This is a genomic window from Propionispora hippei DSM 15287 (assembly GCF_900141835.1).
GTDB classification, from domain to species: domain Bacteria; phylum Bacillota; class Negativicutes; order Propionisporales; family Propionisporaceae; genus Propionispora; species Propionispora hippei.
Map to the genome: position 1 here is coordinate 1 of NZ_FQZD01000023.1, position 57,671 is coordinate 57,671.

The following is a 57,671-nucleotide window of genomic DNA, read 5'->3' on the forward strand; positions in this document are numbered from 1 at the left end:
TGCAGCAAAGTTAAAACATTCGGTATTAGCACCACTTTCGCGGTGTTGTCCCCATCTATGAGGCAGGTTGTTTACGCGTTACTCACCCGTTCGCCACTACCTGGCGTTCAACACCAATCGCTCTTACTTTTCCGGTTAGTCACTTTTGAAGATGCGTGATGAACTCGCTTCGCTCGTTCATAAGACGCGGCTTGTTTGTGATTCCCCGGTTAGCATGTAGCGTTTGGTGTTAAACACCAGACCGTTCGACTTGCATGTGTTAGGCACGCCGCCAGCGTTCGTCCTGAGCCAGGATCAAACTCTCCATAAAAGTTTTATTTATGGAGCCTTTTGATGGCTCTATAATTGTTTAAAGAATTATTTGTTGTGACTGTATCACTTACGTGATACGAGTCCGCATATCTGGCATATTGTTATACCTTACATTGTTCAGTTTTCAGAGAACACCGGACTGCGTTACCGCAGTTCCTGTTGACCGCCGCTTTGCGACAGCTTTTATATACTATCACATCGGCTTTTGCTTGTCAACTTGTTTTTTATTTAACTTAGCATCGCTCGTTCCAGCGACTTTTTATATGATAGCATATTACAAATTGTTTGTCCATATATTTTCTCGGATTTTGTCGCTAATTCATACTGAATAGTTTTCAGTACGCTCTTAAGTTATACGCATAAAAAAAGTGAGCCTCAAGGCTCACTTTTCATTTATTCCTTATGTCTCATATGCGGGAATAACAGCACATCCCGTATAGAGTAACTGTCGGTCAGGAACATCACCAGCCGGTCAATGCCAATCCCCAACCCGCCTGTCGGCGGCAAGCCGAATTCCAAAGCGGTCACATAATCTTCATCCATCATATGCGCTTCATCATCACCGGACTCTCTTTGGGCCACCTGTTCCAGGAAACGGCCCTTCTGGTCGATAGGATCATTTAACTCCGAGAATCCGTTAGCAATTTCACGGGCAAAGATGAAGGCCTCGAAACGATCGGTTATATCGGGGTTGTCCTTATTCCGTTTAGCCAGCGGCGAAATTTCAGTCGGATGTCCGGTAATAAAGGTAGGCTGAATCAGATGTTCTTCGGCAACTTCCTCAAACACATGATTTAAGATTCCACCAACACCGTCTTTTGCTTCATATTTCACACCTAATTGATCAGCCAACGCCCTCGCTTCTTCGATTGTTTTGACCGAATCAAAATCAACACCGGCAAATTTCTTAATAGCTTCCGGCATGGTCATCCGGTTCCAAGGCGGCGTCAAATCAATTTCCTGCCCTTGATAAGTAATCTTCGTCGTGCCAAGCACTTCTTTCGCCACGGAAGCAATCAATTCCTCGGTAAGCTTCATAACATCTTCATGGTCAGCATAGGCCTGATAGAGTTCCACCATAGTAAACTCAGGATTATGTTTAATGGAAATGCCTTCGTTCCGGAACATACGGCCGAGTTCATAGACTTTTTCAAAGCCGCCGACAATCAGACGTTTTAAATAAAGCTCCGGCGCAATCCGCATATACAGCTTCATATCCAAAGCATTATGGTGAGTAATGAACGGGCGGGCTGCCGCACCGCCGGCAATGGGATGCATCATCGGGGTTTCCACTTCCAGGAAATCTCTTGCATCCAGGAAACACCGTAAAGCCCGGATAATTTTGCTGCGAGTCACAAAAGTCTGGCGTACTTCGGGGTTTACAATCAAATCCAAATATCTCTGCCGGTAACGCATTTCCACATCTTTGAGTCCATGCCATTTTTCCGGCAGGGGCCGCAGCGATTTCGACAGAATTTCAAAGCTGCTGATTTTAAGACTGATTTCACCGCGCTGTGTTCTGAATACCGTTCCTTCCACCCCTAAAATATCACCAATATCCAGCAGATGGATTTTCCGGTATTCCTCTTCACCTATCGCATCCTGGCGAAAATACAATTGTATCTTGCCACTCATGTCCATGAGATGGGCAAAACAGGTTTTTCCGTGTCCGCGAATAGACATAATACGTCCGGCGAGTTTAGCCGTTTGACCTTCCAGCGTTTCAAAGCTTTCTAAGACATCGGCCGCATGATGCGTAAAATTGTACTTACGGCCAAAAGGTTCAATATCCAGTGCCTCGATAGCCGTCAGCTTTTCACGGCGGGCCCGCATTAATTCATTTAAGCCGGTTGTTTCTTCCTGTGGCGTTACTTGTTCATTGTCTGACATTTGCACTTTCTCCCCCAACGATACTGCTTGTTACGTTTATAGGTATCTTAATTATTATTAACGTTTGATATCCAGAATTTCATATTTTAATATTCCTGCCGGGACATTTACTTCCACGATGCTGCCTACCTTTTGCCCCAGAATGGCCGCTCCGACAGGCGATTCGTTAGAGATCTTACACTCAGTCGGATCAGCCTCAGCCGAACCAACAATGGTATATTCCAATTCATCGGAAAACTCCAAATCCTTTAAGCGAACGGTCGCACCAACTGCAACAATATCAGTACTGATTTCTCCTTCATCAATAACCTGAGCATTGCGCAAGGTTTTTTCCAGGGTAAGGATTTCACCTTCAATAAAGGCCTGTTCATTTTTCGCATCTTCATATTCCGAGTTTTCGCTGATATCGCCAAATTCTATGGCTTGCTTAATGCGCTCGGCTACCTCACGCCGTCTTACTGATTTTAAGTAGTCCAGCTTTTGTTCGGTCTTCTTTAATCCCTCTAACGTAAGGATAATCTGTTTTTCTGCCATAAGATGAGCTCTCCTTTATCCCTCTAAATTATACCTTATTAGAATTATGATAGAATCCGATTACTACATCATATTCTTATTTTTAATAAAATTGCCACGCGAAGCAAACAGACAATATAAATAGTGCCAAGTTACACTTGACACTTGCAACAGGCTGATGAATACCCCGCTATCATGCATTCATTATAGGCATTAAAGCTTATCTTGTCAATATTTTCTAAACGATTTCCCTCCTCAAAGCAGTACTTTTCCTTGCGGCATTTGTTTTTATGGCAGCTACCTCTTCCGGCAGCAAAGCGCGCTCAAAACTACGGAGTCCGGACAATTTGAACCCATGTTTTTTACCCAGTTGCTCTATTGTTTCCACCTGCCTGACGGTTAATTCACGTCCCAATGTAAAATTTTCGTATCTTTTTTCCAGGGCCAGGATCATAGTTTCCGCCATGCAGGCATAGGCCGTGCCAGCCGGAAAGCCAAAATGCATACCGAAATCGACCTGTCCCGGTACTTCAACAATACCGCCTTCAATGACTAAAATATCGTCTCTCAGTTCTGCTACCCTTCTGGACACATTGCGCGGTCTTGCCACATCGCATACGATGGCCCCCGGTTTCAGGTCTTCCGCCTCAATGATGCTATCTACCGCGCTGGTTACGGCAATAATGATATCCGCCGTTTTTAAGGCAGCTTTTGTATTGGATGTTACCCGCACAGCCAGGCCCGTATGGCGCATAATTTGCCCGGCCAGCCGTTCCAGCTTCGTTCCGTTGCGAGCGGCCAGAGTCAAGAAACGGATCTCTTTGGCCAGAATTTGCGCACAGGCCGCACCAATCGAACCGGTTGCCCCCAGTATTAAAACATTAGCCTCCTCCAGCTTTATGTCCATGACAGCGGCAGCTTGCCGGATTCCCTCAATAGCCGTGGCTACCGTATAGCTATTACCTGTGGTAACGGCAATGTTCAGATGATCGGCAACAGTGATTCCCGCATCGCCGACAATCGAAGTAAACGCTCCCAGTCCAACCACGTTTGCCCCCAATTTTTCCGCGATCTTGCCGGCTTTGATGATCTTGTTCAGCACGTACTTCTCCGGCAGCTCCAGCATTTGCCGTGATGTCAGCGGACAGCCGATAAACCAGCCTTCCGCTTCATTGCAGGGTGATTGTATCCCGGTTATAGTGGAAACCTTAAAGGGAGGAATATATTTGATTAAGGTCTCTACGAACGGATCGGGCAAATCTTTAACCACAGGAAACTTTCGGCTTACATCTTTCGCCGTAAGAGGATGAAGGATAAATGCAAACTTTTCCATACCGATTCCACTCCTTTCTATTAGACCTCTCCTATAATAGGTCTATCCCCAGCACTCGATCCGGGGCCTTATATCCAGCTCGGTTAACCACCGTTCATAATCCTGTCCAGTAAGTTCTTCCGGCCGTTTGCCCGCTAAGGCAACAAGCACTCCCTCCAGCACATTCGTGCCGCAAGACCGTCCGCTCATCCATGGTGTAGTCGTTATCAGCGTCTTCACACCGCGTTCTTTGAGCAGCGCCATATCCTGGGCGGTAACGGTATTGGTGATAATGCTCTTGCCTGCCAAGCTATCCGGCATATACCGCCTGATATAATGAAAATCACCGGCAATAACCGCCGCTTCACGAAAGTAACTGCCAAACCGGGGGGTTGCCTCTCGTTGACTTAATCCGGTGGGATAGAAAAACCGGACGGGGAGCCGGGTAATCACAGGAGCCAGGCAACGCGCCAGCCTTGCCAGGCCGGTCAAAGTATGTAGTGGCAACGGCAAACCCACACCGAACAGTAAATCGCCAAAGACCAGCTTACTGCCCCGTTCCGCCAAGGCCTCGGCCATGCCAAAACGATCTACCGCACAGACCAGCAATACTGGGGTGTTCTGAAATTGTACAATGCGCTGATCATCCAAAAATTGAATGACCCGCCGTTCCAAAGTGTTTTTAAGGCCACTGCCATCAACGACCGGCGTTTTCCTGGCCACCCCTGCCAGCCGGGCACTTTCACGAAAGGTGTATTGCTTTCCACCGGCATAAATATAAAGATCAGTCCCGCCCAGACCAAAGGCATCTACCTGCCCATCCATCTGGCGAATCAGCTCCATGGCCTTCTTTATACTTCCATCTGTGCCTATACGGGAAATAGCAACCGGTTGACCACCGATTGTTTCAACGGAATGGTGATCGCGTTCTGATGATCCCAGGCTAATACTGACAATGCGTTTCACCCCAGAAAATCCTCCTGCTATAAAAGCTGTTCCATAATAGTACGTACCTTTGCCGGGTCTACATATTCGTCAGCCACCAACGGCGATTCGCCAATCTTAATAGCCACAATCTCCTTGTCAAGCAAGGCGCCAAATAGGGCGACTCTCTTATCGGAGCCAATGACAATCACCGTTTCATAGGTCCGCAATTGAGAAAGAATGCGGACAAAATCATTGAACAATTCCAGCCCTGACCTTTGCTTGATAAAGTCCTGCCGGCCCTGCTCCGATAGTACCAGACAGTAGTCAATGCCGGTCTGTCTGGCAACAGCATCAATTTCCTCGCAGTTTTTTATTGGAAACCCGATAATGGCCACTTTACCGCCTCTCCGGATTTCTCCCAGCGTTTCCAGTTTAGAGATGACCGTACGGTCCAGTCCGAAAGATTCAGACGTTTCCAATTGGGAGTAGCCTCGGGAACGCATGAGCATAATATTGTCCAGTATTTGGTGGATTTTATACAAGTTGATGACTTTAGCTCCGATGCGCAACAACATACGCTCGTCCTTTCCCAGCTAAGTGCCAAATATGATCAGGAAACTACCTATAGTATATGTACACAATACGGTGCACATACGCCTGAAAACCAACTATTTGCAAACAAAAAAGGGTATAAAAAAACAGAGCCGCAGCTCTGTTAAACATAAAATAGTACGTATGACACTGACTCTTTAAGGAAAGTAATGCTTTACTGTATCAATAAAATCCTGCCTGGATTCGGCCTGATTGAATTTCAGCCTCATTTCATTGGAGTGAGGCAAGCCTTTTGTATACCAGGCGGCATGACGGCGCATTTCACGAATGCCGACATATTCGCCCTTATAATAAAGCAGCATATCCAGATGGCGAAACAAAACATCCATACGTTCGTCCATGCCAGGTAACGGCACCAGCTCTCCTGTCGCCAGATAGTGCGTAATTTGCCGGAAAATCCAGGGATTTCCTTGGGCGGCCCGGCCTACCATAACCGCGTCGCAGGCGGTTTCTTCCATCATCCTTACCGCATCCTGCGGCGTCCTGACATCGCCATTGCCAATAACCGGAATGGTCACGCTTTCTTTCACTTTTTTTATAATACTCCAGTCAGCCTGGCCGGCGTAAAACTGTTCCCGGGTACGTCCATGCACCGCAATTGCGCTAATACCGGCCTTTTCAGCCAACAGAGCCATTTCCACAGCGTTTACCGAGTCATCATCCCAGCCTTTGCGGATTTTCACGGTTACCGGTTTGTAAACTGCTTCCGTTACACAGACCATAATGCGGTACGCTAATTCCGGCTGCTTCATCAGTGCCGAGCCTTCACCGTTTTTAACAATCTTCGGCGTGGGACACCCCATGTTAATATCAATAATATCAGCCCCGGCTTGTTCTACAATTTTAGCAGCCTCAGCCATCCCGTCCGGATCGGAGCCAAACAACTGAACGGCTACCGGCCGCTCCCGTTCCTCGCTTTGCATAATGCTTTTCGTATTGGTATTTTTGTATAGTAAGCCCTTGTTGCTGACCATTTCGGAGTATACCAGGCCACAGCCCATCTCCTTGGCCAGCAGCCGAAAGGGTAAGTCGGTCACACCGGCCATCGGCGCCAAAATAACCGGGTTTTTCAGTATTACGTTTCCAATCTGCATATCCTTATTGCTCCCTACTTAATCAGATGAACTTATTATATAGTGTCCCTTAATTTAGCGCAAATCAGACCGGCAAGAAACGATCTGTGCGCTAGGGAGTCACTGATTTATTCACACAACGCAGCCTGGTGGATCTTTTTCCGGCTGGCTCATTAGATCAGCGGTTCCCTAAAAACAAAAAAGTTTCATTATATATACAATGCTGTATATATAATGAAACTTTTATACTGCTATATGACCTGATTATTCGATGGTAATTTTATCGCCAACCGTAATTTCAGGTTTATTTTCGCCTTTTAATTCAATTTGACCCGGTAGTTCAACTTCGGAATGTCCGGTAAACTTGAATGTGCAATGACCCAACTCACTTAATGTTTTCGGTGCTTCGTCACCAATAGCAGTAATGATATACTCATGTTTTCCCATAGTTACTTTGTCGCCCACGGCAAGGGGACTCTTAATTTCGCCCGGTGTATGCATAAGCGATATTTCTTCCAGTTCAGTTAAAGGACATTTATCAAAAATAATCAAACAGCCGGTATCCTTCAATAATTCGAAAGCAGCATCTCCAACACTGGTAACAGTAACTTCGTATTTCATTTTTACTTTTCCTCTCATTTCTTAGCACAAAGAATGTAAAGTTAATGAGTGGCAAGCAACAGAAGCGCGCCAGCCCTCATTAACCTTACAAATCTTATATACTATATTGTTTTTATGATATGACTTAGAACAACCCGATTCCCATGAAGTATGCAATTACTACAGATGCCGGGCCAGTGATAAGCCGTGTCATCAGAATAACCGGTACACCGATTTCAATGGTTTGCGGTTCAGCTTCAGCCAAGCTCAAACCAACCGGATGGAAGTCGCAACCAACCTGCGGGTTGATAGCAAACAGGGCAGGCAGTGCAAAGGAAGGAGGAATATGGCCAGCGCCAATTTCCACACCAAGCAACACGCCAACTACCTGAGCGATAACGGCGCCTGGTCCAAGCATCGGTGACAGCACCGGCAGGGAGCACACAACAGATATGGCCAGCAAACCGGGGATACTGCCGGCATAGGGCGATACGAAATTAGCAATGATATTACCAATCCCGGATTGTAAGATAATACCGATAATCATACTTACAAATGCCATGAAAGGCAGAATGCTCTTAACACAAATATCAATGGTATTACGGCCGGCCTGGAAGAATATACCCACTACCTTACCGGCTGCTTTACCGAATCTGGCAAGGAAGTTGCTCTTTTCTTCCGGTTGAGGTTGTGCCGGTCTTGCAGCGGCTGCCGGTTTTGCGGCTGGAGCTGCACTCGGTACCGGAGCGGAACCATCAAACATCGTAATGTTCTCTTCTTTAACATCCGATACATAGATATCTTCGGTAATGAATTGAGCCAGAGGACCGGTTTTACCTACAGGCAAAACATTAACGGTAGGAACGCGTTTTTTCGGATATACACCGCAGCGAGCCGTACCGCCGCAGTCAACAACAACAACTGCGATTTGATCATCAGGAACACCGGTTTTAAAACCGTCTACCAGTTCGCAGCCAGTCATTTCAGCCAGTCGCAGAGCAATCGGATGAAACCCGCCGCCGGTAACGCAGACAACTTTGTTCTTTTGTTCGGTCGGTTGTATCACTAACGGTCCGCCAAAACCGGCAGGGCCTCTTTCAATTTTTACTTTATTAAACATCGCTTCATGCCTCCTAAAGATTTTAGATATTTATCAGGCTAACCCAAAAAATTCTTATTAAAACTTGTGATTAGTCTACGCTGATTCCATTTTTACGGAACATGTAAAGGGTTGCTTTTTCGGTAATAATGCCGCGCATTAAGATAACGATAACGCCTGTGATAAAGTATCTAACTGCCAGTTCACCAAGAGGAAGGCCGAGCTGAGTAATACCTTGCGAGATGCCCATCCAAACGAACAATTCAGCCGAGTTTGCATGCGGGAAAAGTCCAGTGATCGGATGAACGAAGGAGATCGATGCATCCTGGAAAGCCGGTTTATATTTTTCCGGCAGGAAACGACCAAAACTATAGCAAATCGGATTAGTTAGGAAAAATACCGCAATAACAGGGAATATGGTGTAACGCAGGATAATGTTGCCGGTACACAGCTTAGCTATATTGTTTACCTTTTCTTCACCCACTAAGCCAATCAGTGAGTTTACCGCCGTAATAAGAACAACAAGAGTGGGGATAATGCCTGTAACTAAGCCTGCAAAAACTGTACCGCCTTTTTGGAACAATGCGATAAAACCTGTCGCTAAATGTGCTAATAGATCCATGAACTTATACCTCCTTATAATTTGCACTGCCAGACTAATTCCACCGTAACCGTTCAGTCCCCCCGGACGCTTGCCGCTCCCCTCCTTTCGTGGGATTTGTAAACTGCTATATAAAATATAAACCTATATTCTATATCCTTTGTTAATGAAACCACCAGTTAGCTCTGCTCCTGTTCTTACGCCAGGCACTCGGCCGCCGCTTCGGTTTCCTCAGCTTTATTGAGCTGCCTTTCGATTTGTTCGATAGCTTCCAGCATAGCAACATCCCGCTTTTTATCCGGCTCAGCCAGTACTCTTTCTTTTAGCCGCGCAACGTTACAGCCTTTTACACCGGGTAATTCCTTGAAGCGAGCCAGCACACTGAATCCCTTCATCATGCGGCCTTCCACAACATCGCCGGCTTCGTCGGTAACCAATACCACAATATTACCTGCCGTCAGTTTCCGTTTTTTACTGCCCATACCGACAAGCCCTTTCTGTCTGGACTCGGCCAGTGTCTTTCTTAGGTTTTTTATTTGGAAGTAAGTTAATAGCATTTGCAGAGAATACATGACGAAAAGAAATAACATGAACCTTTCCATTGCTGTCCCCTTCCTCGTATCTTAATATTTACCGTTGCTCGGCATAATTGCTGATGGCTGTCGCATTGCTATAATTTGTTACCAGCACATTAATTAATTTACTATGCAGTGCGCCAATGATCGCCATGACTTTTTTCTCACCACAGGCCACGCCAATCATTGTTTCAATCCGTTTTAACGCTTCCATTTCGATGCCGACTACCCGTTTATTGAATTCAAACCGGTCGGTATTGCCTTCAATATCATAAAACCGCAGGCAGATATCGCCAATCGCGCCGGCCTTATCCAAATTGCTGGTGTCATAGAGATTAAAGTAACCGCTGCTCATCATCGACGAGGCCGGGTCGGTAGGTGAACCGACGCCGACTAATCCTATATTGCATAATTTCGCATAATCCAATACTTCTTTGATGCTGGTTTCTTTTAAAATTTCTTTTCTAATATTCTCGTTGCTGACTACGGCAGGAGCGTGCAGTAATTTGAAGCTTCCGCCAAAAGCCCGGGCCAGATCAGTAATGATTTCATTGGGATGAATCTCCCGCTGTGACTGACCGACACCGCCAATAAACGGAACAAAGGTCAGATTTAATTTTCCCGGATTAGCAATATAATTTGCAATGCATTTCACCGTATTACCCATCGACACGCCAACGGTGTTTCCCGGTTTTACAATCCGCATCAAATACTCGGCAGCCGCTTTGGCAACCTGTATCGTCTGCAGCCGGTCATCCGCTTCATCCTCGACGATAATAACTTCTTTCATACCGAATAACTTTTCAATCTTTCTTTCCAGCGATTCAAAGTTATTGCGTAATGGATTGATAATTTCGATTCTGACAATTCCGGTTTCTTTTCCCTCTTTCAACAGTCGAGACACTGTAGGCCGGGAAACTCCTAAAATGCTAGCAATTTCATTTTGGGTATAGTTTTCTTCATAATACAATTTACAGCATTTTACTATCAGCCGGCTATCATCCACAATTTTTTGCATGTTCTACAGTTCTCCTCTTTATTGATTGAAACCGAACATTTTTACATTTGTTCTTTACTTATTCTTTTGTTTGAACTTATTATAATTTAAGTTTTTAAAATAGTCAATTAATTTTTTGATAATTTTCTGCTATTTTTCAAATGACAAATTAAATTTTCAATAAATTCAGTATATATCAGCACTTGTTCGTACATTAATAATACCTTTACTACTTATAATTCGCTAATATTCGTCTATTTTTTATAATTTAATCGGTAGTTTTTTGTCAAAAAATCTCTTTTTCACTATTTAACTGAATTTTCTTAATTATATTTTCTATTTAACAAAAATCTTTCCAGTTTTCTTCTTAAATGGTTACTTTTTTTACATTTTTTCTTTTTTTTTATAATTGATAACTTTTGTTCAGTTTTATCTTGTTCTAGCACCATGGTTGAAACAAAAAAAAGTACCGGAACGAAGTTTTCACTCCACCGGTACTCACCAATTCTTTAGTTCAGTTTTCTTCTTTAAACGCTGCAATCTTCAAGGCATTGCTATAGTTTGTCACCAATACATTGATCAGCTTGCTGTTTAAGGCCCCGATAATCGCCATGACCTTATTTTCGCCACAGGCCACACCAATCATAATGTCAATTTTCTTCAAATCCTCAAGTTCAATACCGACGACCCGTTTATTAAAGTCAAACTGTTCGGTATGACCGTGAATATCATAAAAGCGCAGACAAACATCGCCAATTGCACCGGCCTTCTGCAGATTACTCGTATCGTTCAAATTAAAGTAGCCGCTGCCCATAATAGTTGACGCCGGATCGGTAGGTGATCCGATACCCACCAGACCGACATTACACAATTTAGTGTGGTCCAGCACTTCCTTTATACTCTGTTCTTTGAGAATTTCTTTCTTGATGTTTTCATTGCTGACAACCGCCGGGGCATGGAGCAGTTTAAAATTACCGCCGAACGATTTAGCCAGTTCGGTAATAATTTCATTAGGATGAATTTCCCGCTGCGATTGTCCGACACCGCCAACCAGCGGCACAAAGGTCAAGTTCAGGTTCCCCTGAATATCAATGTATTTTGCGACAGCTTTAACCATCGTTCCCATGGAAACACCGATTGTATTTCCCGGTTTCACAATGCGCATCAGATAGCTGGCTGCCGCCTTGGCTGCGTTCTTAGTCTGGAGACTAACATCTGCTTCATCTTCAACAATAATAACTTCTTTAAGACCGTATAATTGCTCCACACGCCGTTCCAGCGATTCAAAATTGTCCTGCAGAGGATTGACAATCTCGATGCGGACAACGCCCGATTCTTTACCCTCTTTTAACAACCGCGACACCGTAGGGCGTGAAATTTCCAACAGCTTAGCGATTTCATTTTGCGTATAGTTTTCTTCATAGTACAGTTTGCAGCACTTCACAACCAACCGGCTACCATCAATAATCTTGGGCATCCTGTTACCCCCCTACAACCTTGCCACTCGCACAGGTCTATTGGCCGGCGCATCTGACTCCACCGGCAGTCTGTCCTGATTCTTTTAATCAGAATTTATTTTCATAGTTACGCTTATTATAGTGTAGTCCTGCCAAATAGTCAACGTTTCGCCTGTTCTCTTAACTTAGCCCGCTTTTTTAAGACTTTCCTCTGTTCTTTCGTACATTTACCAAAAAGGCTGTGAATAACTTATAAAGTAAGTTACCACAGCCTTTTCCAGTAAAAAAACCTTTGCTTAAGCAGCAATTATTTGTTATACATGGCGTCCTGTTCTTTACGGAGTTTGTAAATCAAGGTAGACTGATCCAATTCGAGCATATCCAAAGTCAATAACTGGCCTTTCTTGGCGTCTTTCAGCATGCGAGCCTTTTTCGTAACCAAGCCGTAAGGCACATAGCCTTTAGCATCAGATTCCTGAGCCGTGGCAATAGAGCCATAGGTGGTATAGCCGCCGATTCCGTCGATATATTGACCGGCTTTCAAATCGGTTTTAGCCACAGTAATACACTCACTAACCAGACCGTCAATCGGCACAATAGTAGATTCGCCGTCAATAACCGCTTTGGCCACTGTCAGCGGCGTTTCCAGATTGCACAAGTGATACGGGCGATATAAAATCCACAGCGGACCGTTACCCATGCTATGATAACGCATCTGATAAGCAATTTCTTCATTTTCTGTAGATACGGCGACAAATACGCCCGGCGCAATGCCGTTTACATATTCAACAACACCGTGTTTATTCAAAATACCGCCGTCTTCTTTCAATCTGAATAGGTCAGGCAGTTCTTTAAGTCCGGCAGCAATTCCATGTCCACCAATTACATCAGGAATCAGTCCGGTAGCATTAGACATAGCTGTCATTTCTACCATGGTTTTAGTGCCGTCTTTGAAGGAGCAAAGCATTTTAGGACTCATTTTGCGGCGGGTTGCTTCTTCCAGAACGGTATCCGGGTTGCAGTCATAGTCCAGCTTATTGTTTTTGCCTTTCCCCATGACTTTGACATCCATACCCATGGCCTTAGCAAAACAGTATAGTTCCATAACGGCACCCGGTTCGTCACCGGCCGAGCCGGTATAAATAACGCCATGCTCAGCTGCAAATTTTTTGAGGTAAGGTCCGATAACAACGTCGGTCTCTACATTGAGCATAACCACATGCTTACCATTTCTCATGGCGTCTGTTGCCACCTTGGCACCTACGTCAGGAACTCCGGTAGCGTCAATGGCGCACTCAACCATATTAGCCTGAGAAACCAGATCGGCATTGGCTGTCGCCACATATTTTCCTGCTTCAATCCATTTATTGGCATCAGACAGCGTATCAACAATAGCGATTTGATCATCCTTAACACCGGCATAATGGAAAGCATGCACGGCATTTTCCACATTAATATCGGACACAATGGCAGGCGTAATCCCCTGCATGAGCACCATCTGCGTCACCATACCCCGGCCCATCTGCCCCGCGCCAACGATCCCGGTGCGAATCAGTTTGCCTTCTTGCTGACGTTTTATTAACTTTTTATCCATGTTTAGCATAAGACAATCCCCTTTAATCTTTTTATTTAAACTTACCGGCAAGTCCATTAGCGGACTGTCTACTCTGAAATCATAATGATTCACGGTTCTTCTCCCGCATAGGTTGGTTGTCGTCAGCTTACATATGTCTGATATGCGCGCCTCTTTCGCCTCGCCTTGCGAAAAAATTCCCGGCAATTCTTTTACGCTTTCAAAGTACACAGTCCACTAGGATTTGCCGAAAGTTCAACGACTTTTTATTTTACATTTGTTCTTTAATCAAAATTATGTCCACCTTTATTATAGTGTAAGATTTTTAAATAGTCAATAAAATTAAAACTAACTTTCGTTTAAATTTTAGATTTATCACTAATTCATTCTAAATAAATCCGTTCTTTAGTTTACTATTTATTTTTTACAAATGTTTTTAATAAAATCATTTATAAAAAACCCACCTTTTTCTTTGTTACTCTATGATGTCCAAAAAGGCAGGAAGAAATTTAACCTGCATAAAAAAACAGAAGCCGGCAAAGTAGTCTCCTACCCTGCCGGCTTGCACAACGTTTTACACCGTTCGCTGTCGGTTTATATTAAGAATTTCGTTCGTAAAGAATACGCAGGCCCTCCAGCGTCAGAAAATGCTCAACTACCTGAATACTGGTCGACTCCTGGGCGATCAGGTTAGCCAAGCCGCCGGTGGCGACGACATAGGCGTCCTGTCCCATTTCAACCTTCATTCGGCGGACAATCTCATCCACCTGTCCGGCAAAGCCGAAGATAATGCCTGACTGCATACTGGCCACCGTGTTGCGGCAAATAACGCTTTTCGGTTTAACCAGTTCAATGCGCGGCAACTTAGCCGCCCGCTGAAAAAGCGCCTCAGTGGAAATTCCGATGCCCGGCGCAATGGCGCCACCGAGATAATCGCCATTTTCCGCAATAGCGCAGAATGTCGTGGCCGTACCAAAATCGACGATAATCAGCGGTCCGCCAAACTTGGCGTGGGCCGCTACGGCATTGACAATCCGGTCGGCTCCCACTTCCCGCGGATTTTCATAGCGAATGCAGATGCCTGTTTTAATCCCCGGTCCAACCACCAGCGGTTCCACTTTGAAGTAACGCTGGCACATTTTGATGATTGGCACGACCAACGGCGGCACAACCGAAGAAATCATGATGGCATGGACCTCGCTGATACTGCGTCCGGCGAAACTAAACAGATTATGAATCAGCATGCCGTATTCATCGCCGGTTTTCTGGCGGTCGGTCGAAATACGCCAGTGATGAAGCAATTCCTTACCATCATAGAGACCTAACACAATATTGCTGTTTCCGATATCAAATACCAAAAGCATATATATCCTCCAACATTCTCTTTATTTACTCTTTTCCGACATTGCCGGCCGGATGGATACGTCGCCGGCAATAACCGTCTCCAGCGAACCGTCCGTCTGCACCAGCAAAGCTCCTGACGCATCAATATCCACCGCCAGTCCGCTAAACTGCTTGTCCGGTCCGACGACCTGCACGGTTTGCCCCAGCGTAACCGACAGCCGGCGCCACTCTTTTAAGATACTGTCAAAGCCGCTCCTGCTTACCTCCAGATAGACCGTTTCCAGTTCGGCCAGTATTTCCTTCAATAGTGTTTTACGGCAAAAAGGCCGGCCGGCAGCCTCTGCCAACGAAGTGGCAATACCGGCCAGTTCGTCCGGAAATTCGTCGGCCGCGATATTCACGTTAGTGCCCATGCCAAGTACAACATAGTTAATCGCATCCATTTCCGCACTCATTTCGGTCAAAATACCCACTACTTTTTTCCCGTTATATAAAATATCGTTAGGCCACTTAATACCACAGGGAACGCCGGTCGCCCGCCGAATAGCCCTGGTGAGCGCCACGGCGGTCATCAACGTACATTTGGGAGCATCATAAGGCTGAAACGGCGGCCGCAAAACAACCGACAACCAGATACCCTTGCCCCTGGGGGAAAACCAACCCCGCGCCAGCCGGCCCCTTCCGGTGCACTGGGCTTCCGCCAGCACCAGAGTACCCTCCGGACAGCCTGCTGCCGCCAGCTTTTTCGCCTCATTGCTGGTGGAGTCAATACTGTCAAACCAGTAGATCTCTTTGCCCAGTACCTGCGTAGATAAGTCATTTTTTATCTCATCAGGCAGCAGCAAATCCGGTAATTCACTCAGGCAGTAACCCCGCCGGGGATGTGCCTCAATTAAGTAACCGTCCTGCTTTAGCGCCCGGATATGTTTCCAGATCGCTGTACGGGACACCATGAGCTGCCGTGAAATTTCCTCACCTGAGATATACTCTCCCTGATTTTTTCTTAATACATTAAGAATACTGGAACGCATAATCACCCCTCCTTACCCACCGCCTGCCCGATTACTCACGGGCCGGCTAACGCCACAGCCGTTCAGGTAGCCTTCTTTCCATTATTTTCAAGAAGGTGTGGTAAAACCCGAGCGCGAAGAATAGTATTATTAATTCCCTTCTATAGAAAGAGAATCGCTGATTTAGTGCTTCCCAAAAACAGTTTACTTTAAAAACGCATACAAAGTTATGATAGCATGTTTATCGATACTGAACAATACGGAGGATCCACAATGTCTTTAAAAATTTTGATTGCCGACGACGAAATAAATATTTGCGAAGTAGTGCAGTTATATTTGGAAAAGGAAGGCTTTACCGTGTATACGGCTACCAATGGCGAACAGGCCATGGCGATTGAAACAACCGAAAAACCTGATTTGTTGCTGCTGGACATTATGCTGCCCAAATTATCCGGCTGGGATATCTGCCGCAGCATCGAACGTACGGTACCTGTCATCTTCCTGACGGCGCTAAGCGCCGAAAGCGACAAAATCACCGGCTTCTCGCTGGGGGCTGACGATTATATCACCAAGCCCTTTAGTCCCAGAGAGCTGGTAGCGCGGGTTAAAGCGGTCCTGCGGCGAAGCGGCCTTTTGCAAACCGGCGGCAGCGCCCTTGAGTTTCCCGGTCTTTTAGTCAACGCCACTACACAAACCGTCGAAGTGGACGGTCAGTCGGTCACATTGACACCAAAAGAATTCGAACTGCTCTCGTTTATCACCCGCCATCCCAAAATTGTTTTTTCCCGCGAACAGCTATTGACCAATGTCTGGGGCTATGATTTTCAGGGCGATGATCGCACGGTGGATGCCACCATTAAACGGTTGCGGCAAAAAATCAATCATTCCCACTATGCTTACGTGCATACCGTCTGGGGGACAGGCTACAAGTTCGAGGTGACTGCCAAATGATGCGCTCCATTTTCGGCAAGCTGCTGATCTCCCATATAGTAGTCATCATGATCAGTTCACTGGCTCTCAGTCTGTTGATGTCCTACCTGGTCCGCGGGCACTTTATCGACAATAAGCGCCGTGAATTACTGCAAAAAGGTGAAGCTACCGTGATTCTGCTCTCCCCTTCCTTATATAACGGCCGCCTGCCCAGCGATATTACCATGAATGTTATGAGCAACCTGGCCGGTGCGACCATCTGGCTGATGGACGAGCAGGGTTCGATTATCGCCGGCGCACCGCCAGAGCATTGGGACCGCGGCGGCTTCTTCGAGACCGATCTCGAAATGATGGAGCTATTTAACGGGACTCCCCAATCCTGGGTAAGCGAAACAAGAAAGAATCGGGATCCGGCCATCGTCGTAGCTGTTCCTATTCCTGACACCATTGTCCCCACCGCCCTCTTCTTATATGCACCTATCCTCGGAGTAAACCGAAGTGCGGAGGGTTTGGTACGCCTCATGTTCTACTCACTCTTAGTCGGCGCTTTCATTTCCGTAGGCTTAGGCTACATCACCTCCCGTAATCTGACCCGACCGATTGCTGACATCAGCCGGGCAGCCCGCAATTTTGCCAAAGGGGATTTTAACAGCCGTACCACCGCTACAGGCAATGACGAAATCGGCGGCCTGGGGAGGACCTTTAACAGCATGGCCGCTTCCCTGGCCCGGGCTGAGCAAAACAGACGGGATTTTCTCGCCAATGTGTCCCATGAATTGAAAACTCCGGTGGCCTCAATTCAAGCCCTGGCTGAAACCATCCTGGATGGTCTGGCGGCCAAACCGGCTCAGCAGGAACGGTACCTGCAAACTATCGTCGGCGAATCTAACCGCATCAATCGCCTGATCCGGGAGCTTTTGGATATGGCACAACTGGAGGCCGGCGAGCTGTCGATTGTCCGACAGAAACTCGATATAAGGGAGTTTTGGGAGCAGGAACAGGATAAATACGTTTCGCTGTTAGCCGCTAAGGCGCTATCGTTGGAAGTGGATATCCCGGCAGACCTTTCCCCAGTCTGGGCCGATCCAGACCGTCTTTCTCAGGTTTTGTCCAACCTGCTCTCCAATGCCATCCGTTATGCGCCGAAACAGTCGACTTTGACACTGACCGCCCGCTCTGTCCCTCAATTTCTTTCCATTGCGCTCACTGACCGGGGACCGGGTATTGCTCCTGCCGATCTGCCACATATTTGGGAACGTTTCTATCGGGTCGATTCGGCCCGGGCCCGCGATTCCGGCGGCACCGGACTGGGCCTTTCAATAACCAAGAAACTGGTCGAAGCCATGGGCGGCAGCATTGCCGTCCACAGTGTGGTAAACGAAGGAAGCACGTTCTCCTTTACGCTTCCCGTAGCCAGCGAATAGTACGGCCCCCAGAAACCACTTCCAGCAAAAGCTTGATGTGGTTTCTGGCTTTTTCTGCCATCGCGGTGTTGCCTACCTGACGGACATCAGCCAGTTGGCGTCCGCCGTCACCAATTCCTCTAATCTTTCAAGGAAAGCTCATTATAAGTTCTATTTCTCTCCTGTCATGATTTTGTCATATCTGAAGCCTATACTAAAACTGACAAAAGAACCCAATTATGATACGGAGGGATTCACATGAATGTAAAAAGAATTTCCCAAACGGCTATGGCAGGTCTGGTTGCCGCGACCTTCCTGGTAGGCAGCCTGGCAGTGTTGCCGACAGTACAAGCGGCTGACGGCGCCAATCGCCCGGCGATTGAACAGCGTCACAAGCTCACTCCGGAACAGATAGCCGAACACATTGCCACTACCTTTTCGCTAGATAAAGACACGGTCCTGCAATACTATAACAATGGTACAAGCTTCAAGGATATCCGGCATGCCGCTTTTTTAGCCAAAGCAGGCAACCTCTCGCTGGATACTGTTTTACAAACTAAAACCGACAGCAATTCCTGGCAAGACGTAGCTCATACCCTGAAAATCAGCCCGCAGCAAATCAAAGCTGCCCGCATAGATTTACAGGCGAACCATCTAACCAAGGCCGGTCTTGACAAGCAAGCAGCCGTTACTCTCTTAAATCAGGGCTATCATCCCCGCGATATCGCCTGCGCCAATCAATTGAGCAACGATACAGGTAAATCCATCGCCGATGTGCTGTCTTATAAAAAGATCAACAATACCTGGCAGGAGGTAGCCACTACCCTCGGTGTCAGCCCCAAACAATTCAAGCAGGAAATGAAAAATCTAAAAGGCTCTTTCCCACACCATGGCGGCTTCCACCAGGGAGGCACCGATCGAATAGCCTATTAATTTTAACCATTCCAAATTAGACAAACGCAATAAAAAAGAACCTGACTTACGCCAGGTTCCTGCGCAGACCGGCCTAGCTTTTGGCCGGTCTGTCTTTTCATTTCAGAAGAGATAACTGCCTTCCTGTCAAAAAACAGCTTCCACTGTCCCAATAACATCGCCGCAATGATTTTTTTGCACAAAGGGAAATTTAGCCGCCAACAACTCAAACTCCTGAGCTGAAATCAAGTCCAGCTTTTTCAGAAGAGAAATGACCACCGGCGCAATCGGCGCGTTACCACCATCGTCAATTTTGAGCGCTATCCCCAGTCCTTCATTTACCGCCGACAGACAATAGACCGCCTCAGCACCGACTTTGGCGGCCAGACGTCCCTTGGTGACTTGCATGATTACCGTGTCCAGGCGGCCGGTGCCGGCAACTATCTGAGGATAAGCCAGCATCGCATTCCGGATGGCGACGACGGCAGCCTGGCTTTCACCCCAGTCGGCTGCCGTCGGATTCGCCAGTTTGGCATAAGCCAGCGCCATATTCCGTAAAGGCAGGTAAAAGACAGGAACGCCGCAACCGTCAATGCCTGTCTCCACTTCGGCTACCGGCAAGCCGGCTGACCGGCTGACCGCCTGCAGCATCAATTGCTGTACCGGATGTTCCAGGGCAAAATACCGGTCCCGCGGCACCTCCAGCAAGGCAGCCAAAGCCAGCATGCCGGAATGTTTGCCGGAGCAAGGATTGTGCACAGCCTGATAAGGCAGGTTCCGGCACATCAACTCCCTGGCAGCTTTACCGCTGAGTGGTCTGGCCGTGCCGCAGGCAAGGGCCTCGGTAGTCAAACCGATTTTGCTTAGCAGTTGACTGATGATCTCCACATGGTCCGATTCACCGCTATGGGAAGCCGTCATAATGGCAAGCTCCCTGGTTGTCAGGTTAAACCTATCCAGACCGCCCCGTTCCACCAGCGGCAACACTTGAAAAGGCTTGGCCGCCGACCGCCAGAACATCCTCCGTCCGGCATCGCCGACCTGATACTGCACCTGTCCTGTCCGGTCCACCGCCACAATATCGCCGCGGTGAAGGCATTCCACCTTGCCACCGCGGGTATAGTGTAGTAATACTTCACTCATAGCCAATTCCTCCTATAAAGAAGAAAAGACTTGTATAGTGCAAGTCTTTTCCACAATGATGTTACTTATTAACGTTGCCAGCCGTGTTCGCGGGAAAGGTACACGATTTTCGGTCCCTCTGCCACACCACCACTGCCGGTATTATCCTGTGCAGCCGGTTCAGCCGATTCAGCCGATTTGTCTTCCCCTACCGCCGCGCCATCAATTTTTCCTTCTTTTAACAACTGCTCCAACTGAGACGCTTCCAGCGTCTCCCGCTCAATGAGTGCCTGGGCAATTAAATGCAGCTTATCAATATTGGTCCGCAGCATTTCTTCCGTCTTGGTATAGGCATCCTCAATTAAGCGGCGTACTTCCTGGTCTATGGCCGAAGCCACCTCTTCGCCGTAGTTGCGGTCGCGGGAAATATCACGACCCAAAAATACTTGCTGATCTTGCCGGCGGCCAAAGGTAATCGGTCCCAGCGCTTCGCTCATACCGAACTCGCAAATCATTTTGCGCACCAGATCGGTAGCCCGTTCCAGATCGTTTTGCGCCCCTGTGCTGATCTCGGACAGAACAACGGCCTCTGCCACCCGGCCACCCAGCAGGGTTTTCAATTGATCTAAGAGCTCCGAACGGGTCGCGTAATAACGGTCTTCTTTCGGCAGCATCAGTGTATAACCACCGGCCCGGCCGCGGGGAATAATCGAAACCTTGTGCACCGGATCGGTGTGAGTCAGCAGCATGCCAATCAAAGCATGCCCGGCTTCATGATAGGCGGTAAGCTTCTTTTCCTTGTCGCTGATCACTTTGCTTTTCCGTTCCGGTCCGGCAACCACCCGTTCCACTGCTTCTTCCAGCTCCGGCATTTCAATACGGCGCTTGTTGCGGCGCGCCGCCAACAGGGCTGCCTCGTTAACCAGATTGCTCAGGTCGGCGCCGGTAAAGCCGGGCGTACGACGGGCCAGTACTTCCAAACTGATCTCCTTGGCCACCGGTTTTCCTTTGGTATGGACTTTCAAAATCTCCGAACGGCCTTTTACATCCGGGCGGTCGACCACAATCTGCCGGTCAAAACGGCCGGGACGCAAGAGTGCCGGATCGAGAATATCGGGACGGTTGGTAGCGGCAATAATAATAATTCCCTCATTGACGCCAAAGCCGTCCATTTCCACCAGCAACTGATTGAGCGTCTGTTCGCGCTCGTCATGTCCGCCGCCCAAACCGGCGCCGCGTTGACGGCCAACAGCGTCAATTTCATCAATAAACACAATGCACGGAGCATTCTTTTTTGCCTGTTCAAACAAGTCCCTCACCCGGGACGCACCGACACCGACAAACATTTCCACGAAATCGGAGCCGCTGATGCTGAAAAACGGTACGCCAGCCTCGCCGGCCACAGCCCGCGCCAGCAGTGTTTTACCTGTTCCTGGCGGTCCAAACAGCAACACGCCCTTAGGAATACGCGCTCCTAAATCATTAAACTTTTTCGGATGCTTCAGAAACTCGACGACCTCTTCCAGTTCCTGCTTCGCCTCATCGGCGCCGGCCACATCGTGGAAGGTCACTTTGATCTTGTCTTCGCTGTGCAGCTTGGCACGGCTTTTACCGAAAGACATCACCCGGTTGCCGCCGCCCTGGGTTTGCTGCATAATGAAAAACCATACGCCGATCAAGAGCAGCATCGGCAGAATTGACGAGAAAATTGTTGTCCACCAGGGTGGCTGTGGCGGCTGTTCAGCCTTAATATCCACATTTTTTTCCCGTAATGTATTAATCAGTGTAGGATCATTGGGTGCAACTGTGGTAAACTCCTGACCATCCTTAAGCTTACCTTTAATCGTATTGTCCACGATCGTTACACGTTCAACCTTTTGATCCGTTGTTTGCTGCAGAAACTGCGTATAGCTGATTTCCTGCTTGTTCGTGGTACGCGATGAATAGTAGTCAATTATCGATATGGCAATGATGATAATTAACAAGTAAAAACTGACATTACGAAAAAATTTATTCAAAAAGTAGCCCTCCTCTCACTAGAGCCCAAAACCGATATTCCTCAGAGGTTTAAATACCTCCATAGTAGAACATTATACCATAACTGCCACTACTAAACAATTTTTTGCCTTCAGCTTTTAACAAATTTTATGGTTCATATACTGCCGGTTTCAAGATACCGATAAACGGCAGATTACGGTACTTCTCGGCATAATCCAATCCATAGCCGACCACAAAATGATCCGGTATGGTAAAACCGTTATAATCTATATGTACATTCACCTTCCGGCGCTCCGGTTTGTTAAGGAGCGTGCACATCCGGAGACTGGCCGGTTTGCGTGATTTGATATTATCCAGTAAATAATTTAGGGTCAGACCTGAATCAATGATATCCTCTACCACTAGTATGTGCTTTCCTTCCACTGTTTCATCCAGGTCTTTTAAAATACGCACCACGCCGCTGGAGGACGTACCGGCACCATAGCTGGACACCGCCATAAAATCAATGGCAACCGGAATATCAATCGCCCGCGCCAGATCGGCCATAAAAATAACCGCCCCGCGCAGTACGCCAATCATCAAAATTTCCTTGCCCGCATAATCCTGAGAAATCTGCCTTCCCATATCGGCAATCCGCTGTTTTAGCTCCTCCGTGCTAATCAGCACTCTTTCCACATCATCCATCATCGAATGTATCATCTTTCTCCCCCTGCTTTTCGATTGTTAGCTGCAATAAATTCCGAGTATTGCTGTCTATTTTGCCCCGTTCAGACTGCCTGAAACCACAGACCCACAGTATTCCTGCTGCATCGTAGATGATCGGCACCTGATCGCGCTGTTGACGCTCTACCTTGGCGTCAATAAAAAAGTCCTTCAATTTTTTGCTGCCCCGCATACCTGACGGAACAAAACGGTCTCCCGGCAGACGCGTCCTGATACCCAAGGGCGGCACAAGCTTGTCGGCATCAAAGACCGCGTTCTGCGACGAATGGTCATCAGTACTAGCTTGCAATAATCGGGCGTGAACTATGCACCCTAATTCCGCCGCCACCGTGCGGCCCGGTACATTCAGCAGGATGTCCACCGGAGCAGGAATCTCCGGCTCCGGCGGTCGGGACTGAGTGCCAATGACAAGACCGTTGTAAGTCTTGCGTGCCCAAAGGCAGCCGGGCAACGGCAGGCAGGCGCCTACCTGTCCGGTTAAAATCATCTCTATCATTTTTTCCACATGATAGAAGCTTATTCCTCTTAGATTTCCCTGTTTTTTTTCAATTGTCAAACGCAATACTTCCCGCTGCAGCGCACAGGGCAGACCAGCAAACTTCTGTCCGTCCAGGGCGAACACCTCCGGCTCGGTTTGTACCGTTTCCTTCCAGATCTGTTCGGCTGCCGCCCGGACAAATGCGTGCTCCTCGCCAATGATCGCCGCCGTGCGGCACAAAGACTCCTTAATTGCCGGATTATAGCGTTCCTCCAGCCAAGGCAGCAGTTCCAGACGTATGGAATTGCGCAGATAATCGGTTTGCCGGTTGGTGCTGTCCGTGCGAGCCGGCAGTTTGTGCTCCCGGCAGTAGGCCTCAATCTCAGACCGGGTTACCGCCAGCAGTGGCCGGATAATTCCGTTGCCGGCCGGCAGCATACCCGCCAGTCCGTCGCTGCCCGCGCCCCGTAAAAGATGGATAAGTACCGTCTCAGCCTGATCGTCCCGGTGATGGCCTGTGGCAATAGCTGCCGCTTTGACCTCGGCGGCAACTTCCCGCAAATACCGGTATCTTAGGAACCTTGCCGTCTCCTCCAGAGAATGTCCGGAGCCGGCGGCCAAAGCCGGAACGTCTAGCGCCGTGCTATAGCAACGGATATCCCGTTGCCGGCAGAAATCGGCGACAAACTGCGCGTCTGCCGCCGACTCGGCCCCCCGGATCATATGGTCCATATGGGCCGCCACCAGTTCAATACCATAGGTTGAACGAAAAGCTTGCAGGATATGCAGCAACGCCAGTGAGTCCGGACCGCCGGAGCAGGCCAGCAGAATGGTATCGCCGGATCGCAGCAGCGAATGACTTTCTATGTATTGTTTAACTTTTTTTATCATACGACCGGCTTCTCCTCTAGAGCGTGTCAAAAAACTAGCCGGATTATTTCGGCAGCTTTCCGACACGCCCTAATTTATTATAATTTATCACCAGGCGATAGACGGTAGAACTGGAAAAAATGCCGAAAGCAATGGCGGCGCCCGTTAAAACGGTACGCATAGCCATGGATACCCCGTCTACGTAGTGTCCCTTTACCATATATAGCATGGTCGTATAGGCTTCGCTGCCCGGCACCAGGGGGAAAAAGGCGGGAATAATAAAGATGGTTGCCGGTTTCTTTAGCAGCCGGGCCAATAACTCGGCCGATACGCCGATGACAATGCTGGCCAAGAAATTAGCCATTATCGGGTTGGCTCCCGCCAGTCCCGCCAGATACATAACCCCCCAGGCGGCCACGCCAACGCCGCCGGCATATAGCAACAGACTACGCGGAATCCGGTACAACACCCCGACAGAAACAGACATTAGAAACACCGCCACCAATTTAAAAATAACCATACTACCTTCCCTTTCACCGCTTTTTCACAGGACCGTCGCCAGGACGATAAAAACGCCCATGGCTACCGCCACCGCCGTTAGCAGGGCTTCCATACCCCGTGACAAGCCGCTCACCAGATCACCGACAATGAAATCACGCAGCGCATTGGTAATCGCCATCCCTGGCACCAGGGGCATAATGCCGCCGATAATAATGCTGTCACGGCCCAACTGGGGCCAGTAATAGTATAAAACCGAACCAATCACCGCCACTACTGCGCCGCCTAAAAATTCATAAGCTACCGGCGTTCCCTGCAGCCGGGAAACAACATGGGCGATATAGCGTACCGCGCCGGCGGCCACAAAAGCCGCCCCAATCTCAAAAAAGCCGCCTGCCTGCAGAACGGCGGTCGTCGCCCCGATGGCGCCCGACGCAGCTATGGAAGTCGGCAAGGAAAATCCGCTCCGTTCCTGGGAGATGCGCAGCAGGATGGCTTTGGCGCTGCCAGGATCAATGCGCCGTTCCACCAGACGGCGGGACAGCTCATTCACCTTGGCAATGCGGTCCAGGTTGATCGTCCGGTCCCTGACCCGGCGAATCATTGTCAGCGACTGGCCTGACGCATCGCTTACCGTCAGAAAGACCCCTGTCGGAATGACAAAGCTCTCCACACCGGCCGCGCCACAGGCCCTGGCCATATGCTCCATCGTTTCTTCCACCCGCCGGGTCTCGCCGCCGTTTTTTAGCAGGACTTCGCCGGCCAGCGCCGCCAACAGAACAATCTTTTCCAAGGGAATTTCCACACTGCCACCACCTTTGGTATTACTGTTCGCCCAGATTATAGAATTTCCTTCTGGGTCCGGCAGCCCGACCCCGGGAAGACCGCCGGCATGAGCAGAAAAGACAGTCCACAAAACAAAGTGATGTGCCAAATGATCACGTTCACAGGCTTCACAACCACTCGCGGGTCCTGACCGTACAAAATAAGGGAGGGTACTAAAATAGTATGGCTCCCTCCCTCGTCGCTTATTAAATCCCGGCACAGAAAAACAGCCGGTTTATCCGGCTGTTTTTCCCTGCAGGGCATTGGACTCGGCAATCCGGACGGCCAACACCGTCATATCATCCCGTAGGTGTCCGCCCGATAAACGCTTGGCTTCTGCCAAAATCTGCTGTGCCACCTCCTGCGGCTGGCTGCTGCGCAGACGCCGCAAATAATTAATTACCCAATTCTCTTTGCCGGCGGCCGTCGCCTGCACATCGGCCACACCATCGCTTACCATGACAATAATATCGCCTGCCGCCAGTTGGGCCTCTACCGGCTCAATCTCGATCTGCTGCAATATGCCGATTGGCAACGATGCCGACCGGATCATACCTACTTCATGAACCCGCTTTACAAAACTTGGCGGAGCGCCAATTTTGAGAAACTCCACCGCTCCGTTGTAGGTGTCAATAATCGCCATATCCAGCGTAACAAAGCTTTCAGCCGGTCCTTGCAGCAACAGCATTGCATTGGTTGTCCTAATGGCCGATTCCACAGCAAAACCGGCAGTCAGCAGCTTTTCCATAAGTTGTACCGCCAGAGAACTTTCCTTCGCTGCCTGACTGCCACTTCCCATGCCGTCGCTTAGCAGCAGCAGCGTTTTTCCTTGCGGCAGATGGGTAACGGAACAGGTGTCGCCGCAGACCTGCTGTGCTTCCTTGGACAAGCTGGCCATACCGGCCTGTACGGTAAAGCGCTTGGCCGGCTGAAGCGTGATTTGGCAGGGTTTGTGTCGCAGGGCATGGCCACACTGAGTCCGCAGCACCATTCGTTCCTGCAGCAAATTGGCGGCCAACGGCAAAATAACCTGTCGGCATTCCTGCCGGTCCTGACAAGGCTGCTTTTCCAGCCGGATACACAGTGTTCCCTGGCGGCCATTCACTTTCACACCGGTCACGGGGCAGCCCGCCTCGGCTGCTTTTGACGCCAGCAACGCCGCTGCTTTTCGGTCATCATTTGTTTCCCTGACCACTTCCTGCGCCAGGTTGCCCACAATATTGGCAATCGCTTTCATTTGTTCGGCCACCAACTGCCGCTGGCCGGCCAGCTTGTAACGGCTGCCGCCACTGCCGCCACACTGTTCAGCCACTGCAGCAATAGCCGCTGCCAGTTCCCGTTGTTTAATGCATACGCTGCGCAAATGAGGCGGCAATGTACTGCCCGCAATAGCTTCCCCAGACAGAATCACCTCACTAATCACCTGACTTGTCCGGTAGAAATCAACTTCCCAGCAATTGGCCCGCTGGGCGCAGGCCCCACAAACCTGTTCATCAATGGCCGCCAGCATCTTGGCAGTAGCCTCTTCCCGAAACTGTTCCGATCGCGGCTCGCTAACCCGGTTGATGGTCACTGCCAGTTCCTGAAATAAATCAGCTACATGAGTCAGCTTAGCCGCCGCCTCGTTAATTTTTGGCGACGGTTTTGCCCCTTCTCCCCGCGGCACAAAGCGTGCCGTCCATTCTCCCAGCCAGCTCATGGGCAGGCAGATAAAAGGAATCGCAGCCAAGGCAGATTCACTTAATACATTTAACAGTTCAGCAGCTTGTCCAAAAAATAATATGGTCAACAGACTGCCTGTTTCAAAGCCTAAAATAACGGCAAATTTACCAAATTTACGAAAAACACCGGCAAAAGCCCCGGCCAGGGCATAATACGCCACATGCAGCACCGCGCCGTCCAGCAATCCGGCGGCCAGACCAAGCACGGTTCCGGCAGCGGCACCGGCTCCCGGTCCACCCGCCAGGGCCAGGATCATAATCAGCAGACTGCCGGCCATATTGCGTACATTGTAATCCAATAACCACCAGCCGTCCAAGCCGCTGGTAGCAATCGCCAACAAGACAACCAGACACATGAAGGTTTCCTGACTGAGCTGCCGGCCGGCGCTTGCCGGCGCTGCCTGCAAAACCGGAAAGGCGTATAAAAACGCGTAGGCCAGCAACATACACATGGCGGCCTCCAAACAAATCTCCAATACCGTATACAAGGTAACAACCGGTAGGTTCATATAAGCAAGTCCCAGTCCACCGAACAATACCGTGCCCATCAGAAACAACGGAACGGCCAGAAATTTCCGATGCAGCAGCGTAAGCTTGTCCGCCAGCAAAAAATAAAGCAATACTGACAACCCGTAAACCGACGCCTCCGAATAGTGTCCGGCCGACAGGCTCCCCACTATTACCCAAAACCCGGCCCCTAAAGCCTGGCTGGGCAAAAATTGAGCAGTTGCCGCGAAAAAGGCCAGTCCGAAGGGGGAAATTTCGCCGAGAATACTGACTCTTGACAACAAGAAAGCCAGTACGGCAACAAATAAGTACTCCGCCGTCAGCATCACCGCAAAACGCCTAACCAACCGGCGTCCTACCTTGAAACTTTCTGTCATTCCTTGCTTTATAGCAGGCACTGCACTGACCTGTTCGGCCATTTCCGGCAGCCCTACGGCTTTATCCGGCAAAGAAGCTACTGTTACTTTCGACATAAGAACCTCCACCTCTGCTATCTAGTCTCTTGGCAATTCTAAAACGACAGAATGATGGCGGCTATGTTTCACAACACAAGGCGAAAGAAAGAGGCATACCGGACGTATGCCGTCTGACGACAACGCAGTGTTACGAAATATAGACCGTCAGCATTACAGGCTTAGGGTTGTCCAGAGACGCTCATCTGTACTATCATTTTACAAAAAGGAGTATCCAATCTTTGTCTGAACAAGTCGCCCAACTGGAAAAATATTCCGACATATGACAAGCGAAAAATACAAATATATCCATGACCGCCATTAATCAGCAGCGGCAGCTCCAGGAAACGGCTGAGTAAATTGTCGATACAAATACAAAACAGCTAAGGCTTGCGCCTGTATTTCGCTAAAAAACAGATACAGGCTTCGCCGCTTTACTTTATTCCGTAACAGATTTTCGATACAAAAAAAGAACCTTCCCTCAGGAAGGTTCCGTCTTTTATTCCGCTCGGCGGGCAGCGCCACGGCCACCACGCTTTGATTCCGTGTTGCGCTTAAGATCACTTAACCGTTCATCGCTGTCTTTCAGAAACTTGTTCAGCTTATCCTCAAAAGAAACGGTGTTAAACTTGTTGGGACGCCGATTGTCATTGGCAGGGCGCCGATTATCATTGGCGTATACTCGTTTGGGGCCTACAGCGGCATTAGGATTTGGCGCTTGCAACTGTTTGATGGACAAGCCGATTTTACCTCGCTCATCAACCGACAGCACTTTGACCTTTACCTTATCCTGTTCCTTGAGAAAATCTTTTACATCGCGGACATATACATCGGCGACTTCAGAAATATGGATGAGACCGACTTTTCCTCCAGGCAGTTCAACAAACGCCCCGAAATTTGTAATCCCGGTTACAACGCCCTCTACCACACTGCCAATTTCAATGGACATACTAACAAATATCCTCCCTTAAATAACTCGTTTTGCAAACATATTATACTCTTCACGGTGAAAAGGTGTCAAGAAATACTGTTACAATTAACAATCTTATAACAATAACAGGGCGCGTTTCCAAACTAACGGAATAATCCATGGCGAGAAATTATTCCGTCAAACGAGACAGCAGGCTGCAAAACCAGCGGCCCCTATTTCGTAACAGGTTAACAAAATACGGCACAAAAGCATCGTCATGAGGCATTTCGGATAGTATGAAAACACATCCTACCCTTATTCCCTGGCCGGAACATAAGGCACTTCTCCCGGTTTTACCAAACCCAGTTCCTCCCGGGCCAGCTTCTCAATATAGGCCCGGTCATTCAGGCGGTTACGTTCCTCCGTCAGCTCGACGTGACGCTTGTCGGCGTCTGCCAGCTTGGCTTTCGTCGCCTCAAGCTCCTGGTTGATCGCATTAATCTGAGATTGTTGTCCAAAAGAAAGATAGGCAAAATACACAATCAGTCCGACAACGACCAGCCTAAACCATTTCAGCCGGTATTTCGGCCGCTGCTTGATCACTTTCAGCACCACCATCATTGATAATTTCCGGCGTCACGGGGCCGCCGGCAAAAGGCAATACAGCATTCGCTTTTGCCTATATTCGCCAGGCCGCCCCATTTTCCTGCCACTCCGGACGCCTGTTATTAGAAAACTACTTCTCCGGCGGCCGCTTGTTTAAGCGCCAGGGTCTACAGCTGCGGCAATATCGCCCGGCGCTCCGCCCCGCAGCCGCCAGCCGGCGCCCAGTAAACAGAAAGGGAAAGACCAGTGCTCCAAACAGGATAGCCACCGGTTTTACTACCAGCCAGAACAGCAACAGTTTCAGGTACCTGAGACCGGCACCGGTCAGCCGGAGCCCCTGCAACAACAGCCGAATGACGAAGGAGCTGGCCAAACGATAGTAGAGGGCGGCACCGGTAAATAAGCCGATAAAGACATATAGCCTGAGTTCACCGCCGTTGGTGAACAGCAGGATGCCGAAAACCACAGCGGTTGCAACCAGCCAGTATAAAAAATCGGCCAGTGCCGTACTCCATTTTTTCAACCTGAAAGTTCCCCGCAAAACCCGGTAACCGTCAAATAAAATGCCTAGCAGGAAGCCTGTTGCCGTCATGACACTAAACACTGCAGCCTGCCCGCTCAATTCCATAGTCTCACCCCTTACCCTAATACCACCGCCAGGATTTATACCTGGTACGCAGTTGGCGCCCCTGATACACCAAAAGCAGCAGCGTTGCCCCTGTCAGCAGGTGCAGCGGCAGCCAAAGGGCGGTCAAGCCATCGCCTGGCCAGATAAGCGGCTCTTGCCGCAGTTCGGAAGAGTACCGCGCAATCCGGGACAGATACTGTCTGGTTTCATCATAGGGCGGTACGCCGCCGTAGTCATCCACATCCTGCGGTCCGGCATTATATGCCGCCAGTGCTTGTACGGCATTACCCTTATACCGCTCCAGCAGGCGGCTCAAATACACTGTGCCGATCCGTATATTTATCGCCGGATCAAAGTAGCAGGCTTCATCGCTCCGTCCGCCTGTAGCATGAATCTCACTGTTGATTTGCCGCCAGGTTTCCGGCATGACTTGCATCAGCCCCCTGGCTCCTGTCGGGGACACCGCCTGCGGATTGAAGGAACTTTCAGCGAAAATCACACCAGCCACCAGTTCCGGATTGACGCCGGTCGCTCCAGCCGTCTGATTGATCAGTCCGGCATAGGGGATGTCCGCCGGCACCGGCTGCCCCGGCGCCGCTGCCCGGTCATTAAAATGCCGCCAGCTTAGGGTCCGGTATCCCAGCACAGCTGTATGCAACACGCCGTACGCCAGCAGCTCAGCCAGCAGCAGCCAGACCAGAAAGCGCCATGTCTTTAGCAATCTGCTCCGCAAGCCCATTCCTCCCCTGTCTGCCGGGAATAACCGTCTATTTTAAAAACCTTTCCAACAGCCCTTTCTTCTGGTGTCCGCCGTCATCATAGCTAATGCTCTTGACCAGTCCCTCCACCACCAGGCTCCCTTGCTCCAGATTAAGCTGTTTGATGTTGAGATGCTCTCCTTTAATCGACAGCAGGCCCTGCTCGGTTTCCATGATCATCTCATTTTCATCATAGCTGCCCAGGCTTACCACGCCTTCGACCTCCAATTCCTCCCTTTCCACTAACCGCAGTTGATGCTGCCACTTCGGTGTTCTATTATCAACCGGCATACCTTTCCCTCCCCGATGATCCATCGACTTAGTGATGTATATGCAGGGACAATGTATTCTATTACTTTTCTTTTTATCATTTAATATTTGTTCTTACCCACTTCCCTTTTTCTTTCTTAAACTTAAGGGTATTCTGCAATGGGAGCTAAAAAGTACTGAGCAAACTACCAGCACCCGGAGAAGGTCGTATCTTAACCTAAGCGTAAGTCAGCGACAGCACTCCCGCATTGTTAAGATACCATCCTTTCCAGGCCTGCTTACTGAGATAAACTGCCCTAATCATCTGTTCCCCTTTTTGTCATGATACAAAAAGGGGCAAAAAAATCTAGGCCAGACACTCCAAAAGGCTTGAAAAAGGAGCACCTTCCTAAAAATCCGAAACTCGCTTCGCTCAAACAGACGGATTTTCTTAACGGAAGGCATTCCTTTTTCATCCTGCGGACCGCCTTTTTCCGTAACGGCCATCAGGAACGACGCAAGTTAATGGATTGACAGTTAAATAAGTGAAACTATCCTCCAATAGGCGCTAAAAAGTGCTGCGCAAACTATTATCACCCGGGGAGGGCCGTATCTTAACACAAGCGTAAGTCAGCGACAGCGTTGAAGTGTTGTTAAGGTACGATCCTCCCCGAGCCTGCTTGATTGACGCTGACCGCTATCTTCTCATAAAAAAGAGGCTATTGCATTAAAAAACCGCAATAGCCTCTATAGCTTGAGTTAACGCTTACTCCCACCGTTTTTCGATGGTAACATCCTTAAAGTAATGTCCGATGATATCTTGTGCCTTTTTGCCTTCTTGGGCCATTTTGTTGGCTCCCCATTGAGAGATGCCTACGCCGTGACCGTAGCCTTTGCCGGTAAAGCGAACGCTATTGCCTGTCAGCTCAATCTTATCAAGCAACATGGACTTTAGCTTGCTGCTGCCCAGCCCGATGCGCATTTCCGGTCCTGAAACCTCAATAGTTCCGTTGACCAGCAGCGTCAGCGCCCGGCCGGAAGGACCTTTCTTTCCGATTTGCAGATTATCCAGGCTGGTCACATCCTTACCCAGACCGTGCAATACATCCATGACTTCCTGCTTGGTAAACTCGGCTGTCCAGTTTTGCACATCGGCGGGAGCCAGATCGTCCGGCGATTGTACACTGGTGATATACGGCGGCTCATCCTCTTTAAAATCCAGGCCTTCTTTAGCGGTGGCCGTTATACCGCCGGCACTGGCATGAAACCAGGCATGAATCGGCTTACCCTGGTAGGTAATGATTTGGCCGCGGGTCATATCCACGGCTTTTTTTACCTGATCGTTGACCGCTTGGGCGTCATAAGCCTGAAATTCCTTAATATCGGTCGAGGCCTGCGTTCCCCGGTCAGGTACGCCGCCCTTTTCCTCAATAGCCTGCAGGGTAAAAGTCCTGGCCAAAATCGCCTGTGTAGCCAGTGCTTCCAAGGGCCAGTCATTCTTCATCTCACCAGCCACCACACCGGCAATATAGTCTTCCATTTTCATGGAGCGTTTCTCACCGGTTTCATGCATATACACGGTGATGGTCGGTTCGGTCCCTTGAGCCGTTTGCTGCTGGGGCGCCGGCGGCTTTTGTTCCGGCTTTTGCTGGGGCGACTTCGACCAGGAACAGCCGCTGAGCAGCAGGATGGCGGCAAGCACAATCCATAGCTTGACATATATCGGTTTCATCTTCTGCATATCACTGCCTCCTTAGCAATTATCTGCTATTAGTATGACAACGATACGAGAATTTTATCACTACTCGCCAATTTTTACACCGTAAATTGACGTACCATGGACTCCAGATTGGCAGCCATGCTTTGCAGCCTATCTACCGCATCGGTAATTCGATGAGCCGCGGCTGCCTGCTGCTGGGAAACGGCGGCAATTTCCTGCGTACTGCCGGTATTGCCGGCCGCCAGTTCGGTAATATGGGTTACGGCCTCAATGGCTTGACCGCATAGCAGCATCTGCGCATCGGTTTCCTGGGTAATCGTCCGGGCCTGCGATCTGACATACTCAATATCTTCCACAATTTTGGTAAAGGCAACGCCGCTCTGCTGGGTGATAACCACCCCTTTATCCACATAACTGCGACTTTGCTCCATTGCACTGACAGCATCCTCCGCCTCATGGTGAATCCGGCTGATAATATCGGCAATCCGGCCGGTGGCCTGTGTCGACTGCTCCGCCAGTTTTCGCACTTCCTCCGCTACCACGGCAAAGCCCCGCCCGGCCTGACCGGCCCGGGCCGCCTCAATGGCTGCGTTAAGCGCCAACAGATTGGTCTGATCGGCGATTTCCTTGATAATATGAGTAACCTGGCCGATCTCCTTGGTGCAGGCAACCAGTCCGGTAACCGTCTTTCCTGTTTTGTCGGCCAACAGCTTAATCTGATCCATCGTCCCGGTCGTTTGTTCAATCACCGACTGGCCTTCCAGTGCCGCAGCGGCGCAAACTTCGGTCGAACGGGCAACCTCCTGAATACTTTCCGTTACCGTCCGGGTCACACCGACCAACTCATGCAGCAAAGCCTCAGTAGTTTCGGTATCGCGGCTCTGTTGTTCCATCTGGCCGGCAATATGTACAATCGATTCTGCCACATGACTGCTGGCCGACTTAGCCTGTCCAGCAGCCTGTCCCACCTGGCCGGAGGATCCCAGGACCAGTACGGCTGTTTCCTTTACCGACAGAACAATTTGCCGCAAATTAGCCGTCATTTGATTGAACCCACCCGCCACACGTCCCAGTTCATCATGATTCCTATTGTCCAGTTGATGGGTCAAATCACCGCCGGCAACCCTTTCTACCGCCTGCTGCAGTTTTTTAAGCGGCAGCAGTGTTTTGCGGATAGCAAAAAAACCAAGCACCACAAAAACGAGGGTAATCGCCGCTGTCACAAAGATGCTATGCCGCACCGTTGTGTAGGCTTCTGTTAAGGCCAGCTCTTTCGGATAGGCTGCAATAGCCAGCCAGGGAGTATTGGCAATCGGCCGGTAAGAGATCAAATATTCCTGACCCCGGAAAACACCGATGGTATCACCGGTTTCTTCGGTTACCGCTTTTTTATAAAAATCGTCGGACAGCACCTTGCGTTCAATGACCGCCGACGAATCGCTTTGATAAAAGAGCGGTACTTGCCCGTGATCAACAATAATGACGGCATAGCCCGGATTCTGGGCTAATACCTCCTCCACCATGGTATAGAGGGTATTCAGCGAAATATGTGCTCCCAGCACGCCTGCCACCTGGTTGCCGCTGCCGTATACAGGCGTGGTTCCAACCAGTTGCAACTGCTGATTGGGTCCGGCCACAGGCTCCGAGATTTGCGTCCCCCCCTGCAAGGCTGTTTTAAAATAGCCGGCATCTGCCAGCGACGTCATGCTCAGCGGCTGGGTCGACCATATCAGGCTGCCGTCAGGCCTAGCCACGAATAAAGGATCATTACCGCCATAGTAGGCCTGAATCGTCTCCAGATACTGCCGGATAGCCTCAGGCTGCATCGTCCGCAGCCCCTGATAAGCCCCGGCTACCGTAATAAAATTCTTTTTACTTTGCAAATACCGGCCGATATCACTGGCCACGCGTTCAGCTACTTTATTGTTTTTATCTACAGCAGCGTTTTGCAGGCTGGACATGGTCTGCGCGGCAAAATACCAGCCGGTCAGCAGCATCGCCAAAGAGCAGATGAGAACAATAAAACCTGTGGCCCGCGTCACCAAAGAAGACAGTAACTGCCGCACGGCCTGCTTACCCTTTTCGTACCGGCAGTTTGGCAAACCTCTGCGAATGCTCTTCAGACCTAGTTTGATTCGGTTCATCCCCGTGCCCCCTAATCCATGTATGTTCGTTTACATATTACCATTTTTTTCTTTACCCACCTATAGCAATACATCATATTTAACAAAGACTTAACATCGTGTTAATCTTTCGCTCATATTAACATAACAACAGGGACAGGGACCCTTTTATAGTCCCTGCCCCTGTTGTTATAAAGTCGGCTATTCTTTTTATTAATGCTTTCCGGCACTCAGCTTTTTCTGCAAAAGCTGTCCCGGAATAGTAAACATCAGGTTAAAGGCTAGAATAGTGATAATCAGCAGCGCGCCAATACCATTGGCAATCTCCATCCGGTCTGGCACCAGGCCGACCGCCATAACATACCACATATGCACCGCCAGTGTTTCGCCGGCCGCCGTCACATCAAAATTGGGAATCTGACGGGCTACGGTCGTACCGGCGGTAAATATCAAAATAGCCGTCTCACCGAGGGCCCGTCCTGCCGTCAGCGTAATACCCGTGATAATTCCCGGCAGAGCATTGGGCAGCACAACCCGCCAGATAGTCTGCCACTTGGTAGCGCCCAGCGCCAGGCTGGCTTCCCGGTAAGAAACCGGTACGGTGCGGATCGACTCTTCCGTTACCCGCACCAGCACAGGCAGATTGAGCAGCATAAGGGTAAGCGAACCCCCGATAATACTGAAACCAACTCCCAGCATATTCACAAAAATAATCATGCCGAACAAGCCTAGGACAATGGATGGTACAGTCGCCAGGCTTTCGGTACTAAGACGGATCATATCGGTAAGACGGCTGTTTCTGGCGTATTCGGCCAGATAGACCCCCGCACCAATGGCAACCGGAATTGAAAAGAGCAGGGACAGCACCAAAATATAAAAGGAGTTAAAAAACTGCGCTCCCACACCGCCGCCCACATTAATATCACTCGACCGGCCGGTAATAAAATTCCAGGACAACACGGGAGCTCCTTGATATAAAATGTACAGCAAAAAAACTGCCAGAATGCCCATGATCAGCAGACCTGCTCCCCACATCACTGCCGTCGCCAAATGGTTGATCAAGTAAGACCTCTTAGCGTATGTTCCGTTCATCTCAGCCCACCCTTTCTTTGGCAATCCGGCGAATAACCAGAATCATCCCCAATGACAGTAAAAGCAACACCAACGCCATCAAAAACAGTGAATTACCCCAGGCCGAACCAAACGGCGTGTTGCCCATTTCCACAACAATCTCACTGGGTAAAGTGGCCGTAGGCATAAACAGCGACTTTGCCAATTGCGGCGTATTCCCGATGACCATTTGTACTGCCATCGTCTCACCGATAGCCCGGGCCATGGCTAAGATAACCGAGGTTAAAATACCCGGCAAGGCGGCCGGCACCAGTACCTTCCATAGTGTCTGCCAACGGGTCGCGCCCAGGGCCAGGGAGGCCTCCTCCAGCGTACGGGGCACCGCCCGCAATGCGTCCTCCGAAATGCTGATAATTGTCGGTAATATCATAACCGCCAGAATCACGGCCGCAGCCAACAGACCAAAACCGGAACTGGCATGAAAGGTTTCCCGGATAAAGGGCACCAGGATGGTCAGCCCCACAAAGCCATAAACCACGGAAGGTATGGCCACGTACAGATCAGTGGCGGGCCGCATGAAATTTCTCAGCCGCGCCGGAGCAATCTTGGCCATGAACATGGCTCCCGCCAAACCTAGCGGCGCGCCCAGCACGATTGCCAGCAGCGTGACGAGCACCGACCCGGCAATGAAGCTAAACGCACCATAACTGCCTTCGCTCGGGTCCCATTTTGTTGAAAGGAAAAACTCGCTGGGACTGACTTCCTTAAAGGTGAGCAGCCCCTGCTGCCCGATAAACAGAATGATCGACAAGATAATAACCGCCATTAAGCCGGCACTGGCAACAAATAAGTACCGGACATATTTATCACAGAGAAGTTTCCATTTATGTTCTCTATCTTCTACTGTTACACAGTTCTCTGCCAACTCCATGACCTCACATCCTTATATTTCTCTTGTGTTCATTATAAAGCACCGGGTCAGGGCAATTTGTTAACGCTTTGTAAAGTTTCTGTTAAATAAAAAACAGGCCACCAGAAGGTATGGCCTGTTTTCGAAGAAAGCGCTTATTTCTTCACTTTGGTGATAGGAATAAAACCGTTTTTCTCTACATAGGTTTCCTGGAATTCTTTGCTCATAACATAGTCAATGAAGGCTTTCACCGCACCGGTGGCTTCCCCCTTGGTATACATATGCTCATAGGCAAAGATAGTGTACTTGCCGCCGATAACCGCATCAGGGCTGTACTTTACACCGTCTACCGCCAAGGCTTTCACCGTGTTGTCGGCGTAAGCGGCGTCAACGTAGCCGATAGCACCGGGTGTGCTGGCAATCGCCGAACGAACCGCACCGTTAGAATCCTGAATAACGGCATTGTCAGTAAAAGCGGCACCTTTCAGTACCAGATCACTGATGGTAGCGCGGGAACCGGAGGATTTAGCCCGGTGAATCAAGGTGATTTTTTCATCCTTGCCGCCCACATCTTTCCAATTAGTAATTTTACCGGTCAGAATATCGACATATTGCTGTTTTGTCAGATTATCCAGAGTCACATCCTGATTGGCAATAAATACGAACGGTGCTACTGCGACCTGATGATCAACCAGGCCTTTATCTTTATATTCAGCCGGCAGATCAACATCGGAGTTGCCGATATTCACCGAACCTGCCGCAACCTGATTCATCCCGGTGAAGGAGCCGCCGCCGGCGATATTGATCGTCACCTTGTCATGTTTTTTCTGGAATTCCTCCTGGGCTGGTTTGAGAAGTGGCAGCAACGCCGTCGAACCTGAGGCCGTTACCGTACCTTCCACTTTAGCCTCAGCCGGCTGGCTTTTTCCTTCAGTGCCTGCCCCCGAGCTACCGCAGCCTGCAATCACACTCATACTTAGAACAAGACCCAACAAAGCGGCCAAAGCCTTTGACTTCTGAACAAGTTTCATCAAATGAGACCTCCTATTTTTTTGGCTATGTTCTCATTGTAAAGCATGCCCAACTGGCCTGTGTTAAGCGAATGTTACGGTTTTGTTAACTTTCTGCCAATACCTCATCCGTTCCACCCCAACGGCCTTCCGAAAAAGGAAAAGCCGGCCAATGCCGGATTTGCGGATTTACACCAACTCTTTAATTACTGAAGAAAGAACAACTGTTCAATGGCCGCAGGCTTCAGGCCCAACAAAGTAGCAGCTTTTCCAGATCACTTTACAGCGTTTTTTTACGCCTCCGGCGGTTTCAGCCAGTGCAGCCGTCGACTTGAACTGGCCGGCCTGATTTTTTACCACGGCAATGGACAGGGAAATCAGCGGATATTTTTCTTCCACACCATGCCGGTTTTTGGCAATAATATATCCCTTGTTTTTATCCCGCTCGGTATAAAAATCCAAAATCCGGTTATCAAACAATTCGATGAGCGACTGGCATAGGACTTCCACCTCCACCTGTTTTACCACGGCGATAAAATCATCGCCGCCAATATGCCCGACAAAACAATCCCGGTTGCCCCAAAGCATCACCTGCTGTTGAATCATCTGGGCCAGCATGGACAACACCTTGTCGCCGTTGTCAAATCCGTAGGTGTCGTTGTAGGCTTTAAAATTGTCCAAATCAAAATAGAGCACGGCAAAATCGGCCCGCCGTTCCAGCTCCAGCCGCAGTTTTTCCTCAATCAGAATATTGCCCGGCAGCCCGCTGAGCGGATTACAATGCTTAGCGCGGTTGACCTCCAGTTGAGTAGTTTTTTCCAGCAGGGCTTTTACTGTAGTAATGCCATAATACAGGCCATTGCGCGTTACGATAATATAGTCATATAAATTTTTTTCCGGACGGGACACGGCGAATTTAGATACCTGGTCCAGGGGCATATAATAATCAACAATCAGCGGATTGCGATCCATAAGCAGGCTTACCTGCCGCTTGGTGTATACAGCTACGCCGTACTGGGTGCCTAGTCGGCCAAAGAGGGTATTGCGCATCAAAAGACCTACCGGATAACTGTCCTGAACAATGGTAATCCCCATTAAGTTGGGATTACAGTCAAAGTGCTCAATAGCCTGCGAGCCGATTATGCTGACTTCAAACGCCGGATCGCGGCGGGCAATATCACCGATCGGTATAGTCAGCGGCGTATGAAAGAGTTCTTGCTGCTTTTGCTCCTGCTTGTCTATAACATGCTGCCTGATGGCCGGCAAAATATCGTTAAATTCCGGCTCTGGCCGGCCCAGGAAAAAACCTTGCCCATAAGGAATGCCAATAGAGATTAAGGTGTTGAGCTCATCAACAGTTTCAATGCCCTCAGCAATAATTTTCATATTCGTCAATACGGCAAACTCCTGAAAAGCCCGCATCAATGCCTGTTTTAGCGAGTCCTTATCAATATCGCGCACCAGATCCATGTCGATTTTCACAAACTGCGGTCTGGTTTCAGCCAGCATTTTCAGGCCCGAATAACCGGACCCGGTATCATCAATCGCAATCTTATAGCCCTGACTGGTATAATTGTCCAGCACCCGCCGAAAACTTTTATAATCGTTGATTGAAGTTTTTTCGGTAATTTCAAAAATAATTTTGGTTGCGTCAATCTGATAGCTGTCCAGAATTTCCTTGGTGATACCCTTTTCAAAACGGGCATCGTTGATGATTTTCGGGTCCACATTAATAAACAGCATCTGCATGTCCGACAGATGCTTTGCCTTTTCCAGAGCCTTTGTCCGGCATAAAAAATCCAAATCCCAAACCTTGCCACTCTGCTCGGCGGCTAAAAACAACAATGCAGGACTCTCCAATGGAGAGGTCTGCGGGCCCCGGCTCAAGGCTTCATAACCGGCAACCGTCCCATTGGCTAACGATACAATCGGTTGAAAAACCGGCCGGATTTGTTTATTGGCAAGAATCTGCTCAAACTCCTGTAGCATATCTGACGTGATCATCGTATCATTCATTGCACCATCTGCGGCACGGTTAGCCGGTTTTTTTGAGGCTTCCCACTTAAGTGCCAGCACATTGGTTCCTCCGATAACATTTTTTTATTCTATTAAGCAACTGTTTTTTAGGGAACCGCTGATTTAATGAGCCTGCCGGCCTGGCGAGAGATTTTTTCGACTGGCAAGGAAGCAAAAGCGCAGGAATAGCGGCCCCTATTTCAAAATTTTGCTGCCGCAGCCAGACGGAAAAAGATCCGCCAGTGATTCGCCCACTTTGAAAGTACAAATTAATTTGCGGGAATTTTTTCGTAAGGCAAGGCGGAGGAGACGCACCTATCGAACATAGGTAAGTCGACGACAACGAGGCCTTGCGGAAAAAGGACCGTAAAGGAATTGTATTTTCAGAGTTGGTTGACCACTAGTACCTTGTCAATCCTAAAGCTGTAAGAATAATGGCGAGGCTATTTTTCGCGAGACAAGGCGGAGGAAGGAGGCATACCGTTAGTATGCCTCCTGACGACAACGAAGGCTTGCGGAAAATAGGCCGTCAGTATTCACAGGTTTAGGGTTGATGAGGTAAGTCGGTGGTTCCCTTCGCGGTTACCCGCCGTTCAAACTCTGCTGCGGCAGCCCAACCTGTTCGGAAAACCGTTGCAGTAAGCCGGCTGTAGTGCGTTGGGCCAGCGGTAACAATACCCGTGTTGCCGAGCGAAAGTCCGTAATACTTGCCGTTTCATTCACCCACTCGAGCAGATCGGCAGCAACTAACGCGTTATGTAAAGCAAGCCGGCAGGGGTGCTCACTGTCATATACGCCCTGTCCTTCGACGGCAAACTCGTGATGATGCTGCTCGGCCCAGCGTTCATACTCGCGGTGACCGCAAAACAGTTTGGCTCTGGCATGGTGCGGCACACACACATCCTGCAGCAGGTGCGCCGCCGCTCCCAAAAAGAATACGGCCTTGGCGATTTCGCCAAACTCAAAGTGCTGCAATCCCCGGTTGTAATAACTCTGCAGTTCGGCGAGAGCATTGCTAAAATGCCACAATCCCCTGCCACTGACCGGATCAAAGTAATGGCCGGCATTTTTCCAGCCGCCGTCCGCCCAGTAGACGCCAGCGTTCAATTCAGCCAAATAACTTTCAAAAAACACCGCGCTCCCCATGAGTCCGTCTTTTTTCAAAGTAGCAACAGCCTGCCTGTTGCAGAATTCATGAGTAATACCCGGACGGTCAAGCAGACCCTGCAACGGACTGGCTATCGCCAGCATCAGCGTTGTACCGGAATATTTCACAGAAGGAGATTGGCTCCCTTGCACACAGCATCACTCCTCGCCCACCGATTTAGAAACCAGCTACGATTCCCCGTTTATCGAAGCGGCGGCTGATAATAGCGGCAATCGCTTCCGCCGCCCTTGGCTGTCCAAGCTTTTGTGCATTCTCCTGTACAAAAGCCGCAATATTGCCGTTCACAATCATGCCGGTCAGGAGCCGTTTTAATTCAGCGTCATTTCTTACCCAGAACGCCGCTCCTTTGGCATCCAAGTAAGCTGCATTTTCCTTTTCCTGGCCCGGAATCGGCGCATACAGCAACATTGGCAGTTTCATACTCAGCGCCTCACTGATCGTCAGGGCACCCGGTTTAGTAATCAGTACATCGGCCGCCGCCATCAGTTCCGGCACCTGACTGGTGTAGCCCAGCAGCTTGACCGGATGGCCGGAAGCCCCTGTAACCACTTTTAATTTTTTATACAATTTCCGATTCTTACCTGCCACCACCACCAGTTGCAGCGGCAGGGCAATTTCATTCAGCACATAAATCGCCTGGCTCACGCCACCCAGCCCCAAACCACCGCCCATGAGCAGCACGGTGTGGCAATCAGCTGCCAGCCCCAGCCGCCGGCCGGCTGCCGACCGGTCTACAGCCTGGGAAAACCGGGAATCAATGGGAATGCCGGTTACATTTATTTTAGCCGCGGCTACACCTTGCTCCAGCAAAGCCTCCCGCAATTCCGGCACGGCAACGAAATAACAATCCACTTCCGGATATACCCACAGACGGTGTACAGCAAAGTCAGTGATCACACCTATTAGCGGGATATGGATTCTCCCCTTCCGCTTCAAATAGGCGGCCGCGCCGCAGGAAAATGGATGGGTCGCAATCAGCCAGTCCGGTTGATAAGTTTCAATAATTTCCATCATACTTTCCTGTAAAACCCGGGCCATTAGGGTTCCCATTCCCGTTCCCTGCCGGCCGTTTTGGGTCCACCGGTATAAAACATCGTATATATTAGGTGACAAACGGAGCATTGTCAGATAGGTTTCCTTCATAAAGCCAGTCAGATAAGACCTTTCGCCATCCATAAAATCAACTACCGTAATCTGTGCCAGCGGATATCTGCTTTGCAGTGCGCCGGCAAGCGCGTTCGCCGCCCGGTCATGGCCCGAACCAATAGAAGCCGACAAAATCAAGATGTTTTTGATTTGCCTCGACATATTGTCCCGCCTCCCTAAACATCGCATTCTATGATTACAATGATAGCATATCACAGACAAATTGTACTACTTGTTAAGCACATATTAACTCTTGTTAATTTTTTGTTAAATAAAGCCGCCGCCGCCGGCATAGCCGGCTATAGGCATTGCACGGTCTTAATCAAAGGCTGTATAATGAAGGCATTATATTTCCGGGAGGTGTCGGCTATGTTCCGCTGGGGAATCCGCTCCAGACTGCTTGTTTCTTTTTTATTGCTGGGGATTATTACCCTGTCTTTATTGGGCGGCTATATTCTCTGGTACTTTTACCAACACAACCTGGAGAGCCTGACCAGCAACTTATTAACCCACGCCCAGGTTACCGAGCAGTTCCTGCTTCATTCCATGCATACCCCGGAGGGCAAAGCCTCCCTTGATCCGGAGGTCAAGGAACTGGCCGCCAAAAATAATCTGCGGATTACGATAGTCGATACGGCCGGAACGGTGTTGGCCGACTCGTGGGAGAATCCGGAAATGCTGGAAAATCATCTGTCCCGGCCGGAAATCAGCGACGCTATCCGCCAGGGTACCGGCACCAGCATCCGCTATAGTACTACCTTGCATCAGAATCTATTATATGCGGCTATTCCCATCCGGCAGCAGGGTGAACTATTAGGAGTAGTCCGTATCGCCAGTACGCTGGCCTATGTAGAGGCCGGGTTCGGCCAAATCCGCTCGGCCGTGCTGGCTGCGCTCTTCCTGGTCGCGCTGCTGACCATTCTGCTTAGTTTGCGGCTGGCCAAGCACTACACGGCACCGCTGGAGGAGATCACCAGCGCTGCCCTCGCTATTGCCAACGGAGACCTTAAACGTCGTGTCCACACCCACACCGGCGACGAGCTCGACTTTCTGTCTCAGGCGCTAAACAATCTGGCATCCAATCTGGATGACAAAATTCATGAAGCCCAGGCAGAAACGCAGAAGCTATCGCTAATTTTACAGCATATGGATAATGCCGTTATCCTGCTTGATCGCTACGGCCGGGTTACGACCATCAACAAAATGGCCAAAGACACCTTTTCCATTGCCGATGCCATGATGGGGCAGCATAATCTGCAGGTTATCGGCAATAGCCTGCTTAATCAGGCTATTCAGGAGACCCTCCAGTCTTCCGTAAACAAATCGATTGACTTAAAAACCAATATCGGCGGCAACAAACGGGTATTCCGGGTTTTTGTCGCACCCACCATTGACCCTGAACAGGAAACTACAGGTGTTCTTACCGTGTTCCACGATATAACCGTACTGCAGGAAATCCACGAGCGTCAGGCCGAGTTTGTGGCCAACGCCTCGCATGAACTAGCCACCCCGCTGACCGCCATTAAGGGCTTTGCTGAAACGCTGCTGGACGGCGCCCTCCAGGACCCTGAGCTGAGCAGCCGCTTTGTCAGCATCATCCACAACCAGGCTGAACGCATGCACCGGCTGGTAGAGGACTTGCTGCAACTGGCCAAGCTTAATTCCCAGGAATACCGTCAGCAAATCAGTCTGGAACCGGTCAAGCTGCAGCCACTATTAGAGACGGTAGTTCAGGAACTACTGCCGAATATCGAACGAAAAGAACAGCATCTGTCGCTGGAAGTGGCAGAAAACCTGACGATTCCCGCTCATCCTGACTGGTTAAAACAGGCGTTAGTCAATTTACTGGACAACAGCAACAAATACACACCCAACGAAGGAAAAATTATCATTACAGCCTGGCAGGAAGCGGCCCAGGCCTGTATCAGAATCCAAGATACCGGTCTGGGCATTCCGGCCCAGGACCTGCCCCTGATTTTCGAACGGTTTTACCGGGTGGAACGGGCCCGGACCCGCAGCACCGGCGGTACCGGGCTGGGGTTGGCCATTGTCAAATTCATTACCGAAATGCATGGCGGCCAGATTGACGTAACCAGCGAACTCAACCAAGGCACGGCCTTCACCTTACGGCTGCCGCTTGGCCCGACGACGGAAAAACAATCAGAATAGTAGTTCCCCTCACTGCCAACCGCGGAGCGATAACATCGTTTCGCGGTTGGTTTTACCTGATTTTAAAGAAACCATAACTCATAGCCCGCCGGCTTCGCATATACTGTATATAGGCAGGTCAATATTCTCAGGAAAGAGGGATTGTATTGAATAAGTATTACGTACTGGATACGAACGTACTGCTTCACTCTCCTCAGTCACTATTTGCTTTCAATGAACATACCGTCATTATTCCTGAAGTTGTTCTCGAAGAATTAGACCGCTTTAAAAGTGAATCCAGCGACCGCGGCGCCAACAGCCGCGAGGTCAGCCGGATTCTTGACCGGTTTCGCACACAAGGCAACCTGCTGGCCGGTGTTCCCTTTTCCGAGCAGGGAGGGAGCTTGCGCATCGAAACCAATCATCTGGACACCACACTGCCGCCTCATTGGGACCGCAGCAAAGGCGATAACCGTATTCTCCAGGTTTGCAAGGGCTTTATGGAACAAGGCCACCCCACTATCCTGGTAAGCCGTGATACCAATATGCGGGTCAAGGCGACCATTCTGAAGATACAGGCAGAGGATTACCTGAACGATAAAGTCGCCAGTATTGAAAAACAGTATACCGGCCGTCTGGTCGTATACACCTCCTCGGAGATCATCAATACCTTCCATGACGACGATGGGCATACCATTTCCCCCGAGGCTTTGTTCGTCTACGATGAACCCAGCCATACAATAGTTCCGGCGACACTGGAAACCAATCAGTTTCTCCTCATCAAGTCCACCGATAATGAGCGCCATACCGCGCTGGGACGGTTTGACGGAAAACAGGTCGTCCATCTTCGTTACGCCAACCGCAATCCTTTCGGCGTGATTCCCCGCAACATTGGCCAGATCTTTATGCAAGAGTGCTTGATGATGAGCGCCGCCGAAGCCCCGCTGGTCATTATCAAGGGGCCGGCCGGGACCGCCAAGACCTTCTACGCCCTGGCGGTGGGCCTCTATAAACAGCTCGAGTGCCGCCCCCGGGATTACCACCACCTCTTAATCTGCCGACCCAATATTCCGATGGATGAGGACATCGGATTTCTGCCCGGTTCGGAAAAAGAAAAAATTGATCCCTATATGAGGGCTATACGGGATAATCTCTTTTTGCTGCTGGCCGGCCACAATATGACGGAGGCCAAGGAAATCGCCCAGGCTGAGGACACCGTGCAAATGCTGTTTGACAAACGGACCATTCAAACCGAAGCACTGGCTTATCAGCGGGGGCGTTCGCTGCAAAAATACTGGATGATCCTGGACGAAATGCAAAACTCCACGCCCCGGCAGGCTAAAGGGGTGATCACCCGTCCCGGGCTGGGCACGAAAATCATTCTGCTGGGCGACCCGGAACAAATTGACCATCCTTTCCTCGACAGCCGCTCCAACGGCCTGTCCTATGCCAGTGAAAAAATGCGCGGTTCCAAACTATGCTTCCAGGTAACGCTGCAGCATGACGAGTGCGAGCGGTCACCGCTGGCTGCCGAAGCAGCCCTGCGCTTATAAAAAAGAGGTTGTTGCAAGTTATTGCAACAACCTCTTTCCGTTCCCCGTTTTGGCCTTTTCCGGAAACATACGTTCCGAAGGATGAAAAATTGCTGGCTTCCGTTAAGAAATCCGTTTGTTTGAGCGAAGCGAGTTTACGGATTTTAGGAGGCCGACAATTTTTCAAGTATGTTGGAGGACAGGCCTAGCCTTTTTGGTCCTTTTGGGGCAATGCCAAAAGGACGACAAGCTATTTTGCCACACATCTGGCCTGTTACCAGCAAATAATATCACCACAGAGATTTATTCCTGCAGCGCCTTTTTCAGGTTAACCAGATTCTCCCGCATAACGGTCACATAGTTTTTACCTTGCTTCAATTCGTCTTCGCCGAGACTCTCTACCGGATTAAGCACCAACAGGCCGGCACCGGTTTCTTTCGAGATGGTCTGGGCCAGCTTGGGGCTGACAACGGTCTCGAAGAATATGTATTTTACGTTATGTTCGCGGCAGAACTGCACCACATTGGCCATTTTTTCCGGCGTCGGTTCACTGTCCGGCGAAAGTCCCATGATGGCAACCTGCTGCAGATTGTACCGTTTAGCCAGATAGCCAAAGGCGGCATGACTTGTAACAATATCCCGGCTGGACACGTTGGCCAGCGTCGTCCGGTATTCCTGATCCAAAGCTTGCAATTCGGCTTTGAATTTTTCGCCGTTCTGTTCATAATATGCCTTATTCTCAGGATCAGCCTCACTCAGGGCCTGCACAATCGTATCCACTTCCTGCTGAGCCGCAACAGGGTCCAGCCATACGTGAACATCCATATGTTCATGCTGGGCGTCTTTAGCCGCATGCTTCGCTTCCTGCCCGTCAGCTTCCTCCTCTTCGGCCGGTCCTTCCATCAGTTGAATACCCCGGCTGACCTCCACGGCCTTCGCGTCCCCCAGCACATCCGGCTTTAGCAGCTTATCCACTGGTTCCAATCCGGCATTCTGGTATAAAAAGAGTTTGGCGGTCTTTATCTTGGCCAGGTCTTTAGGACTTGGCTCCCAGTCGTGAGGTTCGGCACCGGGCGGAATGAGCATGCTGACCTCTGCCTTATCACCGGCTACCTGCCTGGCAAACTCATACACCGGATACATGGTGGTCACTACCTTCAGGCCCGAACCCGCCGTAGCGGTACTGTCGGCCTGTTTGCCGCAGCCTGAGAGAAAAAGCGCTCCGGCCGCCACAACTGCCACAATCATCCATACTAAGCGAACTGACTTCATAACATCCTCCTTGATCTTTGGTTAATAAGAATATTCTTATTAAAGTATAGAGTAAAAAAAATCCTTCGTCAAGCTAGATGAGAATTTTTTTCGTTTAGCTTGACAAGCAACCCCCCGGCCTCAGCCGGGGGGTTGCAAGAAGGTTAATGATATATCCGAAAAAAAGTGTCCTTAATCCAGCAGTTCATCCTTTACATATTTTGCTGCCGAGTAAAGCAGAACTCCTGCCGCCACCATTTTCACAATGGCGGGCATATCCATATCGGAATGCCGGCGTCTGGAACAATGACGTTGTTTTATCATTCTTTCAAACATAACACCACCTCCTCAGCTACTATTGTAACCAATCTTGAATGCTGGCAGACAAGAAAAAAATGTGAATTTATCCGATGGCTAAGCCTCGGAGGATGCCAAAACACCCGCCGAAGCAAGTCTCCGTCTACTTTTTGCGAAGCCGTTCGCCGGTAGCCAGATAAATCGTCCACTCGGCAATGTTGGTGGCATGATCGGCAATGCGCTCCAGGTATCTGGCCACAAACAGAATTTGCGTGGCCTGGCTGATGGTGGCCGGCTTTTCCATCATGTAAGTCAACAGTTCGCGAACAACCTGATGATACAGTGAATCCACTGCATCGTCAGCCTGGCACACTTCCTCCGACTGCGCTACATTCAATGTCGTATAGGCCTCCAGCGAATCCTGCAGCATCTTTTGAGCCAGTTTGGCCATGCGCGGTATATCCATCAATGGCTTAATTAACGGCTCATCGGCAATTTTCAGAGTGATTTTAGCAATATCATATGCATGGTCTCCCATGCGCTCCAAATCAGTAGTAATCTTCAGCCCGGTGCCGATGATGCGAAGATCGCGGGCCAGCGGCTGCTGCCGGGCGATTAAGACCATGCACTTGTCCTCAATATCAATTTCCAGCCCGTCGATGGCGTCATCCCCTTCCATGACCTTACGGGCCAGGGCGCGGTCCTGGGTAGAAAGGGAGAGCACCGCTTCTTCAATCGCCCGGACCACCATATGGCCCATTTGCAAAATCTCCTGTCGCAGCGCCTCCAATTCCTGATTATAACCTTGTCTGGTACTTGGCATGCTTTTCCCTCCTCCAAAGCGTTCTCATTAACCGAACCGCCCGGTAATATAATCCTCGGTCCGTTTATCCTGCGGCTTGGTAAAAATAGCATCGGTCTTGCCGTGCTCCACCAGTTCGCCGTTTAAGAAAAAGGCGGTCTGATCCGATACCCGGGCCGCCTGCTGCATATTATGCGTTACCATAATGATGGTATACCTGTTTTTCAGCTCGGTAACCAATTCTTCAATCTTCATCGTCGATATGGGATCAAGAGCCGAACAGGGTTCGTCCATCAGCAGCACTTCCGGTTCTACAGCCAGCAGACGGGCGATACAGAGACGCTGTTGCTGGCCGCCTGACATACCCATAGCCGACTGATGCAGGCGGTCTTTCACCTCTTCCCACAACGCCGCGCCTGTGAGGCTACGTTCCACAATATCGGCCAGCGTCGCTTTATTGGTGATGCCATGAATCCGCGGCCCGTAAGCGACATTATCAAAAATCGACATGGGAAAGGGATTGGGGCGCTGAAATACCATCCCCACCCGTTTGCGCAGCATAACCACGTCGGTTCCCGGCTGCAGCACATTCACGCCGTCCAATAAAATCTCGCCTTCGATCCGGACATTCTCGACCAGATCATTCATCCGGTTGATTGTCTTAATAAAGGTGGATTTACCGCAACCCGACGGTCCGATCAGGGCCAGCACACTGTTTTTTACCACACCGAGGGAAATCTTCTTCAACGCCAGCATATCCCCATAATATAACTTCAATTTATTCGCCTGTATTTTATAGTCCATTTTGACTATACCCTCCTGCTAGCGGACCGTCTACATAGATGGTCCACCAGGTGTTTTGAGCGGTGTTGCCGCCTATATTGTGCACTATACCATAAATGCAGGGGCCTGATTGTTAAGTTTTGATTAAAATTAAAAAAGCGCGAACCGGCCGGATGTAATCCTTAGGTTCGCGCTGATGCTGTAAGTACTAGGGAATCGCTGATTTAATGAGCCGGCCTGGCGAGAGATTTTTTCGTCCGGCCAGGAAGTAAAATCGCAGGAATAGCAGTCTCTATTTCAAGGCTTTACTTGACGTAGCCAGACGGAAAAAAATCCGGCCAGGATGTGCTGTGTGAACAAGTCAGCGGTTCCCTAGATTTCCCGGAACCGGTAACCGACACCGCGCACTGTTTCAATCGCCTCGGCAACCTCGCTGTCTTCCGCCAGCTTGGCCCGCAGGTGCCGGACATGGACGTCGACCGTCCGGGTATCGCCAAAGTACTCATAGCCCCATACTTTTTCGAGAAGCTGTTCTCTGGTATATACTTTCCCGATATTTGTAACAAATAATTTCAAAAGTTCATATTCCTTCGGGGTAAGTTCCAGCTTTGTCTTGTTGAGAAACACTTCATAACGGCTGAAGTGAAACCGCAGACGGCTAACGGTAAGCTCACCAGTGCCGGCCGGCTCCTTCTGACTGCGCCGCAGCACGGCCTTTACCCGGGCCACCAGTTCACGGGGACTGAACGGCTTGGTCATATAATCATCAGCCCCCAGCTCAAGACCGATGATCTTATCAATCTCTTCTGTCTTGGCTGTCAGCATAATAATCGGAATACCGGCCGTAGCCTGTTGGCTCTTTAGGCTCCGGCACACCTCCAGACCATCCAGTTCGGGCAGCATCAAGTCAAGCACGATCAAATCCGGCTTGTTCTGTCGGGCCGTCTGTAAAGCAACAGTCCCGTTATCCGCCTCTAAAACCGCGTACCCTTCCTTTTGCAAATTAAACTTTACCAGCTCCCGTATGGCTACTTCATCATCGACTACAAGAATGTTGCCTGTCATGTCATCACTACTCCTTACTGACTGGCCAGTTATCAGAGGTGTCATGAATAATATGGCATTCATGGTGCTTTCATTTAAATAAAAACCAGGTTAGATAACCTGGTTTTTGAGACTGCCACTTATTTTAATTCACGGCATCCTTTAAGCCTTTGCCAGCCTTGAAGACCGGGTTTTTAGAAGCCGGAATAGTAATCTCGGCACCGGTTTGAGGATTACGGCCCTTTCTTTCTTCACGGGTTTTTACCTCGAAAGTACCAAACCCGATCACCTGTACTTTATCATTCTGGGCCAAAGCTTCTTCAATAGTAGTAAACAGGGCGTTGATGGCCTTCTCTGCATCCTTCTTGGTTAAATCGGATTTTTCAGCAACGCTGGCTACTAATTCAGTTTTATTCACAAATCCATCCTCCTCACGAAAATCGTTACGAATAGCATTATTCGCTGTTCATATTTTTATTCCTGTCTAATAGCAAAAAATTTACCTAAAATCAGTAATTTTTTTATTATTTTTTGGAAAATTCCCCGTTTTTCACCTCATCTTTCTTCGCTTGCTCCCAAAATTCATCTAATTCAGCCAGTGTAAACTTGTCCCAACTGCAATTAGCAAGGGTTACCTGCCGTTCGACATAAGCAAACCGATTAACAAATTTATTGTTCGTCCGGGTCAAGGCAATTTCCGCATCAACGGTTAAAAAGCGCGCCAGATTGACGACGGTAAACAGGACATCACCCAATTCCTCTTCCACAGCCGGACCCTGACCTTCCTGCACGGCTTCCCGCAGCTCAGCAAGTTCCTCCGATAATTTTTCCCAAACAGGAGCAATATTATCCCAATCGAAGCCAACTTTAGCTGCTTTTGCCTGCAATTTGGCCGCCCGCGCCAGGGCTGGAAAATGAATTGGAATGCCGTCGAGCACCGACTTTTGTCCGGCATGGCTTTTTTCCCGTTTTTTGATGGCTTCCCAGTTGACCACCACTTCCGCGGCGTCCCGTACCGAAATGTCGCCAAACACGTGAGGATGGCGACGGATCATCTTTTCCACCACCTGGTCAACCACATCCTGCATAGAAAAAGCACCGGTTTCTTCCGCCACTCGGGCGTGAAAGACAATCTGCAGCAAAAGATCGCCCAACTCTTCGCACAGCTTGTCCCGGTCACCCAGTTCGATAGCCTCCAGAACCTCATAGACTTCTTCCAACAGGTATTTCCGCAGGGTGGCATGATCCTGTTCCCGGTCCCATACACAGCCTTCCGGTGAACGCAGCTTGGCCATGACCTCTACCAGCGGCTCTACGCTAAACCGCTGCTGCGTATCCGGCACGGCAGGCACGTACACGCTGGTCAGATGATCAATAAACGGCAGCCTGTCCAGTTCATACAGCGGCACCGTCAGCAGCTTTTCATCCGTCAGTCCCAGATTTTGCACGACGGTGATCAACACATCGTCGGGGTAAAAATCCATTAAGGACAGCTTGGTTTCCGAAGCTACCTGGCGATTGTAAACCTGTGTCACCACCAGTGCCGTCCGCCGATCCGGTGCCACCTGCCCGATATCGGCCGCATCCAGCACGGTAATGCCGTCAATCGGATCAACCCCCAGTCGGGTGTACAGGACCTCCAGAAAGCTCATGCCCGGCAAGACCGTTACCGGGATGTTCCGCTCCTTGGCCATTTGCTGAATAAGCGTTACCGTTTTTTCAGCAACCAGCGGACTGCCCGGCACGGCGTAAACCACTGACTTCTCGACCGCCTGCCACAGACAATCGGCCGCGATCGCCTCATAGACTTCAGCAAAACTGTCTTTTTCCTCATACAGGTAATCATAGCTGATAAACCGGATACCCCGCTTCTCCAGCTCGTTTACCGTCGGATGCTTGGCCGTGCGCAGCAGCAAGGAGTCCGCTTGCGTAAGCCGTTCCAGCGTATCGAGTGTCAAAAGACCGAAAGAGCCTGGTCCCAGACCGATGATAGTAATATCCCCCATAATATGCCATTCTCCTTTATTTTTTCTTAAATAATTGCAAGTGTCTCAGCAGCTTTGCCAAAAAGGTCCCTGCCTTAGGAATTCCCGCCACATCCCGTTCTTCAACACCGCCCAGCAGCAGCAGGCTGGCGCCGTACACCAGACTGCCTGCCGCAATCGCCGCCAGTGTCGCCATGGTATTATTCAGCCAGGCGGACATGGCCGCATCATATGTATATATTACCATAATACTCATCAGGATAGTGGCCATAATCGTTTTTGCCATATTACCAAGCCTTGGGCAAAAGCCGGTGTACCGGTAGACAAAATACAAATTGAGCAGGGCGCCTACTGCAAAGTCCACATTAGTGGCCCAGGCAGCTCCCTGAATGCCCAGCGCCGGCAGCGCCGTCAGATACCAGCTCAACCCAATTTTTACGGATGCCGCGATCAGCATATTGACCAGCGGTATAGCCGTACGTCCCAACCCCTGCAGCACGCCGGTGCTAACCTGATGGATGCCCAGAAAAACAACACCAATAGACAAAACCCGCAGTGAAATTCCCGCTTCCGGCGCGTCATAGAGCATCGCCGAGATGGGTGTGGCCAACAGATACATCCCGGCAAAGCTGGGAATGGTAATCAGATTGGCGATTTTGATTGCCTTGGCTACCCGGCTTTGGATATGGCCGCTGTTTTTCAGCGTAAACGCCTCCGCCACCGAAGGGACCAGGCTGGCAGCCAGCGAGCCGGTCAGGATGGTCGGCAGATTGATCAGAGCCGTCGCCATACCGGTCAGATAGCCAAACAGTTCTGTCGCCTCCTGAATGGAAAATCCCGCCGCTTCCAGACGGGCCGGCACAATTAAAAGGTCGATGCTGGATACAACCGGCAGCATAATATTGGCCAACGATACAGGCAAAGCCAATTTCACAATCCGCTTCATAATCCGCCAGCCCGAATCACGGGCATTCATCGTTTCCCGTGGCTGCGACAGATATGGCCGGCGATGCCAATAATAGTACATCAGCACAACCAAACCGGCCGCCGCCCCGGGAGCCGCCCCGAAACTGGCGCCAGCCGCCGCATATTCAAGGCCCTGCGGCATCAGCACATAGGCCAGCCAAACCATGACCGCCACCCGCACCAGTTGCTCCACAATCTGCGATACCGCGGTCGGCGTCATTTGCTGCAAGCCCTGGAAGTATCCCCGGTAGCTGGACAGCACGGTTACAAAAAAAATAGCCGGCGCCAAGGCGGCAATGGCGTAATACGCCCGGGCGTCTCTGATCAACTGGTACTCGACAAGCCAGCCGGCTCCCCAATATAACAGCAGACTGGACATTAGGCCGGTAACCGCCAGCACACTCCAGGATATCCGAAATACCCGGTTGGCGCCGCTGATATCACGGACAGCAATTTTTTCGGCCACCATAATGGAAATGGCAATCGGAATGCCCGCCGACGACAGGCTCAGCGCCAGCAAATAGATCGGATAAGCCATTTGATATAAACCAATGCCTTCACCGCCCAGCAGCCGGGATAATAAAATACGGTTCACAGAACCGATCAGTTTCACGATAATCCCGGCAGCCGTGAGGATTAAGGCACCGCGCAGAAAATTATCTTTGCTCACACCATTCTCCCTCTCTGTTTCCACCTCCTTACTAATATATTGAACCCCTACGGTAAAATATCCCTGCTATCGAAAAATTCCCGCTCGCCGGCCCGGGTTTCATAGGAGGGAGCCAACGGAACCCTCTGGCGGTGATATAAAAAAGTAGCGAACAAAGGTCCGCTACCTGTTGATCACCTATTCAATTATTGCGACATCTGCTTAGCCAAAAAGCCTGCTGCTGTTTCGGCCAGCTTGGTTTCCATATCGGCCATCTGGACACCCGCCTGTTTGGAACAGATCACCACCGCACCGATTGCATCACCTTCCACAATAATCGGGGCAATGACTTCCGCCGTAAACTTGCAGGTTTCCCCCTCATCGCAGACAGTAACACAATCCTTGCCATTCTTGCTTTCGCCGGGATTATTAATCAGCACGGTCTTACGTTCTTCCATGACCTTTTCAATGGCCGGTCCCAGCGGCTTATTGAGAAATTCTTTCTTTGACGCCCCTGCCACGGCTACGATATTGTCTCTGTCGGCAATCAGAATGATCTGTCCGATTGCTTCATACAAAGAGTCGGCGTACTCCTTCGCAAAATCCCCTAATTCTCCTACCGGAGAATACTTCTTTAAAATGACTTCTCCCTCACGGTCCACATATATCTCTAACGGATCACCTTCACGAATCCTTAATGTTCGTCTGATTTCTTTCGGGATTACTACTCTGCCAAGGTCATCAATTCTTCTAACAATACCAGTTGCTTTCACCAGTATCCCCCCTTTTCAAACAGTATTTGACATTTCAGTTCAGTGATAGTATATATCCTGCATAACACTTTTATTCATGACCTTCAAGCCGGTAAAAAACGATCTGTCGACGAGATAACCGCCGGATTTTCAAGCAATTCAAGTTTTTTCAGCAACCAGGGGCACAGGGATTTATCAGATAATTTTGCTGTTTTTACCTGTATGCTGCCTGGCGGTCCGGGAAACATGGTAACCCGGCCGGGCAGGCTTTCTTTCAGCGCCAGAATCCGCTCAATCTCCACATTCGGCTTCTCGCTGAACGTCATATCAATATAATGGGGTTTCTGAATAATCGCCCGGATACCCAACTGACGGGCCTTATTTTTCATGCGGGCAATGGTTAAGAGATTCATGACGCATTCCGGCGGTTCACCGAAACGGTCGATCAGTTCATCCAGCAACTCGTTCAAATGCTCGTCGCTGCGGCTGGCGGCAATCCGCTGATATATTTCTATTTTATGCATGGCATCGCTGATATAGTCACCGGTAATATAAGCTTCCACCTGAAATTCAAGCACCGGTTCCACCGGCACTTCCACTGTTTTACCTGTTTTCAGTTCCTGAATCGCCTCATCCAGCATGTGGCAGTACATTTCAAAACCGACATTGACGATATGCCCATGCTGCTGCGCACCTAATATATTACCTGCCCCCCGGATTTCCAAATCCCGCATGGCGATCTTGAAGCCGGCTCCCAGTTCGGTAAACTCCTTAATGGCTTGCAGGCGCTTTTCCGCCACTTCGGTCAGCACCTTGTCCTGCCGGTAGGTAAAATAGGCAAACGCCATTTGGTGGGACCGTCCCACCCGGCCCCGCATCTGGTAAAGCTGAGAGAGGCCGAAATAATCGGCGTCATAAATAATGATGGTATTGGCATTGGGTACATCCAGCCCGTTCTCGATGATACTGGTGCAGACCAGTACATCGTCATGGCCCTCATAAAAGTCAAGCATTACCTGCTCCAAGAGTTCTTCCGGCATTTGCCCGTGAGCGCATTTAATCTTGGCATCAGGCAGCATATCACTTAAATGCTTCGCCATTTTGTCGATGGTCTGCACCCGGTTATACACAAAGTACACCTGCCCGCCCCGTTTCAGTTCCCGTTTAATGGCCTCACGAATCATTTCGTCATGATATTCAACCACATAGCTCTGGACCGGGAACCGGTTTTCCGGCGGCGTTTCAATAATGCTCATGTCCCGCGCACCGACCAGCGACATATGCAAGGTACGGGGAATCGGTGTGGCGCTCAGCGTCAGCACGTCAATCCCGGTACTCCATTTTTTTAGTTTTTCCTTTTGGGCCACACCGAAGCGCTGCTCCTCATCGACGACCAGCAGGCCGATATCCTTAAATACCAGATCGGAATTTAAGATTCGGTGCGTCCCGATCAAGATGTCAACCTGACCGGCTGCCAGCTTTCTCAACGTTTCTTTCTGTTCCTTGGCGCTGCGAAACCGGCTAATCACATCTACCGTCGGCCCAAAGCCGGATATGCGGGAGCTAAAGGTCTGGAAATGCTGCTGGGCCAGTACGGTGGTCGGCACCAGCACCGCCACCTGCTTGCCGCTCATAACCGCTTTAAAGGCCGCCCGGATGGCTACCTCGGTCTTGCCGAAACCGACGTCACCGCACAGCAGGCGATCCATGGGGCGCTGCTTTTCCATATCGGTTTTAATTTCCTTGATAGCCTCCAACTGGTCGGGAGTTTCCTCAAAGGGAAAAGCGTCTTCAAACTCCTTCTGCCAGGGAGTATCCGGCTCAAAGGCAAAGCCCGGCAGCACCTGCCGCTCGGCATAGAGTGCCACCAGTTCCCTGGCAATATCGGCAACCGCCGCCTTGGCCCGGCTCTTGACCTTCAACCACTCGCTGCCGCCCATACGGTGCAAACGCGGGATTTCACCTTCGGCACCGATATACTTTTGCAGCAAATGAACCTGATCGGTGGGCACATACAGTTTGTCTTCCCCGGCATAGCGGATATGCAGATAGTCCTTGTGGATACCGCCGACATCCAGCGTCTCCACCCCGACATATTTCCCAATGCCGTGATTGACGTGCACTACATAGTCCCCGACATTAATATCACGGAAATAGGTAATTTTCTTTTCCTTGGCCACTCTGAGACGGGGCTTTTTCTTTTGCCGTCCGAAGATATCCAGTTCGGTAACGACCGCCAGCCGGGCCTGCGGCAATTCAAAGCCGGTGTGCAGCACGCCGGTGGCAATCAGCACCGTATCGACACTCTTGGCCGTCAACTCATCGCCAACAACCGACTTAATGCCGGCCTGCGTCAAATTCTGCTGCATGGCGGCCGCCTTGTCCCGGGAGGACAGCAAAATAACCGGCAAGACCTTCCGCTCCAGCCAGCTTTTCAATTCGCTGAAAAACATATCCATTTGCTTGTGAAAGGGTGCAATCCCCTTGGCAGTAATGCCGGTAATCCGCGCCGGCTCAGTTTGCGGTGTTTTTTGCAGCATCAGCGACAGATAAACGACAGAATACTGTTTGGCCGCATTGGCCAGATCGGTCCAGCCAAAGACCTTTCGTTTGAGTTCGGGGTTTTCTTTAACAACCTGGCTGACCTGTTCCCGGATACGTGCCGGTTCATCGAACACCACTGTTCCGCCCGGCGGCAGATAGGAGAAAAATGCCGCCGGCTTTCCTTCATAGACCGGTTCTAAGAGCGGCAGAATATCCACCTGCTCTAGATTGTCCACTGACCGTTGCGTCGCCGCGTCAAAGGCACGCAG

50 protein-coding genes and 1 rRNA gene (1 of these 51 running past the window's edge) are annotated in these 57,671 nt (G+C 49.9%); 5 read left to right on the top strand and 46 right to left on the bottom strand.

All coding sequences use genetic code 11. From position 1 onward, the window contains the following. The 16 genes from F3H20_RS12815 to F3H20_RS12890 all read right to left on the bottom strand — a co-directional run. Positions 1-310: ribosomal RNA gene (locus F3H20_RS12815) — 16S ribosomal RNA — on the bottom strand; the annotation flags it as partial. Positions 311-705: 395 nt separating this feature from the next. Then, a complete protein-coding gene (gene lysS / locus F3H20_RS12820) occupies positions 706-2,202 on the bottom strand; it encodes a lysine--tRNA ligase (RefSeq protein ID WP_149735317.1) in 1,497 nt (498 codons plus the stop codon). 57 nt (positions 2,203-2,259) lie between these two features. Beyond that, on the bottom strand, positions 2,260-2,736 hold the full coding sequence (gene greA / locus F3H20_RS12825; RefSeq protein WP_149735318.1) for a transcription elongation factor GreA: 477 nt from the start codon (positions 2,734-2,736) through the stop codon (positions 2,260-2,262). Between the two features lie 217 nt (positions 2,737-2,953). Beyond that, complete coding sequence (locus F3H20_RS12830) at positions 2,954-4,048, bottom strand: shikimate dehydrogenase (protein WP_149735319.1); 1,095 nt, start codon at positions 4,046-4,048, stop codon at positions 2,954-2,956. Positions 4,049-4,090: 42 nt separating this feature from the next. Further along, positions 4,091-4,993, bottom strand: a complete 903-nt coding sequence (locus F3H20_RS12835; protein ID WP_149735320.1) for a quinate 5-dehydrogenase — start codon at positions 4,991-4,993, stop codon at positions 4,091-4,093. Positions 4,994-5,010: 17 nt separating this feature from the next. Then, the gene (locus F3H20_RS12840; protein ID WP_149735321.1) at positions 5,011-5,529 is read right to left on the bottom strand and encodes a transcriptional regulator; all 519 of its coding nucleotides are present in this window, start codon (positions 5,527-5,529) and stop codon (positions 5,011-5,013) included. A gap of 174 nt (positions 5,530-5,703) precedes the next feature. Continuing rightward, on the bottom strand, positions 5,704-6,660 hold the full coding sequence (dusB, locus tag F3H20_RS12845; RefSeq protein WP_149735322.1) for a tRNA dihydrouridine synthase DusB: 957 nt from the start codon (positions 6,658-6,660) through the stop codon (positions 5,704-5,706). 243 nt (positions 6,661-6,903) lie between these two features. After that, positions 6,904-7,260, bottom strand: coding sequence for a PTS glucitol/sorbitol transporter subunit IIA (locus tag F3H20_RS12850; protein WP_149735323.1), 357 nt, complete (start codon positions 7,258-7,260; stop codon positions 6,904-6,906). Between the two features lie 124 nt (positions 7,261-7,384). Continuing rightward, the gene (srlE, locus tag F3H20_RS12855; protein ID WP_149735324.1) at positions 7,385-8,359 is read right to left on the bottom strand and encodes a PTS glucitol/sorbitol transporter subunit IIB; all 975 of its coding nucleotides are present in this window, start codon (positions 8,357-8,359) and stop codon (positions 7,385-7,387) included. A gap of 70 nt (positions 8,360-8,429) precedes the next feature. Further along, the gene (gene srlA, locus F3H20_RS12860) at positions 8,430-8,960 is read right to left on the bottom strand and encodes a PTS glucitol/sorbitol transporter subunit IIC (RefSeq protein ID WP_149735325.1); all 531 of its coding nucleotides are present in this window, start codon (positions 8,958-8,960) and stop codon (positions 8,430-8,432) included. 176 nt (positions 8,961-9,136) lie between these two features. Then, complete coding sequence (locus tag F3H20_RS12865) at positions 9,137-9,541, bottom strand: transcriptional regulator GutM (protein ID WP_149735326.1); 405 nt, start codon at positions 9,539-9,541, stop codon at positions 9,137-9,139. A 28-nt stretch (positions 9,542-9,569) separates the two neighbouring features. Beyond that, positions 9,570-10,532 carry a sugar-binding transcriptional regulator gene (locus tag F3H20_RS12870; protein WP_149735327.1) on the bottom strand — a complete coding sequence of 321 codons (963 nt, stop codon included), beginning with the start codon at positions 10,530-10,532 and terminating at the stop codon, positions 9,570-9,572. A 493-nt stretch (positions 10,533-11,025) separates the two neighbouring features. Further along, entirely contained in the window at positions 11,026-11,988 is a 963-nt protein-coding gene (locus F3H20_RS12875; RefSeq protein ID WP_149735328.1) for a sugar-binding transcriptional regulator, read from the bottom strand. A 287-nt stretch (positions 11,989-12,275) separates the two neighbouring features. Beyond that, entirely contained in the window at positions 12,276-13,571 is a 1,296-nt protein-coding gene (locus tag F3H20_RS12880) for an NAD(P)H-dependent oxidoreductase (RefSeq protein WP_149735329.1), read from the bottom strand. A gap of 569 nt (positions 13,572-14,140) precedes the next feature. Continuing rightward, a complete protein-coding gene (locus tag F3H20_RS12885; RefSeq protein ID WP_149735330.1) occupies positions 14,141-14,905 on the bottom strand; it encodes a type III pantothenate kinase in 765 nt (254 codons plus the stop codon). Between the two features lie 21 nt (positions 14,906-14,926). Further along, positions 14,927-15,916, bottom strand: a complete 990-nt coding sequence (locus tag F3H20_RS12890) for a biotin--[acetyl-CoA-carboxylase] ligase (protein WP_149735331.1) — start codon at positions 15,914-15,916, stop codon at positions 14,927-14,929. 252 nt (positions 15,917-16,168) lie between these two features. On the opposite strand from F3H20_RS12890, the gene F3H20_RS12895 reads away from it, so the two are divergent. The 3 genes from F3H20_RS12895 to F3H20_RS12905 all read left to right on the top strand — a co-directional run bounded on the left by F3H20_RS12895 (position 16,169) and on the right by F3H20_RS12905 (position 19,161). Next, positions 16,169-16,846, top strand: coding sequence for a response regulator transcription factor (locus tag F3H20_RS12895; RefSeq protein ID WP_149735332.1), 678 nt, complete (start codon positions 16,169-16,171; stop codon positions 16,844-16,846). Further along, positions 16,843-18,249 carry a sensor histidine kinase gene (locus F3H20_RS12900; protein WP_149735333.1) on the top strand — a complete coding sequence of 469 codons (1,407 nt, stop codon included), beginning with the start codon at positions 16,843-16,845 and terminating at the stop codon, positions 18,247-18,249. Before F3H20_RS12895 ends, F3H20_RS12900 begins: the two co-directional genes overlap by 4 nt. Positions 18,250-18,486: 237 nt before the next feature. Continuing rightward, positions 18,487-19,161 carry a hypothetical protein gene (locus F3H20_RS12905; protein ID WP_149735334.1) on the top strand — a complete coding sequence of 225 codons (675 nt, stop codon included), beginning with the start codon at positions 18,487-18,489 and terminating at the stop codon, positions 19,159-19,161. 126 nt (positions 19,162-19,287) lie between these two features. Here the strand turns inward: F3H20_RS12905 and F3H20_RS12910 are convergent, their stop codons facing one another. The 20 genes from F3H20_RS12910 to F3H20_RS13005 form a co-directional block, all read right to left on the bottom strand. Then, positions 19,288-20,283: an asparaginase gene (locus F3H20_RS12910; protein WP_149735335.1), complete on the bottom strand. Its 996-nt coding sequence runs from the start codon at positions 20,281-20,283 to the stop codon at positions 19,288-19,290. Positions 20,284-20,351: 68 nt separating this feature from the next. After that, positions 20,352-22,280 carry an ATP-dependent zinc metalloprotease FtsH gene (ftsH, locus tag F3H20_RS12915; protein WP_149735336.1) on the bottom strand — a complete coding sequence of 643 codons (1,929 nt, stop codon included), beginning with the start codon at positions 22,278-22,280 and terminating at the stop codon, positions 20,352-20,354. Positions 22,281-22,407: 127 nt separating this feature from the next. After that, the gene (gene hpt / locus F3H20_RS12920) at positions 22,408-22,947 is read right to left on the bottom strand and encodes a hypoxanthine phosphoribosyltransferase (RefSeq protein WP_149735360.1); all 540 of its coding nucleotides are present in this window, start codon (positions 22,945-22,947) and stop codon (positions 22,408-22,410) included. Next, entirely contained in the window at positions 22,937-24,352 is a 1,416-nt protein-coding gene (tilS, locus tag F3H20_RS12925; protein WP_149735337.1) for a tRNA lysidine(34) synthetase TilS, read from the bottom strand. The genes hpt and tilS overlap by 11 nt, the downstream gene beginning before the upstream one ends. A 43-nt stretch (positions 24,353-24,395) precedes the next feature. Continuing rightward, positions 24,396-24,851: a threonine/serine exporter family protein gene (locus F3H20_RS12930; RefSeq protein WP_149735338.1), complete on the bottom strand. Its 456-nt coding sequence runs from the start codon at positions 24,849-24,851 to the stop codon at positions 24,396-24,398. A 24-nt stretch (positions 24,852-24,875) separates the two neighbouring features. After that, a complete protein-coding gene (locus F3H20_RS12935) occupies positions 24,876-25,634 on the bottom strand; it encodes a threonine/serine exporter family protein (RefSeq protein ID WP_149735339.1) in 759 nt (252 codons plus the stop codon). A gap of 255 nt (positions 25,635-25,889) precedes the next feature. After that, positions 25,890-28,355, bottom strand: coding sequence for a stage II sporulation protein E (gene spoIIE / locus F3H20_RS12940; protein WP_149735340.1), 2,466 nt, complete (start codon positions 28,353-28,355; stop codon positions 25,890-25,892). Between the two features lie 478 nt (positions 28,356-28,833). Continuing rightward, entirely contained in the window at positions 28,834-29,283 is a 450-nt protein-coding gene (locus tag F3H20_RS12945) for a S1 domain-containing RNA-binding protein (RefSeq protein ID WP_091745395.1), read from the bottom strand. Positions 29,284-29,559: 276 nt separating this feature from the next. Next, on the bottom strand, positions 29,560-29,865 hold the full coding sequence (locus F3H20_RS12950) for an FtsB family cell division protein (protein ID WP_223191757.1): 306 nt from the start codon (positions 29,863-29,865) through the stop codon (positions 29,560-29,562). A gap of 115 nt (positions 29,866-29,980) precedes the next feature. Further along, positions 29,981-30,478: a spore cortex biosynthesis protein YabQ gene (gene yabQ / locus F3H20_RS12955; RefSeq protein WP_149735341.1), complete on the bottom strand. Its 498-nt coding sequence runs from the start codon at positions 30,476-30,478 to the stop codon at positions 29,981-29,983. A 16-nt stretch (positions 30,479-30,494) separates the two neighbouring features. Then, a complete protein-coding gene (locus tag F3H20_RS12960) occupies positions 30,495-31,211 on the bottom strand; it encodes a lytic transglycosylase domain-containing protein (RefSeq protein WP_188128323.1) in 717 nt (238 codons plus the stop codon). 34 nt (positions 31,212-31,245) lie between these two features. Continuing rightward, a complete protein-coding gene (locus F3H20_RS12965) occupies positions 31,246-31,527 on the bottom strand; it encodes a YabP/YqfC family sporulation protein (RefSeq protein ID WP_149735343.1) in 282 nt (93 codons plus the stop codon). A gap of 724 nt (positions 31,528-32,251) precedes the next feature. Next, positions 32,252-33,226 carry a SpoIID/LytB domain-containing protein gene (locus F3H20_RS12970; RefSeq protein ID WP_223191758.1) on the bottom strand — a complete coding sequence of 325 codons (975 nt, stop codon included), beginning with the start codon at positions 33,224-33,226 and terminating at the stop codon, positions 32,252-32,254. Between the two features lie 74 nt (positions 33,227-33,300). Next, on the bottom strand, positions 33,301-35,349 hold the full coding sequence (locus F3H20_RS12975; RefSeq protein ID WP_149735344.1) for a methyl-accepting chemotaxis protein: 2,049 nt from the start codon (positions 35,347-35,349) through the stop codon (positions 33,301-33,303). 192 nt (positions 35,350-35,541) lie between these two features. Continuing rightward, positions 35,542-36,420, bottom strand: coding sequence for a phosphate ABC transporter permease PstA (gene pstA, locus F3H20_RS12980; protein WP_149735345.1), 879 nt, complete (start codon positions 36,418-36,420; stop codon positions 35,542-35,544). Position 36,421: 1 nt separating this feature from the next. Continuing rightward, a complete protein-coding gene (gene pstC / locus F3H20_RS12985; RefSeq protein ID WP_149735346.1) occupies positions 36,422-37,330 on the bottom strand; it encodes a phosphate ABC transporter permease subunit PstC in 909 nt (302 codons plus the stop codon). Positions 37,331-37,464: 134 nt separating this feature from the next. After that, positions 37,465-38,340, bottom strand: coding sequence for a phosphate ABC transporter substrate-binding protein (locus tag F3H20_RS12990; protein WP_149735347.1), 876 nt, complete (start codon positions 38,338-38,340; stop codon positions 37,465-37,467). A 207-nt stretch (positions 38,341-38,547) separates the two neighbouring features. Further along, positions 38,548-40,395: a GGDEF domain-containing protein gene (locus tag F3H20_RS12995; RefSeq protein ID WP_223191759.1), complete on the bottom strand. Its 1,848-nt coding sequence runs from the start codon at positions 40,393-40,395 to the stop codon at positions 38,548-38,550. A gap of 522 nt (positions 40,396-40,917) precedes the next feature. Continuing rightward, complete coding sequence (locus tag F3H20_RS13000) at positions 40,918-41,610, bottom strand: zinc dependent phospholipase C family protein (RefSeq protein WP_188128324.1); 693 nt, start codon at positions 41,608-41,610, stop codon at positions 40,918-40,920. 49 nt (positions 41,611-41,659) lie between these two features. After that, a complete protein-coding gene (locus F3H20_RS13005) occupies positions 41,660-42,811 on the bottom strand; it encodes an MGDG synthase family glycosyltransferase (protein ID WP_188128325.1) in 1,152 nt (383 codons plus the stop codon). Between the two features lie 207 nt (positions 42,812-43,018). On the opposite strand from F3H20_RS13005, the gene F3H20_RS13010 reads away from it, so the two are divergent. Together F3H20_RS13010 and F3H20_RS13015 are read left to right on the top strand one after the other, a co-directional pair. Continuing rightward, positions 43,019-44,818, top strand: a complete 1,800-nt coding sequence (locus F3H20_RS13010; protein ID WP_149735350.1) for an ATP-binding protein — start codon at positions 43,019-43,021, stop codon at positions 44,816-44,818. Positions 44,819-44,964: 146 nt separating this feature from the next. Next, positions 44,965-46,350 (top strand): PhoH family protein, encoded by a 1,386-nt coding sequence (locus tag F3H20_RS13015; protein ID WP_149735351.1) that lies wholly within the window; start codon positions 44,965-44,967, stop codon positions 46,348-46,350. A 282-nt stretch (positions 46,351-46,632) separates the two neighbouring features. Here F3H20_RS13015 and F3H20_RS13020 read toward each other — a convergent pair whose 3' ends face one another. The 10 genes from F3H20_RS13020 to mfd all read right to left on the bottom strand — a co-directional run. Beyond that, positions 46,633-47,601, bottom strand: a complete 969-nt coding sequence (locus F3H20_RS13020; RefSeq protein ID WP_149735352.1) for a metal ABC transporter substrate-binding protein — start codon at positions 47,599-47,601, stop codon at positions 46,633-46,635. 171 nt (positions 47,602-47,772) lie between these two features. Next, positions 47,773-47,916, bottom strand: coding sequence for a hypothetical protein (locus tag F3H20_RS19960; RefSeq protein WP_177173501.1), 144 nt, complete (start codon positions 47,914-47,916; stop codon positions 47,773-47,775). Positions 47,917-48,040: 124 nt separating this feature from the next. Continuing rightward, positions 48,041-48,700 (bottom strand): phosphate signaling complex protein PhoU, encoded by a 660-nt coding sequence (gene phoU / locus F3H20_RS13025; protein ID WP_091745421.1) that lies wholly within the window; start codon positions 48,698-48,700, stop codon positions 48,041-48,043. A 27-nt stretch (positions 48,701-48,727) separates the two neighbouring features. After that, complete coding sequence (pstB, locus tag F3H20_RS13030) at positions 48,728-49,483, bottom strand: phosphate ABC transporter ATP-binding protein PstB (RefSeq protein WP_091745423.1); 756 nt, start codon at positions 49,481-49,483, stop codon at positions 48,728-48,730. Between the two features lie 351 nt (positions 49,484-49,834). Further along, positions 49,835-50,527, bottom strand: coding sequence for a response regulator (locus F3H20_RS13035; RefSeq protein WP_149735353.1), 693 nt, complete (start codon positions 50,525-50,527; stop codon positions 49,835-49,837). A 124-nt stretch (positions 50,528-50,651) separates the two neighbouring features. Continuing rightward, positions 50,652-50,924: an HU family DNA-binding protein gene (locus tag F3H20_RS13040; RefSeq protein ID WP_091745427.1), complete on the bottom strand. Its 273-nt coding sequence runs from the start codon at positions 50,922-50,924 to the stop codon at positions 50,652-50,654. A 106-nt stretch (positions 50,925-51,030) separates the two neighbouring features. Next, positions 51,031-52,512: a bifunctional methyltransferase/pyrophosphohydrolase YabN gene (locus tag F3H20_RS13045; protein ID WP_149735354.1), complete on the bottom strand. Its 1,482-nt coding sequence runs from the start codon at positions 52,510-52,512 to the stop codon at positions 51,031-51,033. Between the two features lie 16 nt (positions 52,513-52,528). Next, positions 52,529-54,127, bottom strand: coding sequence for a putative polysaccharide biosynthesis protein (locus tag F3H20_RS13050; protein WP_149735355.1), 1,599 nt, complete (start codon positions 54,125-54,127; stop codon positions 52,529-52,531). Between the two features lie 185 nt (positions 54,128-54,312). After that, complete coding sequence (gene spoVT / locus F3H20_RS13055; protein WP_149735356.1) at positions 54,313-54,879, bottom strand: stage V sporulation protein T; 567 nt, start codon at positions 54,877-54,879, stop codon at positions 54,313-54,315. An 83-nt stretch (positions 54,880-54,962) separates the two neighbouring features. After that, on the bottom strand, positions 54,963-57,671 hold the 3' portion of the coding sequence (mfd, locus tag F3H20_RS13060; protein WP_149735357.1) for a transcription-repair coupling factor. It continues 609 nt past the right edge of the window; only the last 2,709 of its 3,318 coding nucleotides appear in the window; its start codon lies beyond the right edge, outside the window; it ends in the stop codon at positions 54,963-54,965.

Bases quoted from the DNA above. Each gene is read 5' to 3' on its own strand.
- lysS (WP_149735317.1), bottom strand. From the start codon at position 2,202: ATGTCAGACAATGAACAAGTAACGCCACAGGAAGAAACAACCGGCTTA.
- greA (WP_149735318.1), bottom strand. From the start codon at position 2,736: ATGGCAGAAAAACAGATTATCCTTACGTTAGAGGGATTAAAGAAGACC.
- F3H20_RS12830 (WP_149735319.1), bottom strand. From the start codon at position 4,048: ATGGAAAAGTTTGCATTTATCCTTCATCCTCTTACGGCGAAAGATGTA.
- F3H20_RS12840 (WP_149735321.1), bottom strand. From the start codon at position 5,529: ATGTTGTTGCGCATCGGAGCTAAAGTCATCAACTTGTATAAAATCCAC.
- dusB (WP_149735322.1), bottom strand. From the start codon at position 6,660: ATGCAGATTGGAAACGTAATACTGAAAAACCCGGTTATTTTGGCGCCG.
- F3H20_RS12850 (WP_149735323.1), bottom strand. From the start codon at position 7,260: ATGAAATACGAAGTTACTGTTACCAGTGTTGGAGATGCTGCTTTCGAA.
- srlE (WP_149735324.1), bottom strand. From the start codon at position 8,359: ATGTTTAATAAAGTAAAAATTGAAAGAGGCCCTGCCGGTTTTGGCGGA.
- srlA (WP_149735325.1), bottom strand. From the start codon at position 8,960: ATGGATCTATTAGCACATTTAGCGACAGGTTTTATCGCATTGTTCCAA.
- F3H20_RS12865 (WP_149735326.1), bottom strand. From the start codon at position 9,541: ATGGAAAGGTTCATGTTATTTCTTTTCGTCATGTATTCTCTGCAAATG.
- F3H20_RS12870 (WP_149735327.1), bottom strand. From the start codon at position 10,532: ATGCAAAAAATTGTGGATGATAGCCGGCTGATAGTAAAATGCTGTAAA.
- F3H20_RS12875 (WP_149735328.1), bottom strand. From the start codon at position 11,988: ATGCCCAAGATTATTGATGGTAGCCGGTTGGTTGTGAAGTGCTGCAAA.
- F3H20_RS12880 (WP_149735329.1), bottom strand. From the start codon at position 13,571: ATGCTAAACATGGATAAAAAGTTAATAAAACGTCAGCAAGAAGGCAAA.
- F3H20_RS12885 (WP_149735330.1), bottom strand. From the start codon at position 14,905: ATGCTTTTGGTATTTGATATCGGAAACAGCAATATTGTGTTAGGTCTC.
- F3H20_RS12890 (WP_149735331.1), bottom strand. From the start codon at position 15,916: ATGCGTTCCAGTATTCTTAATGTATTAAGAAAAAATCAGGGAGAGTAT.
- F3H20_RS12895 (WP_149735332.1), top strand. From the start codon at position 16,169: ATGTCTTTAAAAATTTTGATTGCCGACGACGAAATAAATATTTGCGAA.
- F3H20_RS12900 (WP_149735333.1), top strand. From the start codon at position 16,843: ATGATGCGCTCCATTTTCGGCAAGCTGCTGATCTCCCATATAGTAGTC.
- F3H20_RS12905 (WP_149735334.1), top strand. From the start codon at position 18,487: ATGAATGTAAAAAGAATTTCCCAAACGGCTATGGCAGGTCTGGTTGCC.
- F3H20_RS12910 (WP_149735335.1), bottom strand. From the start codon at position 20,283: ATGAGTGAAGTATTACTACACTATACCCGCGGTGGCAAGGTGGAATGC.
- hpt (WP_149735360.1), bottom strand. From the start codon at position 22,947: ATGATGGATGATGTGGAAAGAGTGCTGATTAGCACGGAGGAGCTAAAA.
- tilS (WP_149735337.1), bottom strand. From the start codon at position 24,352: ATGATAAAAAAAGTTAAACAATACATAGAAAGTCATTCGCTGCTGCGA.
- F3H20_RS12930 (WP_149735338.1), bottom strand. From the start codon at position 24,851: ATGGTTATTTTTAAATTGGTGGCGGTGTTTCTAATGTCTGTTTCTGTC.
- spoIIE (WP_149735340.1), bottom strand. From the start codon at position 28,355: ATGTCGAAAGTAACAGTAGCTTCTTTGCCGGATAAAGCCGTAGGGCTG.
- F3H20_RS12945 (WP_091745395.1), bottom strand. From the start codon at position 29,283: ATGTCCATTGAAATTGGCAGTGTGGTAGAGGGCGTTGTAACCGGGATT.
- F3H20_RS12950 (WP_223191757.1), bottom strand. From the start codon at position 29,865: ATGATGGTGGTGCTGAAAGTGATCAAGCAGCGGCCGAAATACCGGCTG.
- yabQ (WP_149735341.1), bottom strand. From the start codon at position 30,478: ATGGAATTGAGCGGGCAGGCTGCAGTGTTTAGTGTCATGACGGCAACA.
- F3H20_RS12965 (WP_149735343.1), bottom strand. From the start codon at position 31,527: ATGCCGGTTGATAATAGAACACCGAAGTGGCAGCATCAACTGCGGTTA.
- F3H20_RS12970 (WP_223191758.1), bottom strand. From the start codon at position 33,226: ATGCAGAAGATGAAACCGATATATGTCAAGCTATGGATTGTGCTTGCC.
- F3H20_RS12975 (WP_149735344.1), bottom strand. From the start codon at position 35,349: ATGAACCGAATCAAACTAGGTCTGAAGAGCATTCGCAGAGGTTTGCCA.
- pstA (WP_149735345.1), bottom strand. From the start codon at position 36,420: ATGAACGGAACATACGCTAAGAGGTCTTACTTGATCAACCATTTGGCG.
- pstC (WP_149735346.1), bottom strand. From the start codon at position 37,330: ATGGAGTTGGCAGAGAACTGTGTAACAGTAGAAGATAGAGAACATAAA.
- F3H20_RS12990 (WP_149735347.1), bottom strand. From the start codon at position 38,340: ATGAAACTTGTTCAGAAGTCAAAGGCTTTGGCCGCTTTGTTGGGTCTT.
- F3H20_RS13005 (WP_188128325.1), bottom strand. From the start codon at position 42,811: ATGTCGAGGCAAATCAAAAACATCTTGATTTTGTCGGCTTCTATTGGT.
- F3H20_RS13010 (WP_149735350.1), top strand. From the start codon at position 43,019: ATGTTCCGCTGGGGAATCCGCTCCAGACTGCTTGTTTCTTTTTTATTG.
- F3H20_RS13020 (WP_149735352.1), bottom strand. From the start codon at position 47,601: ATGAAGTCAGTTCGCTTAGTATGGATGATTGTGGCAGTTGTGGCGGCC.
- F3H20_RS19960 (WP_177173501.1), bottom strand. From the start codon at position 47,916: ATGTTTGAAAGAATGATAAAACAACGTCATTGTTCCAGACGCCGGCAT.
- phoU (WP_091745421.1), bottom strand. From the start codon at position 48,700: ATGCCAAGTACCAGACAAGGTTATAATCAGGAATTGGAGGCGCTGCGA.
- pstB (WP_091745423.1), bottom strand. From the start codon at position 49,483: ATGGACTATAAAATACAGGCGAATAAATTGAAGTTATATTATGGGGAT.
- F3H20_RS13035 (WP_149735353.1), bottom strand. From the start codon at position 50,527: ATGACAGGCAACATTCTTGTAGTCGATGATGAAGTAGCCATACGGGAG.
- F3H20_RS13045 (WP_149735354.1), bottom strand. From the start codon at position 52,512: ATGGGGGATATTACTATCATCGGTCTGGGACCAGGCTCTTTCGGTCTT.